General features: G+C 42.0%; 53 protein-coding genes and 2 rRNA genes (1 of these 55 running past the window's edge). 39 read left to right on the top strand and 16 right to left on the bottom strand.

Annotation, left to right across the window (positions count from 1 at the left end; translation table 11 throughout):
• The 6 genes from leuB to AC1DO4_RS24165 all read left to right on the top strand — a co-directional run.
• A protein-coding gene (gene leuB / locus AC1DO4_RS24190; RefSeq protein ID WP_477420130.1) for a 3-isopropylmalate dehydrogenase crosses the window boundary here: on the top strand, positions 1 to 501 show its end. Its footprint begins 570 nt before the window's first position; the window shows 501 of its 1,071 coding nt (coding positions 571-1,071); its start codon lies off the left edge, out of view; it ends in the stop codon at positions 499 to 501.
• 97 nt (positions 502 to 598) lie between these two features.
• Complete coding sequence (locus AC1DO4_RS24185) at positions 599 to 1,354, top strand: class I SAM-dependent methyltransferase (RefSeq protein WP_477420129.1); 756 nt, start codon at positions 599 to 601, stop codon at positions 1,352 to 1,354.
• A gap of 238 nt (positions 1,355 to 1,592) precedes the next feature.
• Positions 1,593 to 2,759, top strand: coding sequence for a 2-isopropylmalate synthase (locus tag AC1DO4_RS24180; protein ID WP_477420128.1), 1,167 nt, complete (start codon positions 1,593 to 1,595; stop codon positions 2,757 to 2,759).
• Positions 2,760 to 2,761: 2 nt separating this feature from the next.
• Positions 2,762 to 4,012 (top strand): threonine ammonia-lyase IlvA, encoded by a 1,251-nt coding sequence (gene ilvA / locus AC1DO4_RS24175; RefSeq protein ID WP_477402880.1) that lies wholly within the window; start codon positions 2,762 to 2,764, stop codon positions 4,010 to 4,012.
• A 906-nt stretch (positions 4,013 to 4,918) separates the two neighbouring features.
• Positions 4,919 to 6,262, top strand: a complete 1,344-nt coding sequence (locus tag AC1DO4_RS24170) for an AAA family ATPase (protein WP_477420127.1) — start codon at positions 4,919 to 4,921, stop codon at positions 6,260 to 6,262.
• A gap of 1 nt (position 6,263) precedes the next feature.
• Entirely contained in the window at positions 6,264 to 7,139 is an 876-nt protein-coding gene (locus AC1DO4_RS24165) for a DUF4435 domain-containing protein (RefSeq protein WP_477420126.1), read from the top strand.
• A 143-nt stretch (positions 7,140 to 7,282) separates the two neighbouring features.
• Here AC1DO4_RS24165 and AC1DO4_RS24160 read toward each other — a convergent pair whose 3' ends face one another.
• Positions 7,283 to 7,699, bottom strand: coding sequence for a hypothetical protein (locus tag AC1DO4_RS24160; protein ID WP_477420125.1), 417 nt, complete (start codon positions 7,697 to 7,699; stop codon positions 7,283 to 7,285).
• 114 nt (positions 7,700 to 7,813) lie between these two features.
• Here AC1DO4_RS24160 and AC1DO4_RS24155 point away from each other — a divergent pair, with 114 nt between their 5' ends.
• Positions 7,814 to 8,209 (top strand): hypothetical protein, encoded by a 396-nt coding sequence (locus tag AC1DO4_RS24155; RefSeq protein WP_477420124.1) that lies wholly within the window; start codon positions 7,814 to 7,816, stop codon positions 8,207 to 8,209.
• A gap of 1,173 nt (positions 8,210 to 9,382) precedes the next feature.
• Positions 9,383 to 10,048, top strand: a complete 666-nt coding sequence (locus AC1DO4_RS24150; RefSeq protein ID WP_477420123.1) for a DNA alkylation repair protein — start codon at positions 9,383 to 9,385, stop codon at positions 10,046 to 10,048.
• A 76-nt stretch (positions 10,049 to 10,124) separates the two neighbouring features.
• Here the strand turns inward: AC1DO4_RS24150 and AC1DO4_RS24145 are convergent, their stop codons facing one another.
• Positions 10,125 to 11,492 carry a choice-of-anchor Q domain-containing protein gene (locus tag AC1DO4_RS24145; protein WP_477420122.1) on the bottom strand — a complete coding sequence of 456 codons (1,368 nt, stop codon included), beginning with the start codon at positions 11,490 to 11,492 and terminating at the stop codon, positions 10,125 to 10,127.
• A 1,312-nt stretch (positions 11,493 to 12,804) separates the two neighbouring features.
• Here AC1DO4_RS24145 and hemC point away from each other — a divergent pair.
• The 8 genes from hemC (at position 12,805) to AC1DO4_RS24105 (ending at position 21,046) form a co-directional block, all read left to right on the top strand.
• Positions 12,805 to 14,379 carry a hydroxymethylbilane synthase gene (hemC, locus tag AC1DO4_RS24140; protein WP_477420121.1) on the top strand — a complete coding sequence of 525 codons (1,575 nt, stop codon included), beginning with the start codon at positions 12,805 to 12,807 and terminating at the stop codon, positions 14,377 to 14,379.
• 87 nt (positions 14,380 to 14,466) lie between these two features.
• On the top strand, positions 14,467 to 15,438 hold the full coding sequence (gene hemB, locus AC1DO4_RS24135) for a porphobilinogen synthase (protein WP_477420120.1): 972 nt from the start codon (positions 14,467 to 14,469) through the stop codon (positions 15,436 to 15,438).
• A gap of 79 nt (positions 15,439 to 15,517) precedes the next feature.
• Positions 15,518 to 16,888, top strand: a complete 1,371-nt coding sequence (hemL, locus tag AC1DO4_RS24130) for a glutamate-1-semialdehyde 2,1-aminomutase (RefSeq protein WP_477420119.1) — start codon at positions 15,518 to 15,520, stop codon at positions 16,886 to 16,888.
• A 100-nt stretch (positions 16,889 to 16,988) separates the two neighbouring features.
• Positions 16,989 to 17,861: a sensor histidine kinase gene (locus tag AC1DO4_RS24125; protein ID WP_477420118.1), complete on the top strand. Its 873-nt coding sequence runs from the start codon at positions 16,989 to 16,991 to the stop codon at positions 17,859 to 17,861.
• Between the two features lie 136 nt (positions 17,862 to 17,997).
• Positions 17,998 to 18,705: a response regulator transcription factor gene (locus AC1DO4_RS24120; RefSeq protein WP_477404942.1), complete on the top strand. Its 708-nt coding sequence runs from the start codon at positions 17,998 to 18,000 to the stop codon at positions 18,703 to 18,705.
• Positions 18,705 to 19,238, top strand: coding sequence for a hypothetical protein (locus AC1DO4_RS24115; RefSeq protein WP_477420117.1), 534 nt, complete (start codon positions 18,705 to 18,707; stop codon positions 19,236 to 19,238). Before AC1DO4_RS24120 ends, AC1DO4_RS24115 begins: the two co-directional genes overlap by 1 nt.
• 143 nt (positions 19,239 to 19,381) lie before the next feature.
• Positions 19,382 to 20,407, top strand: a complete 1,026-nt coding sequence (gene hemE, locus AC1DO4_RS24110) for a uroporphyrinogen decarboxylase (RefSeq protein WP_477420116.1) — start codon at positions 19,382 to 19,384, stop codon at positions 20,405 to 20,407.
• 105 nt (positions 20,408 to 20,512) lie between these two features.
• Positions 20,513 to 21,046, top strand: a complete 534-nt coding sequence (locus AC1DO4_RS24105) for a CopD family protein (RefSeq protein WP_477404936.1) — start codon at positions 20,513 to 20,515, stop codon at positions 21,044 to 21,046.
• A 1-nt stretch (position 21,047) separates the two neighbouring features.
• On the opposite strand, the gene vapC is transcribed toward AC1DO4_RS24105, so the two are convergent.
• Positions 21,048 to 21,461, bottom strand: a complete 414-nt coding sequence (vapC, locus tag AC1DO4_RS24100; protein ID WP_477420115.1) for a type II toxin-antitoxin system VapC family toxin — start codon at positions 21,459 to 21,461, stop codon at positions 21,048 to 21,050.
• On the bottom strand, positions 21,454 to 21,633 hold the full coding sequence (locus AC1DO4_RS24095; protein ID WP_477420114.1) for a type II toxin-antitoxin system VapB family antitoxin: 180 nt from the start codon (positions 21,631 to 21,633) through the stop codon (positions 21,454 to 21,456). The genes vapC and AC1DO4_RS24095 overlap by 8 nt, the downstream gene beginning before the upstream one ends.
• Before the next feature lie 164 nt (positions 21,634 to 21,797).
• Between AC1DO4_RS24095 and AC1DO4_RS24090 the strand changes: the two genes are divergently transcribed.
• The 4 genes from AC1DO4_RS24090 to AC1DO4_RS24075 all read left to right on the top strand — a co-directional run bounded on the left by AC1DO4_RS24090 (position 21,798) and on the right by AC1DO4_RS24075 (position 25,123).
• Positions 21,798 to 22,367: an RNA polymerase sigma factor gene (locus AC1DO4_RS24090; RefSeq protein WP_477420175.1), complete on the top strand. Its 570-nt coding sequence runs from the start codon at positions 21,798 to 21,800 to the stop codon at positions 22,365 to 22,367.
• A complete protein-coding gene (locus AC1DO4_RS24085) occupies positions 22,327 to 23,130 on the top strand; it encodes a hypothetical protein (RefSeq protein WP_477420113.1) in 804 nt (267 codons plus the stop codon). Before AC1DO4_RS24090 ends, AC1DO4_RS24085 begins: the two co-directional genes overlap by 41 nt.
• 29 nt (positions 23,131 to 23,159) lie before the next feature.
• Positions 23,160 to 23,987 (top strand): outer membrane beta-barrel protein, encoded by an 828-nt coding sequence (locus AC1DO4_RS24080; RefSeq protein WP_477420112.1) that lies wholly within the window; start codon positions 23,160 to 23,162, stop codon positions 23,985 to 23,987.
• Positions 23,988 to 24,124: 137 nt separating this feature from the next.
• Positions 24,125 to 25,123, top strand: coding sequence for an ABC transporter ATP-binding protein (locus tag AC1DO4_RS24075; protein WP_477420111.1), 999 nt, complete (start codon positions 24,125 to 24,127; stop codon positions 25,121 to 25,123).
• Positions 25,124 to 25,226: 103 nt separating this feature from the next.
• Here AC1DO4_RS24075 and hemA read toward each other — a convergent pair whose 3' ends face one another.
• A complete protein-coding gene (hemA, locus tag AC1DO4_RS24070; protein WP_477420110.1) occupies positions 25,227 to 26,453 on the bottom strand; it encodes a glutamyl-tRNA reductase in 1,227 nt (408 codons plus the stop codon).
• Between the two features lie 421 nt (positions 26,454 to 26,874).
• Here hemA and AC1DO4_RS24065 point away from each other — a divergent pair, with 421 nt between their 5' ends.
• From AC1DO4_RS24065 to AC1DO4_RS24040, 6 genes are all read left to right on the top strand, one after another.
• A complete protein-coding gene (locus AC1DO4_RS24065) occupies positions 26,875 to 28,401 on the top strand; it encodes a GNAT family N-acetyltransferase (protein ID WP_477420109.1) in 1,527 nt (508 codons plus the stop codon).
• 136 nt (positions 28,402 to 28,537) lie between these two features.
• Positions 28,538 to 29,494: a tRNA modification radical SAM protein MnmL/YtqA gene (gene mnmL, locus AC1DO4_RS24060; protein WP_477420108.1), complete on the top strand. Its 957-nt coding sequence runs from the start codon at positions 28,538 to 28,540 to the stop codon at positions 29,492 to 29,494.
• Positions 29,495 to 29,690: 196 nt separating this feature from the next.
• The gene (locus AC1DO4_RS24055) at positions 29,691 to 30,923 is read left to right on the top strand and encodes an acyltransferase family protein (protein ID WP_477420107.1); all 1,233 of its coding nucleotides are present in this window, start codon (positions 29,691 to 29,693) and stop codon (positions 30,921 to 30,923) included.
• A 9-nt stretch (positions 30,924 to 30,932) separates the two neighbouring features.
• Positions 30,933 to 32,267 carry an acetylxylan esterase gene (locus tag AC1DO4_RS24050; protein ID WP_477420106.1) on the top strand — a complete coding sequence of 445 codons (1,335 nt, stop codon included), beginning with the start codon at positions 30,933 to 30,935 and terminating at the stop codon, positions 32,265 to 32,267.
• A gap of 9 nt (positions 32,268 to 32,276) precedes the next feature.
• Positions 32,277 to 33,164, top strand: a complete 888-nt coding sequence (locus tag AC1DO4_RS24045; protein WP_477420105.1) for a hypothetical protein — start codon at positions 32,277 to 32,279, stop codon at positions 33,162 to 33,164.
• A gap of 123 nt (positions 33,165 to 33,287) precedes the next feature.
• Entirely contained in the window at positions 33,288 to 33,521 is a 234-nt protein-coding gene (locus AC1DO4_RS24040) for a hypothetical protein (RefSeq protein ID WP_477420104.1), read from the top strand.
• 273 nt (positions 33,522 to 33,794) lie between these two features.
• On the opposite strand, the gene AC1DO4_RS24035 is transcribed toward AC1DO4_RS24040, so the two are convergent.
• On the bottom strand, positions 33,795 to 35,531 hold the full coding sequence (locus AC1DO4_RS24035) for a thiamine pyrophosphate-dependent enzyme (protein WP_477420103.1): 1,737 nt from the start codon (positions 35,529 to 35,531) through the stop codon (positions 33,795 to 33,797).
• Between the two features lie 109 nt (positions 35,532 to 35,640).
• On the opposite strand from AC1DO4_RS24035, the gene AC1DO4_RS24030 reads away from it, so the two are divergent.
• Positions 35,641 to 35,958, top strand: coding sequence for a hypothetical protein (locus AC1DO4_RS24030; protein WP_477420102.1), 318 nt, complete (start codon positions 35,641 to 35,643; stop codon positions 35,956 to 35,958).
• A gap of 86 nt (positions 35,959 to 36,044) precedes the next feature.
• A complete protein-coding gene (locus AC1DO4_RS24025) occupies positions 36,045 to 36,440 on the top strand; it encodes an energy transducer TonB (protein WP_477420101.1) in 396 nt (131 codons plus the stop codon).
• Between the two features lie 390 nt (positions 36,441 to 36,830).
• Here AC1DO4_RS24025 and AC1DO4_RS24020 read toward each other — a convergent pair whose 3' ends face one another.
• Entirely contained in the window at positions 36,831 to 37,748 is a 918-nt protein-coding gene (locus AC1DO4_RS24020; RefSeq protein WP_477420100.1) for a helix-turn-helix domain-containing protein, read from the bottom strand.
• Positions 37,749 to 37,765: 17 nt separating this feature from the next.
• The gene (ispG, locus tag AC1DO4_RS24015; RefSeq protein ID WP_477420099.1) at positions 37,766 to 39,841 is read right to left on the bottom strand and encodes a (E)-4-hydroxy-3-methylbut-2-enyl-diphosphate synthase; all 2,076 of its coding nucleotides are present in this window, start codon (positions 39,839 to 39,841) and stop codon (positions 37,766 to 37,768) included.
• 136 nt (positions 39,842 to 39,977) lie between these two features.
• Here ispG and AC1DO4_RS24010 point away from each other — a divergent pair, with 136 nt between their 5' ends.
• Positions 39,978 to 40,193, top strand: a complete 216-nt coding sequence (locus AC1DO4_RS24010) for a hypothetical protein (protein WP_477405965.1) — start codon at positions 39,978 to 39,980, stop codon at positions 40,191 to 40,193.
• Positions 40,190 to 40,468 carry a type II toxin-antitoxin system RelE/ParE family toxin gene (locus AC1DO4_RS24005; RefSeq protein ID WP_477420098.1) on the top strand — a complete coding sequence of 93 codons (279 nt, stop codon included), beginning with the start codon at positions 40,190 to 40,192 and terminating at the stop codon, positions 40,466 to 40,468. Before AC1DO4_RS24010 ends, AC1DO4_RS24005 begins: the two co-directional genes overlap by 4 nt.
• Positions 40,469 to 40,572: 104 nt before the next feature.
• On the opposite strand, the gene AC1DO4_RS24000 is transcribed toward AC1DO4_RS24005, so the two are convergent.
• On the bottom strand, positions 40,573 to 41,184 hold the full coding sequence (locus AC1DO4_RS24000; protein WP_477420097.1) for an RDD family protein: 612 nt from the start codon (positions 41,182 to 41,184) through the stop codon (positions 40,573 to 40,575).
• Positions 41,185 to 41,304: 120 nt separating this feature from the next.
• The gene (locus tag AC1DO4_RS23995; protein WP_477420096.1) at positions 41,305 to 42,300 is read right to left on the bottom strand and encodes an MBL fold metallo-hydrolase; all 996 of its coding nucleotides are present in this window, start codon (positions 42,298 to 42,300) and stop codon (positions 41,305 to 41,307) included.
• 235 nt (positions 42,301 to 42,535) lie between these two features.
• Between AC1DO4_RS23995 and AC1DO4_RS23990 the strand changes: the two genes are divergently transcribed.
• The 4 genes from AC1DO4_RS23990 (at position 42,536) to AC1DO4_RS23975 (ending at position 45,087) form a co-directional block, all read left to right on the top strand.
• The gene (locus tag AC1DO4_RS23990; protein ID WP_477420095.1) at positions 42,536 to 43,105 is read left to right on the top strand and encodes a pentapeptide repeat-containing protein; all 570 of its coding nucleotides are present in this window, start codon (positions 42,536 to 42,538) and stop codon (positions 43,103 to 43,105) included.
• A 46-nt stretch (positions 43,106 to 43,151) separates the two neighbouring features.
• Positions 43,152 to 43,934, top strand: coding sequence for a M23 family metallopeptidase (locus AC1DO4_RS23985; RefSeq protein WP_477420094.1), 783 nt, complete (start codon positions 43,152 to 43,154; stop codon positions 43,932 to 43,934).
• Positions 43,931 to 44,692, top strand: a complete 762-nt coding sequence (locus AC1DO4_RS23980; protein ID WP_477420093.1) for a DUF4846 domain-containing protein — start codon at positions 43,931 to 43,933, stop codon at positions 44,690 to 44,692. Before AC1DO4_RS23985 ends, AC1DO4_RS23980 begins: the two co-directional genes overlap by 4 nt.
• Before the next feature lie 119 nt (positions 44,693 to 44,811).
• Entirely contained in the window at positions 44,812 to 45,087 is a 276-nt protein-coding gene (locus tag AC1DO4_RS23975; protein WP_477420092.1) for a hypothetical protein, read from the top strand.
• 129 nt (positions 45,088 to 45,216) lie between these two features.
• Here the strand turns inward: AC1DO4_RS23975 and AC1DO4_RS23970 are convergent, their stop codons facing one another.
• A complete protein-coding gene (locus AC1DO4_RS23970) occupies positions 45,217 to 46,236 on the bottom strand; it encodes an aldo/keto reductase (protein ID WP_477420091.1) in 1,020 nt (339 codons plus the stop codon).
• A gap of 187 nt (positions 46,237 to 46,423) precedes the next feature.
• Between AC1DO4_RS23970 and AC1DO4_RS23965 the strand changes: the two genes are divergently transcribed.
• Entirely contained in the window at positions 46,424 to 46,750 is a 327-nt protein-coding gene (locus AC1DO4_RS23965; RefSeq protein ID WP_477420090.1) for a hypothetical protein, read from the top strand.
• Positions 46,751 to 46,823: 73 nt separating this feature from the next.
• Here AC1DO4_RS23965 and AC1DO4_RS23960 read toward each other — a convergent pair whose 3' ends face one another.
• Together AC1DO4_RS23960 and AC1DO4_RS23955 are read right to left on the bottom strand one after the other, a co-directional pair.
• The gene (locus AC1DO4_RS23960) at positions 46,824 to 47,804 is read right to left on the bottom strand and encodes an acyl-ACP desaturase (RefSeq protein WP_477407660.1); all 981 of its coding nucleotides are present in this window, start codon (positions 47,802 to 47,804) and stop codon (positions 46,824 to 46,826) included.
• Between the two features lie 50 nt (positions 47,805 to 47,854).
• Positions 47,855 to 48,961 carry a glycoside hydrolase family 5 protein gene (locus AC1DO4_RS23955; protein WP_477420089.1) on the bottom strand — a complete coding sequence of 369 codons (1,107 nt, stop codon included), beginning with the start codon at positions 48,959 to 48,961 and terminating at the stop codon, positions 47,855 to 47,857.
• 93 nt (positions 48,962 to 49,054) lie between these two features.
• Between AC1DO4_RS23955 and AC1DO4_RS23950 the strand changes: the two genes are divergently transcribed.
• The 4 genes from AC1DO4_RS23950 (at position 49,055) to AC1DO4_RS23935 (ending at position 56,073) form a co-directional block, all read left to right on the top strand.
• Positions 49,055 to 50,401, top strand: a complete 1,347-nt coding sequence (locus AC1DO4_RS23950; protein ID WP_477420088.1) for a sensor histidine kinase — start codon at positions 49,055 to 49,057, stop codon at positions 50,399 to 50,401.
• A 14-nt stretch (positions 50,402 to 50,415) separates the two neighbouring features.
• Positions 50,416 to 52,497 carry a cellulose biosynthesis cyclic di-GMP-binding regulatory protein BcsB gene (locus AC1DO4_RS23945; protein ID WP_477420087.1) on the top strand — a complete coding sequence of 694 codons (2,082 nt, stop codon included), beginning with the start codon at positions 50,416 to 50,418 and terminating at the stop codon, positions 52,495 to 52,497.
• Between the two features lie 166 nt (positions 52,498 to 52,663).
• Positions 52,664 to 54,508 (top strand): glycosyltransferase, encoded by a 1,845-nt coding sequence (locus AC1DO4_RS23940; protein ID WP_477420086.1) that lies wholly within the window; start codon positions 52,664 to 52,666, stop codon positions 54,506 to 54,508.
• Complete coding sequence (locus tag AC1DO4_RS23935) at positions 54,505 to 56,073, top strand: hypothetical protein (RefSeq protein WP_477420085.1); 1,569 nt, start codon at positions 54,505 to 54,507, stop codon at positions 56,071 to 56,073. The genes AC1DO4_RS23940 and AC1DO4_RS23935 overlap by 4 nt, the downstream gene beginning before the upstream one ends.
• 172 nt (positions 56,074 to 56,245) lie before the next feature.
• Here AC1DO4_RS23935 and AC1DO4_RS23930 read toward each other — a convergent pair whose 3' ends face one another.
• The 3 genes from AC1DO4_RS23930 to AC1DO4_RS23920 all read right to left on the bottom strand — a co-directional run.
• A complete protein-coding gene (locus AC1DO4_RS23930) occupies positions 56,246 to 56,626 on the bottom strand; it encodes a nuclear transport factor 2 family protein (RefSeq protein WP_477420084.1) in 381 nt (126 codons plus the stop codon).
• Positions 56,627 to 57,083: 457 nt separating this feature from the next.
• A 5S ribosomal RNA gene (gene rrf, locus AC1DO4_RS23925) occupies positions 57,084 to 57,195 on the bottom strand.
• Between the two features lie 258 nt (positions 57,196 to 57,453).
• Positions 57,454 to 57,671: ribosomal RNA gene (locus tag AC1DO4_RS23920) — 23S ribosomal RNA — on the bottom strand; the annotation flags it as partial.

Genomic DNA, 57,671 nt, shown 5'->3' with positions numbered 1-57,671 from the left:
AACGTGTTAGAGGCATCACGCCTGTGGCGCGAGGTGGTGCAGGACATGGCCAAAAACTATCCCGAGGTGGAAACCGAGCACATGTTTATTGACAATGCCGCCATGCAACTGGTTAAAAACCCTAAAAAGTTTGATGTGGTATTAACCGCCAACCTTTTTGGTGATATTTTAACTGATGAAGCATCGCAGATTGCTGGGTCAATGGGCATGCTGGCATCGGCATCAATTGGCGATGGTACCGGCTTTTTTGAACCTATCCACGGCTCGGCACATGATATTGCGGGTATGGATAAGGCTAACCCACTGGCATCTATATTATCCGTAGCTTTGATGTTAGAAATTAGTTTCGGACTAAAAGACGAAGCAAAACTAATTACAACAGCTATTGATAAAACGCTGAAAGACGGTTACCGCACCGGCGATATCGCGGATGCAAATACCGATAAAAGCAAAATTTTAGGCACTAAGGCTATGGGGCAAAAGGTGCTGGAATATTTGTAGCCCCCCAGCCCCCTGAAGGGGGAGCAGGAAAGATTAACACGTCATCGATCCCAAGTCAAACCAATGACTAATGACTAATGACATAATGACTAATAAAATGAAGTGGAACGCTGATTTATACGACCAGAAACATTCCTTTGTATTTCAATACGGGGAGGATGTATTGGCTTTGCTGGATGTTAAACCCGGCGAGCATATTCTTGATATAGGTTGCGGCACGGGCCATTTAACCAAGCAGATACAGGATAAAGGCGCGATAGTAAAAGGCACCGATTCTTCGCCCGAAATGATAGCCCAGGCAAAAACTTTATTCCCCGGTGTTGATTTCGCGGTAGAAAATGCTGCCGATTTTTTTACCGAAGAAAAGTATGATGCCGTATTCAGCAACGCGGCCTTGCATTGGGTATTGGATGCCAACGGTGCTATCAAAAGTATTTATAATGCATTGAAACCCGGCGGCCGTTTTGTTGCCGAAATGGGCGGCAAAGGCAACGTTGCAAAATTATTGGAAGCCATCCGTTTAGTACTGCAAAACCATGGCTACTACCAAAAGGCCGATACCAAAGTATGGTTCTTCCCATCAACCGGCGAATACGCCAAAATGCTGGAAGAACATGGCTTCAGGGTAACATTTACAACCCATTATGACCGTAAAACCCCGCTTGAGGATGGCGACCAGGGCGTAGCCAAATGGGTAACCATGTTTGGCGCGCAATTTTTGGAAGGCATCCCCGAAGATGAGCAGGAACAAATATTAAAAGAAATAACCCGCAAACTAAAACCCTACTATAACGAAGGCGGCCAATGGTACGCCGATTATAAAAGGCTAAGGTTTGTGGCAATTAAAGAGTAGCTTCCTTTGGTATCAAGTAGCAAGTATCAAGTAGCAAGATTTTTTATCTCGCTGTTAACCGTCTTGATTCTCGATGCTAAAACTTAATATCAGGAAAGGTATTGTCAACGGCACTTTTTTAAAACGTTCTGATTGACGATATTTATAGTTTAATAATTAATAAGCGTAATTAGTTATCAGGTACCAGCAACAAATCTTGCTACTTGATACTAAATACTTGATACTAAAATAAAAAGATATGTTACATGATCCCAACCGCGTTTATGTTTTTGATACCACGCTTCGCGACGGCGAGCAGGTACCAGGCTGCCAGTTAACCACTCCCGAAAAGATTGAGATAGCTAAAGAACTGGAACTACTGGGCGTGGATATTATTGAAGCCGGTTTCCCGGTTTCAAGTCCGGGAGATTTTCAAAGCGTTGTCGAGATTTCCAAGGCTGTTAAAAACCCTACTGTTTGCGCCTTAACCCGCGCCAACAAAGGTGATATTGATGCTGCTGTCGAATCATTAAAATATGCCAGATATCCGCGTATCCATACAGGTATCGGCTCATCAGATATGCACATCAAACATAAATTCAACAGCACCCGCGAGGAGATCCTGGAGCGTGCCGTTGAAGCTGTAAAGTATGCCAAAAAATCTGTTGAAGATATTGAATTTTATGCCGAAGATGCCGGCCGTGCCGATGTGGTGTTTTTAGCGCAAATGGTTGAGGCCGTTATTGCCGCCGGAGCCACTGTGGTTAACATCCCCGATACCAACGGCTATTGCCTGCCAGATCAGTACGGCAGCAAAATCCGTTTCCTGAAAGAGAACGTTAAAAATATTGATAAAGCCATCATATCGGTACATTGCCATAACGATTTGGGCCTGGCAACCGCCAACTCCATAGCCGGCTTACAAAACGGCGCCCGCCAGATTGAAGGCACCATTAACGGCATTGGCGAACGTGCAGGCAATACCGCTATTGAAGAAGTAGTCATGATTTTGAAAGTACACCAGGTATTGGGCCTGCATACCCATATCGATGCTAAAAAATTCTTCGAGCTTAGCCATATGATCAGTACGCAAATGCGGATGCCGGTGCAGCCTAATAAAGCCATTGTGGGCCATAACGCGTTTGCACACAGCTCGGGCATCCACCAGGATGGTTTCCTGAAAATGCGCGAAAATTACGAGATCATTCGCCCTGAAGATGTAGGCTTTCCGAGCGCCACAATAGTGCTAACCGCGCGCAGCGGCAGGCATGCTCTGAAGTTCCATTTGGAACGCCTGGGTTTCACCTTAGATAAAGTAGAGCTGGCCCTGGTATACAGTAAATTTTTAACGCTTGCCGATGCCAAGCTTAATATAAACGATGAAGACCTGCATGGCTTAATGGCCCACAGGCTGGTAAAAAATTAATAATGGAAACCGAAACTAAAAACCTGCTCGATTTCGATTCGGCATACGAACGATTGAAAGGGGTTGTTAAACGCACACCACTGGAGTACAACGCCGGATTATCGGCAAAGTACGAGTGCCAAATATATTTAAAACGCGAGGACCTGCAAATTGTACGCTCGTACAAATTACGCGGCGCCTACAACATGATAAGTCAGCTAACCCAGGATCAGCTCGACCGCGGCGTAGTTTGCGCCAGCGCCGGTAACCACGCGCAAGGCGTGGCTTTTAGCTGCAGCCGCCTGGGTACCAAAGGCGTAATTTTTATGCCCGAAATTACCCCGAAGCAAAAGGTTACCCAAACAGAAATGCACGGCAAAGGCAATATCGAGATCATTTTAACCGGTGATACTTTTGATGATTGCCTGCGCGAGGCTTTGATATATACCGAAGCCCACCAGATGACCTTTATCCCTCCTTTTGATAATTACCGCATCATTGAAGGCCAGGGAACAGTGGGCGTTGAGATTTTACAGGACCTGCCCGATATCGAGGCCATCATTATGCCCATAGGCGGTGGCGGCCTGGCAGCCGGAACCGGCAGCTACCTTAAACAAAACGTACCCGGCATTCACCTTATTGGTGTTGAGCCCGAAGGCGCCCCATCCATGCTGCAGGCTTTGGAGCAGGGCGGTCCCGTTGCACTCAAAGAAATTAATCGTTTTGTAGATGGCGCGGCCGTAAAATGCGTAGGCAAGCTCACCTACAACCTGTGCCGCGAAGTGCTCGACGAAATGCTGCTGGTACCCGAAGGTAAAGTTTGCACCACCATACTAAAACTGTACAACGAAGACGCCATAGTAGTTGAACCCGCAGGCGCCCTATCCGTAGCGGTACTTGATGCCTGCAAGGATAAAATAAAAGGCAAAAAGGTAGTTTGCGTTATCAGCGGTGGCAACAATGATATTGCCCGCATGCAGGAGATCAAAGAAAAATCGCTGCTGTACGAAGGCTTGAAGCATTACTTCATCGTCCGCTTTCCGCAACGCCCGGGAGCGTTAAAGTTGTTTGTAAATAACGTGTTAGGTCCGCATGATGATATTACCCGTTTCGAGTTCATCAAAAAAACCGAAAAAGAAAACGGCCCCGCACTGGTAGGCATCGAGCTAAAATCAGCCAGCGACTACCCCGCCCTGCTCAACCGCATGGCAGCCCACCGCTTTGAAGTAATTGAGCTGAATAAGGATCAAACGTTGTTTGAGTATTTGGTGTAAGGGAAGGTGAAAGGCGAAAGGTGAAAGGTAAAAGGCAAAAGGTGAATGGCAAAAGCTGAAAGGTGAAAAGTAAAAAGGCCCGGTCATGCTGAGCCTGTCGAAGCACGCGGGCAAAGGCCTCTGCACCATGTATTACCGCCATCCTTCACCCTCCCGTCATTGCGAGAGGAACGAAGCAACCACCAACTTACAGAGCAACGCTACATATCACGGGACCATCTCTCTCACCGTCATTGCGAGGAACGAAGCAATCCCCGACTATGCTCCAGAGCACATCGGTTACCCCAAATAACAAAGCCTCCCGAAGCCAAAAACTCCGGGAGGCTTTTTGTTTACCGCAATCATCCTCCCCCCAAGTCATGCTGTCCGCTGGCCAGCGGATCAGCACCCCACAGGACAAGTCCCCAACATGCAAATCCTTTTGACTTTTGAATTTTTACTTTTGAATTTAAAAACTGCGGGCCGGGTTTTACGCTCATACTGCACAGGCCTTAACCACATTGGCCGGTATACGCTACACTCCCTAACGCCGGGATACAAAATTATTCATCGTTACTCACGGACTATGGTCACATGGTAGAGTTATTGTGAAGTCCGTTCGTAACCAAAGTCAATATAGATCGGACACTTGCAAATAGGCCAACAGTAAACAATTCTTCGGCGATATTTTCAATACATCCAGGTAGAAAATTTAAAAAAAATAATTAAAATATGTCTTGTCCGTCATTTGGGGGTAGCGGTATTTGTCGGATGAGGAGATTTAAATATAAATTATTATAGCTTTCAAGGAATATCAAAGGTTTGGTTGATATCTGTTATATATTAAAATATTATATTTATCAACAAAAATTAACAATCTATACGATGCAAGTTAAAAGACTTTCAGTGATTAAATTATACGGGTTTATGAACAAAACCATTGATTTTCATAGCCGTATTTCTATACTAGTGGGAATAAACGGATCAGGGAAAACTAGTGTGCTAAATTTATTAAATTGGCTGTTGACATTAAACTTAGATGAATTGTGCTTAATTGAATTTAAAAAAATATCGTTAAATTTCCTTTTTCAAGGAGAAGAATATGAATTTATTTGCAGGCAAGACGAACTAGAAATAGTTTTTGATTTAACTAATTTAAGCCAAGGGAAGGTTTTTCCTAAACTAAGCGCTAAATTCCGAACACATCCTAATAAATTAACAAAAAACAAACCACTAAGAGATTCAATTAAAGGCAGATACAAGCCGTTGAAACCAGAACCTCATGAACAAGAAACATGGGACTTTATAATAAATACTATACCGTCTCCTACTGTTATTGGATTAGATAGGAACCTTTACACTCAAGAAGGAAGCGAATATCGAGTACAAGAAGATTTTTTGACACCGGATAGAATTAGATTTACTGAAAGAAAGCTGGAAACTACCCCCATCGACAAAGTTAAAGCGGAGATTATAAAAAACTTCAACTTATACAGAAACAACGTTTTAGAGTTTTACTCTTCAATAAATAGAAAAATCATTTTAGCAGCATTCGATAATATAATAACTGACGACAATTTAAGTAAAATTTTAACGTCAAGCAGACCTACTATTGCTGAAATAGAAAAACTACAAGAACAGGTAAAAGAGTTTTTACGTGAAAATCAAATAATTATGAGTCGACGCGCTCATAAAAATGAAACGAGCGAAATAACTAAAGTCGAAGAATATTTTTCAAATTTGAAAAATATTCTTCGGACGACTACAAATAAATCGGAAGCGCTTGATTTACTTTATCTCATAAATATTACTCAATTTAAAAAGATAAATGATTTAGTCATAGAATTTAAAAAATATGAAGAGGTTTCAATTCGGTTGTATAAGCCTTTGGAAGAGTTTTTAGAAACGATAAATAAATTCCTTAAAGATTCTTCTAAAGAACTTTACATCAGTAAAAAAACAGCTCAAATTTTCTTTCATATTCTTGACCGTAAAGGCAATAAAATTGACAGCGACCGAGATATTGAAAATTTATCGTCTGGCGAAAAACAGATTTTAATTCTATTGACGTATATTAAATATAATTTAAACCTAAACCTATTTATAATTGATGAACCGGAATTATCACTGCATCCCAAATGGCAAGAAGAATTTCTTGGGGCTGTTGAAAAATTAATGCCCAAAGATGCCCAACTAATAATAGCTACACACTCACCGGAAATTGTTGGTGACAACGAAGAGTATTGCCAAGTTCTACTACCTTATAATTAATATGATTACCGAATCTAGCAGCATACCCAAGAGATCAAAAAAAGGCTTGTTGGGTCAGGAAATTTTATGGTCACAATTTAACGATATAAGTATCTTTATAGAAGATGACTATCAAGAAAACTTGTATTTTCAAATATTTAAAAAATTGTTCCCCAACATTTTAATTGGGAAAATCTTTCCGTTAGGAGGAAAAGATTTTGTTATAAAAAAAGCTGAAAAATCCCTTACGAATAACAAAAGAGTTTTTATTGTAGATAACGATTTTGATGAAATATTAAAAATAAAAACCTCGCTACCAAATTTATTCTATCTTGATAGATACAGTATCGAAAATTACATATTTGAATCAAATGCTATTTTTGAGATCATAAGAGAAGAAAATACAAAGATTAAATTAGCTGATATTAAAGTTAAATTTAATCTTTCTGATCTTTTAAATGATTTCTCATCAATATTATCTGAGTTAAGCGCTCATTTTTTTCTAATAAGAAAATTTAAATTAGGAATAAAATATCTAAATATAGACCCGGGTAGAGATTGTGATTTAAGGTCAATTCCCAAACAATTGAAAACTTCCAGTGTCCAAGCTTTTTTTCTTAGTGTAAAAGTTGCCTTAAAAGGAAAACATCCTAGGCTCAAATATCAAACACAATTGAACTTAGTAAAAAAACACTTTAAACCATCTAAAGTAATTAAAAATGTCCCCGGGAAATATTTGGCTAATTTGTTAAAGACCCTCCTTAAAAAATCATTTACATTTGTTCAATGTACATGTGATTCATTTATTTACAGATTGATGAAAAACTGTAATCTACTATCTTTAACATTTATAAAAGAAGCAATTAACTTATACACCACTACTTCCCTTGCAGTCTGAAATGTTCGCCGTTGTTGGAGTTGTTCTCCAACAACTTGCTTATCGGCAGCAAACTCGCTGAAACGTAAAGTAAAAAATAATTCTTTTTTAACAGTAATTGACCTGTTGGTAACAATACCAATTGATAGATTAATTGGCGATGGTTAAGTTATCGTAATTGCAAGCTTAAGTTTGTAAAACCATATCCCTACTACAATTACTAAACTGTAAGATGTAGCCCAGGCAATAGTTGACAGATAACCTGAAGGATCGTCGTGCCCGAATATTAGCGCGAAGGGTAATGCAGTGAGTACGGTACCAACTATGCTAAGCCATAACTTAGTCGCCATTATACTTAATTTCAACCTGCTGATACCATATGTAGTAAGCCAAAGGATAACGAAACTTGGTACTGAAAGTATTAAACCATAAGGCACCGAAAATGCAATAAAAGATAAGCTGCAGGAAAAATCGTCTGAACGCTTTGGCTCAAACAAAATATCCGATGCGCTGTACATTACCGGCCCTAAAACCACGCTGCTAATCCACACTTTAAGTGTATAAAATAAGGTTTCTTTCATTTTAATATTTAAAAACGTATATCCACTCTCCGAAGTCTCCCCGCTGTTCGAATATCCCCAACTTCCCGTTTTACGTCCATAATATAACTGTTATATTTGGTCAAACCTTATATCATGATTTTAAAGCTTGTATACATCCTGTTTTTTGCGGCCTCAAACTTTGTTATCTATGCCTTAATACATAAAAAGGGATTGATAAAACGCAATTTACTGATAACATCCATTGCTATATACACAATTGTTTTTGTGCTTCATGCTATACTGGGCAATAATGGCATTTTACTGCCCGCCCATAGCTTTTTTATATCAACATTTTTTTTGGCTACCCCGGTAATCGTATACCTATGGTTTAATTTTCTTGCTTTAAAAAGAATGAACCGTTTAAAGGAAAAAGGCGTAAATGAAAATTTTGTAAACACTGCCATAAAGGTATTTTCTGTTTTCTTTTTGAACGCGCCGTTCGTAATGGCTTTTGTAATGCAATGTGTAGCGGTATTGACTCTTAATTAAAGGTGTTCACAATACTTGCCGGTAATAACCCCATTCCTTTGCATAAAACGCCAAAAGGGTTTGCTTGTGCTCCCCAAGCTGCCAATGACGATTTTTACGAATACCGGGAGTGCAGTGCTTTTTTTGTGGTTATCCTGAGTGGTAAAATTTCGCGAAACTCTGAAGGGGGAATAACAAACCGGCGAAAGACTTACGAAGTTTTAAAAACTTCGTAAGTCTGGGATTCTACAACTTGTCATGGGTAAGCTCTCATGTTCCCTTCCCGTCGGCAGAGCAGCTTCGGACGAAAACGGCCAAAACGATGCGGGGCTGTGCGGCTGCAGGGCATAGGGAGTTTTTGCAGAAGTGGGCAAAGCGGGCGAGGGCAAAATAATCCCAGCCCAGGTTCTGGCCGGTTTGCGGGGTAACGGCCCGTGCGGCAAAGAAGCATTTCTGCCGACTTGATTTTTTTGGTCCTTTTTGTATCAAGACAAAAAGGACTAGGCCCTCCCGCGGCCATGAGCGGGCCGATGCTGTTATTACTACTAAATAAACTTGTAGAGCACAGTTCACCCATCACTCAAAAGCCTACACAAAAGACCTGCGCTAAAGAAAGGGAAATGTGCAGCGGCTTGTATGTTGTACAGGATCTCTCTTTCGCGCTTTCCCACATTCCCTCCCCTGCTCTATCGAGATGACAATTTGTAAAAAACAGAAATTTGGTAAACGAAGTGCTCTTGTTCCCTCCCCTGTAAGAACGAATCAATCCCAAACTACACAGATCTGACTTGCAAAGCCGCTCTGTAAATCGGGGATTATTAATGTTGTGTTTTTATTTTTATAGGTATTAATGAGCTCCCTGCGGTCGGTTATCTTCGTGCCTCGCAATGACGGTCTATTTATTAATTTGTCGTGGAGCACAGGTCACCCATCACTCAAAAGCCTACACACAAGACCTACGCTAAAAAAAGGGAAATGTGCAGCGACTTGTATGTTGTACAGGATCTCTCTTTCGCGCTTTCCCACATTCCCTCCCCTGCTCTATCGAGATGACAATTTGTAAAAAAATCACAAGTCATCCGCCCACACTCTATCGCTCTCAACGACATATTTTTGATTTCGAACTTTAGCTTTTTTCTCTCCAACAACCTATATTCGAATAATTAAAACCATGCTTAAATTACCAATAATACCATGACTGTAGCAGAGATCCTTACAAAATTGGAGGCACTTGGGAACGGGAAAATGCGTGCCCATAACACAAAATTCGGGGCGCACCAAAACCAGTTTGGCGTAATGATGGGCGACATCCGCGCCTTGGCTAAAAAGATAAAGCCCGATAATGAATTTGCTCAAGCCTTATGGGAAACCGGCAATATTGAGGCAAGGTTCCTGGCAACACTCATCATGGTTCCAAAGGCATTGTCCGCAGAAGAAATAAACAGCATGGTGCGATCCGAAACGTTTGCGCAGGTTATCGACTGGCTATATGCCCATGTGATAAAGGAATATCCCGATAAAGAACAATTACGCCAGCAATGGCTGGTTGCCGACCACCCCATGGCTGCCCGCGTAGGCTGGAGCCTTACCAGCCGTCGGGTGGCCAGGAACCCCGAAGGACTGGATATCCCCGGCATTCTCGACCGCATCGAGACCGAAATGCCTGTTGCCCCTCCCGAAGTGCAGTGGACCATGAACACCACACTGGCGCAAATTGGCATATACCACTCCGCTTACCGCCAACGTGCGCTGGATATAGGCGAACGATTGGGCATATATCGCAATTACCCCGTATCAAAAGGCTGTACCTCGCCCTTTGCCCCCATTTGGATCAACGCAATAGTGAAAAGGCAGGGCTAAGCTTAAGTAGTTTAAAGGGTAGCTTACCAACGATGATTCCAAATATTTAATAATTGATTTTACCGAATGGGATATATCAATACTCAGTGGCCCCAATGTCAAACGCTCCGGCATCGGGGCGTTGGGTGCCATAATAATCAAATCCTACGCCGTATGATAAAACGTTTGCCCCGGCATTGATAAGCGGTGAAGATGATTGTAAATGGAAATTATTTGCGTTATAATTTACAAATTTACATGCGCTTACAGCCTTGCCCACATAATTATTTGAAGCTGTAAGCATAACATTACTGCTTATTTTAATTATCGGCTGTACCGATGCCGATTGGATAAAAACATTATTAATAACGGTATTCATGGGGATAGTTTCGGAATTTAGTTTGATACCGCCTAAAACTGAAGCAATAATGGTATTATTGATAAACTGGAAATTAGGCCCCGGGGTATACCTTGAATCTGCAAAAACACCATAGCCTTTTGAGTTTATGATATAGTTGTTAAATACCTGGTTATCCCCAAGCCCCAGAACAATAATGCCATTGCCGGGAGCATCCTTAACCAGGTTGTTATAACATTTGCCCCCGGTACCTTCGCCTATTTGTATACCGTTATTTTGATAGGCCGAAAAAGGGCTTATTCCCGGCTTCCTGACCGTGTTATTATAAACTTCACATCCTAAAATGGCACTGCCAACCTGAATACCTTCGGCGCCCGTAGAGTCGGTAACGTTTTTGTATATTTTGACATTAACCATATCATTAGGCAAAACCTTACCGCAGGAAAGCGAAACGCCATCGGCATAAAACGAATTGCCTACATAAAGTCCTTCGCCGCCTGTTTTGTGAACATAGTTGTCGTGAATAATTATATTTTGCATCGTAAAGTGGCCGCGCCATGTTGCCGTATCACAAGATGGATCTGTTTTGGCCATAATACCTGCAAAGCCGCTATTACGGACTTCAACATTTGCTATTTCGAAATCTGAACTCAGATCGTCCATCGTTATACCGATGTTGCCGCCATTTACATCAAAGCCATATTCGGTATTCGGATCGCCATTTCCCAGCATCTTAAAATACCGGCAATTTTGTGTTTTAAACCCGTATGAAGCTGTAACAGATGTAGAAAAGGTTACTTTACCGCCCTTGTTAATAATAATAATGGGGGCAGCCGCAGTTCCTTTAAAGTTTTTAAGCAGCAAAGCGCCTCTTGTTCCGGCCGGGATGCACACGATAGAACCTGCAGGTAAATTAGTTCCGTCCACCATCCACTCAGAGGGCTGAACCGTATACGTGCAATCGGTGGTAGCCAAGGTCGAAAATTTGGCGTTTGTAACCGTGGGCGCGGTTAGCGGCCGGTCAATTTTATTTTTGGTACACATCGCTAACGATGATAAAACTAATACACCGGCGATGGTGCGCATCAGGTAACCTATATTTTCCATGTATAAATGTATTGGAGCATTAAATATGACAGGTTCAAAGAATCGCCACATACCAGGCTTTCCTGGCCTTCAAAAGAAAGCTGGTATACGTTGTTTTTTGGAATATAGTTACTGAGGGGCGGGAGGTCCCCAAAATCCGAAATCAAAAATCCCAATTCCGAAATGGCTTCAGGTTACCCATCGCTCAAAAGGTAATTGTCTGAACCGGAATTCACAGAATTAAAGAATTAACAGAATGCATAGCGAAACATCTTATAACCCTCCGCGGAGCTAAGCTTATTTTTAATGTTATGGCTACTACATAAATCGAGGATTAAATGACGTTTTAAAGGTTTGTCATCCTGAACGAAGTGAAGGATCTATTCGCAGACTGTACAGGGCGAAGAAGCATAGCGGAGAGTAGATCCTTCACTTCGTTCAGGATGACAAAAGGCTTTTTGCAAACACCTAATTTTAAAAACGTAAGTCGGGGATTCTACAAAGTTCTCTTGTTCCCTTCCCGTCGGCAGTGGAGCTTCGGGCGAAAGCGGGCAGAACGATGCGGGGCTGTGCGGCTGCAGGGCATAGGGAGTTTTTGCAGAAGTGGGCAAAGCGGGCGAGGGCAAAATAATCCCAGCCCAGGTTCTGCCAGGTTTGCAGGGCAAAGGCCTGTGCGGCAAAGAAGCATTTCTGCCGACAGCCGTTTGGTTACTTTGCGGCTTCAAAGTAACAGCCCTCCCGCGGCGATTGAGCGGGCCGATGCTGTTATTACTACTAAATAAACTTGCGGAGCATTCAAGATGCATAAACCTCGATATTTGTTGATATTACTTGATTTTTATCAATAGATGTTGGTAATATCCCGGCATTTAAGCATTAAAATAGCTGTTGCGATTTTAGGTAAAACGGCGGGCAGATTGGCTTTATTCAAAATCAAAAAACGTAACAAATTGATAATCAACACAAAACATGTTCCATGCATTGTTTGCAAAATCTGTAAATAACTGATAATCAACACCAAGATGTTCCACACCGTTCCATATGTTTCACCCGTTCCGTCGGAACACCCGCATTTTAATTCAACCCCTCTATTTTTGCTTCATTATTTGGCATTGGGTATTCAATGTTGAATAGGGCGGCCAACAGGCTAAAGATAATTCATACCTTTAGCCTTTAGCCTTTAGCCTTTAGCCTTTAGCCTTTAGCCTTTAGCCTTTAGCCCTAAACCCACACATAACCGTCATATTGTTGCAATTAGAAATAATTCGTGAAATTCATGTACCTTATCATCCTTATAAAAAATTAAATTTGCACCTGCAAAACAATCATTCTTTTGGACAGAAAACTGATAATAGGAACAAGGGGTAGCGATTTAGCGCTATGGCAGGCTAATTTTATTAAGGATAGCCTTGCTGCTTTAAACATAACTGCCACACTAAAGATCATTAAAACCCAGGGCGACCGCATACTCAACCTCAGCTTTGATAAGCTGGAAGGCAAGGGTTTTTTCACTAAAGAATTAGAAGAAGAATTATTGGCCGGCACTATCGATCTTGCGGTTCACTCGCATAAAGACCTGCCAACCGAAAACCCTCCGGGACTCATCATCGCAGCAGTTTCAGAACGGGAAGACCCCTCTGAACTGTTGCTGATATTGAAGGATTGTGTAGATGTGCACCAAAAGCTGTCGGTTAAATATGGCGCAACTGTGGGTACATCATCAAACAGGCGCAAGGCACAACTGCTGGCCTACCGTCCCGACCTGGAGATAGAAGACCTGCGCGGCAACGTGCCTACCCGGATAGGCAAGCTGCGTAACGAAAAATATGATGCCATTATGCTGGCCAAAGCCGGCGTTAGTCGTTTAGGTATTGATCTGAGCGAATTTCATGTGGAAGAACTTACCCCCGCCGAGCTGATCCCTGCACCTGCGCAGGGCGCTTTGGCTATCCAGATCCGCGAGTCAGACCAGGAACTTTTTGAAGCCCTGCAAGCCCTGCACCACCCCGATGTTGCCGAAGAACTGGCTGTTGAACGTACCGTACTTAAGTTATTTGGCGGTGGCTGCCACCTGCCCCTGGGCTGCTATTGCCACCGGGATGAAGGTATGTTCCAGGTGTTTACATCCAAAGCAAATGAGGGCGATGAGTTTCCCGACCGCCTGTTTGTAGAGGCCCCAACTACCGAAGGCCTTGCTCAAAAGATAGTTGCAAAATTTGCTAAAAACAGGAAATTCCCTTTGAAGGTTTTTATATCAAGGGAACTATCCGAACAGAGCTATTTCAAAAAATCGATGGAAAACCGGGGGATAAAGGTTGAGGCACGCTCGCTGATCCGTACCGTGCCGGTAATGACCAAACTCGATCCATACATATTAAAAAATATCGACTGGGTATTTTTCTCCAGTAAAAACGCGGTGGAGTACTTTTTCCAGTTAAAACCAACTTTCCCAAAAAAGGTGAAGTTTGGCGTTATGGGCAGCGGAAGCGAAGAGATGCTTCGCCGCAAAGGTTACTTTACCGATTATGTTGGCGAAGGTACAGATACAGCCGAGGTGGCCGAGGAGTTTGCCAAACTGGCCAACGGCACCATAGTATTGTTCCCCGGCGCCGAAAGTCCGATGAGGAGTATACAGCAAGGGTTATCTGCCGATACAAAAATTATTGATCTGCCGGTTTACGAAACCGTGCTTGAGGAAGATGTTGAAGCCAGCGGCGCTGATGTGTTGGTGTTTACCAGCCCATCAAATGTGGAAGCTTATTTTGCCGGTAACCTGCTCGATCCATACCAGAAAGTGGTGGCGATAGGTAAATCAACCGGCAAAAAATTTGATGAAATGGGTGTAAAATACACGCTGCCCTACTCGCCCGACGAAGTTGGCCTGGCAGAGGCAGTGTTTGGATTGTAAGCCCCCTAACCCCCTAAAGGGGGAACATTTAGTGGGTTAATAATATTATAAATTTAAAAACTCCCCCTTTAGGGGGCTGGGGGGCTTATGTTACAAAGACCACGTAGAAACCGGAAAAGTGAAGTGATACGCCAGATGGTGCAGGAAACGCATGTTAGCGCGGCTAACCTGATTTTCCCGCTGTTTATTGTTGATGGTACATTCCTGAAAACTGAAGTATCGTCGATGCCGGGAATTTACCGTTATTCTGTTGATAATTTGCTGCGCGAGATTGAGAGCTGCCTTAAATTAGGGTTAAACTCGTTTGATCTTTTCCCTAATATCGAAGAATCTTTAAAAGACCAGATGGCTACCGAAAGTCACCGTGAAGAAAGTTTATACCTGCGGGCTATCCGCGAGGTAAAGAAGAATTTTCCGGAAGCATGCATTATTACCGATGTGGCTATGGATCCATACAGCAGCGACGGCCATGATGGTATTGTAAAAAATGGCGAGATCCTGAATGACGAAACGCTGGAGGTGTTGGGTAAAATGGCACTTGCTCATGCCCAATGCGGGGCAGACATTATTGCCCCCTCGGATATGATGGACGGACGTGTAGGGTATATTCGCAACGTGCTGGACGAAAACGGCTTTACAAACGTTTCTATCATGTCATACTCGGCCAAGTATGCAAGCGCGTTTTATGGACCGTTCAGGGATGCCTTAAATTCGGCACCCAAATTTGGCGATAAAAAAACCTACCAGATGAATCCGGCCAACCAGCGCGAAGCATTGATAGAGGCCAACTTAGACGAACTGGAAGGAGCCGACTTTTTAATGGTAAAACCGGCGCTATCTTATTTAGACGTAATAAAACTGATAAAAGATAATACCGAACTCCCCGTAGCTGCCTATAATGTAAGCGGCGAATACGCCATGATAAAAGCCGCCGTACAACGCGGTTGGCTCAACGAGCAGCGTGCCATAACCGAAGTGCTTACCAGTATCCGCCGGGCTGGCGCAACAGCTATTTTGACGTATCATGCTAAAGAGGTGTTGGAGAATAAATGGATTTAAAAAGCTAAAAGCCGAAAGCTTTTGCTAAACGATTATAAACAAGCTTTAAGCCTTGTGCTTTTAGCTTTACGCTTAAAAAATGTTAGATTCAATAAAAAAGATGTTTTCGGGTGATACCAATGAGCCGGTAAACACTACGGGTAAGCCAGATATCAGCAGGGAAAAATCTGCCGAATTGTATGCAAAGGCTAAAACCTATTTCCCAGGTGGGGTTAACTCACCGGTAAGGGCGTTTAAATCGGTTTACGGTACACCTTTATTTATACAAAAGGGCGATGGCAGTCACATCTGGGATGCTGATGGTAATGAGTTTGTTGATTTTTGTTGCTCCTGGGGCCCGCTCATCCTTGGCCATAACAACGTCAAGGTACGGGAAAAGGTAATTGAAGTAATGCATCATGGCATGTCGTTCGGCGCACCAACGGCCCTTGAGAACGAACTGGCCGACCTGATCCTGAGAAACAATAAATTTATTGAAAAGATCCGTTTTGTAAGCTCCGGCACCGAAGCCGTTATGTCGGCCATCAGGTTGGCAAGGGGCTATACCGGGCGCGATAAGATCTTAAAGTTTGAAGGCTGTTACCACGGCCACGTTGATGCCTTACTGGTTAAAGCAGGTTCGGGCCTGGTAACCTTTGGCGAAACCTCATCCGCCGGCATTCCAAAAGCCTTTGCCGATGAAACCATCGTAGTATCACTGAATGATAAAGAAGCGCTTACAAAGGCTTTTGATGAGTTTAAAGACCAGATAGCAGCGGTAATCATCGAACCTGTACCTGCCAATAATGGCTTGCTGTTGCAGGAAAAAGAATACCTTCAGTTTTTACGCGAGATCTGTACCCAAAACGGCACCTTATTGATATTTGATGAAGTAATATCAGGGTTCCGTGTTGGTTTTGAAGGTGCGGCAGGATATTACCAAATCAAACCCGATATTATTACCTACGGCAAAATCATTGGCGGCGGTATGCCGGTTGGTGCTTATGGCTCATCGGCAGTAATCATGAGTAATATATCGCCCGAAGGTCCGGTTTACCAGGCGGGCACATTATCAGGCAACCCGGTGGCTATGGCCGCTGGTATTGCCCAGCTAAACGAATTGTTACGCATGGGTTTTTACCGCGACCTGAACAACAAAACGGAAGAATTTACCGAGGCCATACAGCGTTTTGCCACGGCCCGCAATTATAAATTCAAGGTGTTTGGCATCGGCTCAATATTCTGGTTTGCTTTTACAGATAAACAGTATATTCGTAAAGCCGAAGACATTGATGCTTCAAGTATGGAGAAGTTTAAAAAGTTTCATCGTGAATTGATTAACCGGGGCGTTTACCTCGGTCCATCGGGTTACGAGGTTGGCTTTATATCATCTGCACATACTAAAATTGATTTAGAAAAAGCTAAAAGGGCTATTTTTGATAGCCTTGATTTGGTGTTTAAGGGTAAGTAGACCCCACCCAAACCCTCCCCGGTAGGGAGGGCTTAAAAATGGGGATTATTAAATTAAAAAACAAAAAGTCTCCCCTACCGGGCGAGATTTAGAGGGGCTTATGAAGAGGACATTTGTAATTTTTTACGCACTTATCATATACGCCATTGCCGAGTTGATTTGGTGGGGTTATATGTTGGTTTCGTTGCAGCCAAAGCGCACCGGGATGATAGTGAGCGAGGGTTGCATGTTTATAACGGTATTTATAATTGGCGCTTATAACCTGCACAAATCTTTTAATCGCCAGCAAAAACTATCTGAGCAAAAAAAGAACTTTTTACTCTCGGTAACACATGAATTAAAATCGCCCCTGGCATCCATCAAAATATTGTTGCAAACCATCCAAAAGCGTAATCTTTCTAAAGATCAGATACTCGATTTTATTGATAAATCATTGAATGATGTTGAACGCCTGGATGACATGGTAGAGAACATGCTGCTGGCGTCAAAAATTGATAACCGTTCATATTCGTTCCCTAAAGCGAGTTTTAGCCTATCGGTTTTGGTAGATAGTATAGTTAACCGGCTACAGATAACCAAGTGCGATTGCAACCAGCAGATCATCGATGCCGAAATTGAACCTAAGATCGAGATCACCGGTGATAAGTTCGCACTTACATCGGTGGTAACAAACCTTATAGAAAACGCGGTAAAATATTCAAGCCCCTGCTCGGCAGTCGCGGTTAAACTCTTCAAAAAAGAAGAGAAAATTTACCTTGAAGTTGCCGATCACGGCATTGGGATAGCCGACCATGAAAAAACCCGTATTTTTGATAAATTTTACCGGGTGGGCAGCGAGGATACCCGTAATACCAAAGGCACCGGTTTGGGCCTTTATATAGTAAAAGAGGTGCTGGATAAGCACCATGCCAGCATAAGGGTGAAAGACAACCGCCCGGCAGGCAGTATTTTTGAAGTTGTTTTTGATGAATAACACGAATTTCACGAATGGAGCTAATTTTCACCAATCTGCTTCTATAATTTGCGAGAATAAGTGTTTTAGTTAATTAAAATTGCTTTGTGCAATCCGATATAATTCGTGAGAATTAGTGTATTTAAATTAAAGTCATATGCTTAACAAGAAGAGAATTTTATTAGCCGAAGACGAAGAACATTTGTTAGAAGCCATCAAACTTAACCTGGAGCTGGAAGGTTATAAAATTTCCACAGCTAAAAATGGTAAAAAAGCTTTGCAGCTATTTAAAGAAGAGCGTTTTAACCTGGTAATATTGGATGTAATGATGCCCGAGATTGACGGCTTTGTGGTTGCCGAAACCATCAGGCTGGAGAATACCGAAGTACCTATCATGTTTTTAACTGCTAAAAACACCAATGAGGACAAAATTGCCGGTCTTAAAAAAGGCGCCGACGATTATTTAACCAAGCCATTCAACCTTGAAGAATTGATTCTGAGGGTGAACAACCTGATAAAACGCAGTTTGAAAGGTGATGACCTTAAAGAATTTAACAGCTACAAGATAGGCGAAAAAACCATTCACTTTAACTCTTTTGAACTGGTTAATGAAGATGATTCCATCACTCCGCTTACAAAAAAGGAAACCATGCTGCTTAAGCTTTTAATTGAGCGCAGAAACGATGCAGTATCGCGCGAGCAGATCCTGGAAACTGTTTGGAATTATGATGTATACCCATCAACCCGTACCATTGATAACTTTATCCTAACCTTCCGTAAGTATTTTGAACCAGACCCTAAAAACCCGGTTTATTTTCATTCTATTCGTGGTGTAGGCTATAAATTTACCGATAATCAGCATTAATGTTCAGTAACAGGGTACGCATATTCATCGCATTTGTTTTCCTGTTATCACTGGGTTTGCTGCTGTACCTGCGTATTTATGAGTTGGCCACAGTAGCGGTATTGATGATCATTTTATTAATTTGGGATTATTTTAGGCAGGGTACCCTTGTTATTGCCGCCCGGTATTTTCACCATAAGAATTTTGATAAAGCCGAGGCATCGTTAAAAGAGATCAGTAATCCGCGATGGCTTAGTAAAAAACGCCGTGGTTATTACGAATATATTTACGGTGGCATCTGCATTCAAAAGCAGGATTTTGAAGCAGCCGAAAAGCATTATGAAATTGCTGCACAATATCCATTACAATCATTAAATGATCATGTGGCTACACTGGTTACCGTAGCCAACATCAGTATAAGGCTTGGCAATTATGAAAAAGCCAACGCTTACCTGGAGTTAGCCGAGCAGCATGCCGATAAAATTACCTCCAAAATGAAGGATGTTATTAACAAGCTTCACAAGGAATTAAAAAAACACTATAAAAAGAGTTAAGAATTAAGAGTAAATAATTAAGATAAAAACAGGGGTTTAATGATAAAATCGCCCATAGTATATATTAGTGGCCCTAAAGCCATCGATCCAATTACAAAAAATCTTAATTCCTCACTCTTAATTATTGATTCTCGTCCAAAGATATGAGAGATTCGTTATTAATAAAGGCAGCTTTTTCCGAAAAAACAGAACGGCCGCCGGTGTGGATGATGCGCCAGGCAGGTCGTTTCATGAAAGAATACTGGGACATTAAAAACAAGTATTCGTTTTTAGAAATGTGCAAAACACCAGAGCTTGCTGCTGATGTTACCATGTTGCCGGTTAATTTATTGGGTATTGATGCTGCCATCCTGTTCTCGGATATATTGGTTACGGGCGAGGCCATGGGCGGCGACTTAAGCTTTAACCAGGGAGTGGGCCCTAAGTTTGCTAACCCCGTACGTACACAAAAGGATATAGATAACCTGCAAACTGATGTGGGCGATAAGCTGCAATACGTAGCCGATGCCATTAAAGTAATTCAGCAACGTTTAAATGGCAGTATCCCGCTTATAGGTTTTGCCGGCGCGCCATTTACGGTAATGAGCTATTTGGTTGAGGGCGGATCATCAAAAGATTTCAAGCTTACCAAACTAATGCTGCACAATGAGCCGGAAATGGCTCATCAGCTGTTGTCAAAAATTGCTGTTGTTACGGCAAATTACCTTAACCTCCAAATTGAAGCCGGTGTAAATGCCATACAGATCTTCGATAGTTGGGCACAGGCTCTGGCCTGGGATGATTATAAAGAATTTAGCCATTACTACATCCAGGAGATCATCAGCAAACTAAACAGGAAAGATATCCCGGTGATATCGTTCTGTAAAGGCAGCTCGGTATTCGCGCCGCTAATGGCCGAAGCAAAACCGGATGTGATCTCGATAGATTGGAATGTTGACCTGTTGAATATTAAAAAGTGTTTACCTGAAGACATAGCTGTGCAGGGCAACCTTGATCCGCATATATTATATGCTGATAAAAAAGTAATTAAAGACCGCATACACCGCCTGTTCGACCGGATGAAGGACGAATCTGGCTTCATCTTCAACCTGGGTCATGGCATTATGCCCGATATTCCGTTTGATAATGTGAAGTATGCGGTAGATGTAATTAAAGAGTACAGGAACTAATAAAACCTTACATGTCATTTCGAGGAACGAAGCAATCGCGAATTTGCATATCAGATTTGCAGAGTCTGCGATTGCTTCGTTCCTCGAAATGACATACTTTGATATATGTACGAATACGTTCTTGCCATACATATCATTTTTGTAGTCTGCTGGATGGCCGGGCTGTTTTATATGGTACGCCTTTTTATTTACCATACCGAAGCACAAGACAAGCCCGAACCTGATCGTAGCATCCTATCTGCCCAGTTCGAGATCATGGAGAAGAAGCTGTTTAATATCATAACGGCTCCATCGATGCTGATAGTAATTGTTGCCGGGTGTACCATGGTTTACCTGCGTCAGGCATATCTGCATATGGCCTGGCTGCAGATCAAGTTACTATTTGTGTTAGGCCTGGTAGCTTATCACCACATCTGCGAGCACAAAATGAAGCAGATGCGTAAAGGTATTTTTAAATGGACATCAACCCAATTGCGCCTGTGGAATGAATTAGCTACAATCCTTTTGTTTGCTATCGTTTTCCTGGCCGTATTAAAAGATGGTTTCAGCTGGATATTTGGTGTGGTTGGAATAGTATCATTAGGCGTGATATTGATGATTGCGGTGAAAATTTATAAGCGGTTTAGGGAGAAAAAGTGATTTATCCATCAAAGCTCATTACCTTTAATGAAGAGTGTTGAGCTATAAATTGAAAATCTCTGTCATCATTCAATAAAGTAAGCTTATTGCTCATGGCGTAAACAGCAATTAAGCAATCATTTGGTTTACGAATCGTCACACCTTTTTTTCGAAGGTCTCTATACAAATTTGCGGCTTTAACAGCCATATCATAAGAATTTTCGTGGAGTTTAGTCAGGTTGTCAAAATGTGATTTTACTATGCGCTCACTAATGTCAGAGGTTATACCTTGCAATACTTCCTGAACTATAGTTGGGCAGGTGGCAATTACGATATTAGCCAAATTACTCCTTAGAAACTTGCTGGATTCCGTTTCAATACCTTTAAAAAAGTTGATCCATACCGATGTATCAACTAAAACAATCTCCCTATTCAAAAGCCTTGTCATCTATTTCAACCTTGCCCCACAAATCAGCAAGTTTCTGTTGATTTTCAAGAGTTACATAAAGTTTTAGTGCCTCTTCAATTATTGCCTTTTTAGTTTTTAAACTACTTAGCTTTTGCGCTTTTTGCATCAGTTCATCGTTTATATCGATATTAGTCCTCATACACACAAATTTTAATAAATATACACATTTTAATTTGAATACAAATGGTTACTTTGCTTATCTGTTTAAAATTGCTTTACATAACATCAGGTTCCAATAATTAAAAAAAATATTTCACACGCCATGCAACCATTTAACCTCCACTTTCATCTTACTATTAAATGATGTTTTTGGAACCTAAATATACTTTTGAACAATTAGTTGACCGCTGCAAAGCCGGCGAACGTAAAGCACAGGAATTGTTGTATAAACAATTGGCTGGCAAAATGCTGGCTGTGTGCATGCGCTACGCTACCGACAGAATGGAGGCCGAAGATATGTTGCAGAATGGGTTTATAAAGGTTTTTCAAAAAATGGTTGACTATAGAGGCGACGGCTCATTTGAAGGCTGGGTAAGGCGTATTATGGTACACAGCTCCATAGAATACTATCGCAAGCATCATAAAATGATGCAAATGATTGATATGGGGGATGCGGGTATCGAGCCTTCGGTTAACCCGATAGCAGCCGCAAACCTGGATGCCAGGGTACTGATGGGACTGATACAACAACTGGCACCGGGTTACCGCATCGTATTTAACCTGTACGCTTTGGAAGGCTATTCGCATAAAGAAATTGCCGATATAGTGGGCATTACCGAAGGGGCTTCAAAATCCCAGCTATCAAGGGCACGCACAATATTAAAAGAACAAATTGCAAAAATGGAGGGTAAAAGCTATGGATATGCAGGATAAGGATTTGGACAAATTATTTCAATCGGCTTTAAACGATTATGAGATAGAGCCGTCTGCAAAAGTGTGGGAAGGAATTACCGAAGAATTAACTGCCGGTAAACGTAAAAGGTTGCTGGCGCCTTTCTTAAGCATTGCTGCGGGCGTAATATTATTGGTAACCGCAGGTATCCTGTTTATTCCTAAGGAAGTGAAGGTAATAAAAACTAAAACTGATGGAGTCGTTGCGATTAAACAACCAGTAAAATCCACCCCGGTTGCAAAAACCGTCGCAGATGTGCAGTCAGTTAATCAAAGCAAAGCAGATGCAGTTATAGACCCGGTTAATAGTATGGCAGGCATAAAAATAAATAAAACACATAAAGCAATAATTGTTGAAAAAGCAACTATAAATCAGCCGGTAAAAGATATAGTACAGCCCGAAGATCAGTCTGCATTAGCCTCGGCCACACATAAGCAGGAGGTAATTAAACCGGTTGTGCCAGATACTGCTGTCCAAATAATGATAAAGCATATTGATGAGTCCCCTGTTTTTGCAAGTGCGCCGCAGGTTCAGCCCATACCAACGCAGATTGCCCCCGCTAACAACAAACAGGCACCAGCCAAAAAACATAAAATCCGCAGCCTGGGAGATGTATTCAATGTAATGATAGCTGCTGTTGATAAACGCAAAGACAAGATCATTGAATTTAGCAATACCGATGGGGATGATGCCACTATAACGGGCGTAAACCTGGGCATCATCAGAGTGAAAAAAGAAAAATAAAATCTAAAGGATATATATATACAAATAATATGAAACGCTTAATTTTCACAGCAATGCTATGCGTTGCCGCAAGCTACAGCTTTGCCCAAACCACCACAACCGACTCAACCAAAACTACCACAGATACTGTTGTCACCAAAAAAGGATTAAAAGTAAAATTTGGTGTTGGCCAGGATGTGCCTTACGTATCGGTAAATGATAATGATACCACTATCCGTTACCACTCAAAAGCACCGGGCTTTTCTTTCGGTATCACCTTTTCCAGGATCGACCTTGGTTTTGCTACCTTAATTGATAACGGCAGCTTTACATTATCTGATAAAAACAAGTTCCTGAGCTATCGCCAGGCGAAAACCGCAAACTTTGGGTTTGACGTTGTACAATTTGGGTATCGTTTTAACAGCGCTTTCAAGATCTATGTTTCGGGAGGGTTCGACTGGACCAACATCCGCCTGCGCCAGGATATCACTATACAACGCAATGCGCCGGTTTTAACCTACGTGCAGGATAGTATCCACTTTAGCAAAAACCGCTTTTCGTCAAGCTATCTGCGCATCCCGTTGTCATTTTACTATCGCAGTCATGAGGATAGCCGCGGTAACTACTTCCGCCTGGTTGCCGGGCCCGAAGTTGGCATCTTGCTCAACGGCCGTGTAAAACAGATAAGTGACGAGCGCGGCAAGCAAAAGTTTGATGATGATTACCATTTTGCCAAACTGCGCAAAGGGGTTTTCGTTCGCATGGGCTATGGCATCATGGGCATCTATGCCAAGTACTACTTTAACGATATGTTTGAGAACAGCCCTGAACAAGCGGGCTTAAAGAACTTCTCGTTTGGGTTGACGTTGGGATTCTAATAAACACAAATTTCCACAAATCCGCTTGTAGCTAAAATTTGTGAAATTCGTTTTGGCTCGTGAAATTCGTGTCAATCAAATTCGTGGGATTCGAAATAATTCGTGGCAATTAGTGTTTATGTTATCTTTGTAACACGATGTCAGAAACTCCTTTTTTGCAGGCTATTGCGGTAAGTAAAATATATCCCGGCAAGCAGATGGCCGGTGTTAAAACAACAGATATAGCTATTGAGCAAGGCAAAATAACGGCTATAATAGGCGAGAGCGGCAGCGGTAAAAGCACTTTACTACGTTTGCTTTATGGTTTGCTCTCTCCTGATGCAGGAGAAGTTCAATTTAAAGGCGAACGCATCTGGGGGCCCGAAGAAAAGCTGATCCCTGGCCATGACGCCATGAAAATGGTTACCCAGAATACCGATGACCTCAACCTGTTTGCCAAGGTTTGGGATAACGTGGCGGCTATGCTGCCCGCAACCGATTTGAAGGCCAAACAACAAAAAACAGAGCTGGTACTGCAGCAGCTTAATATGGCCCACATGGCCGATAAGCGCGTAGCCGACCTAAGTGGTGGCGAGAAGCAAAGAGTAGCCATTGCAAGAGCAATAATAACCCGTCCGCAGGTATTATTGCTGGATGAGCCTTTTAACCAGGTTGATACATCATTCCGGGAAGGCTTACAGCACGATATCAGGGAGATAGTAAAGGAAATTGGCCTTACGGTGATCATGGTCTCGCACGACCCTGCCGAAGTACTATCTATGGCTGATAAACTGGTGGTGATCAAAAATGGACAAATTGTAGAGCAGGGTCCTCCTAAAACACTCTACCAGCACCCAAAAAATCTGTATACTGCGCAACTATTAAGTAATTGCAGTGTATTTACCGCCCAGGAAGCCAAAAGCTGTGGTATTAAAGCCATTAAAGATCATGTGGTTATATACCCGGAATGGATCAAAATAAAACTCATTACCAAAACAAAAAAATGGACTGTTAAACAGGTACTTTTTAAAGGTTCTTATGAGGATCTGATCCTCCAAAACGGAAGTATCCTATTACGCGTAGCCAATGAAGAACCAGGCAGTTATGTTGAGGGAGATATGGTATCGGTACGGGCCGGGAAGTGGCTGGAGTATTAACACATAAAAGTCACCTGTGAATACTTCATTTTACACGTTACTGCTACCTTGAGTTTAACGAAGCTGCAACTTGTAGCAGCTATATTAATTGAAGTTATAAGTATTAATTTTCATTGATCAATATATCCTTAGCCATTATCATGGGCACACTGATATATTTTTTCTCCATATAATTCATCACCTTTTCCAGGATCTCGCGCGATTGTTGATCCATTCCTTGTACCTCATCGGCGAACACAGAATTGATGGCGGTATTACGAATCTCTTTGATCTTTTCGGGCACCTGGCGCATGGCTACTTCAATACGGCGTTGTTTTAACTGAGTTAAAAACTCGGCAATGTTTTGTTCAATAATACCCTCGGCATGTACCAGCTCATGATAACGTTCCTGCAGGTTATGTTTGGCAACCTCGTTTAATGAATGCACCTCGATAAAGTTAACCGGGAATTGCTCCAGCACTTCCGGAGCGGTATCATTGGGAATAGCAAGGTCGACTATAGTTTTCCTACCGGCTTCACCATTTAACAGTGATTTGTATATTTCGGTAGTAATGATAGGCTCAACCGCTGATGTGCAGGTTATAATGGCATCAAAACCTTTATTATATGTTTTAAGCGCTTCGAGGTCATAAGCTTCACCATTCAAATCATCAGCCAGTTGCTGAGCCTTTGAAACTGTGCGGTTAAAAACTGCAAAGTTGCTAAACTTATGCTTTTGCAGGTATTTGGAAATATTACGGTTGGTTTCGCCGGCACCAATGATGAGTACCCGGGCGTTTGAGCAAAGGTTAAGATCTTTAAGCTTGCGGTAAGCCAACGATACCACCGAAATTGGATTTTTTGAAATATTGGTATGTGTATAAACCTCTTTGGCTGTTTTTACCACGCAGTTCATGATCATACGCATAGCATCACCCGTAAGACCAGCCGCTTTGCAATGCTCATAAGCTTTACGCAACTGTGCCAGTATTTCCTTTTCGCCAACTATCAAACTCTCCAATGAACAGGAAGTACGCAGCAGGTGAACCATAGCTTCCTGATCTTCATAAATAGAAGCGCCGTCAATGAAAGTACTTAGCGAATGTTCACACAACTCGGTATTAAAAGCTTCAATGAAACGTTTGGCAAAATCCTTATCAACCACCTGCGGGGTAGTCATAACAAATTCCACACGGTTACATGTAGCCAGGTAAAAGATCTCTGGTATCCCAAATTGAGTTTTAACCTGTTGAAGTTTTTCTGTCAGATTTTCCTGGCATACCACCAATCTACCTATTTCCTTCAGTTCAATCTGTTTGTGTGTAAAAGCAATAACCTTTAAATACTTCAAAGCAGTTTTAAATTTGACCGAACAAAAATATCACTATAAAAGCGCAGCAATGTCAACACTTTGTCAAACAGGAGTATTTAGAATTGTTATAAATTAGGAGAAATGACCTGAAAACAACATTTAAACTGCTTAAAACAATATTTAGCAAAATATTGTATATTGACAAAATACCGGGCGACTTATGGTATCATACGTTTTTTAAATTAGGTAACATAGCCGTAACACCAATTATTACCTGGCACAATTAGCTTTACAGCCGGTATTGATGTTTTGGGCTGGAACAGAAAAGCATAGTCCAGACAAATAATAAAATATGATCTTATAAAGACTCCGGCATGTTATTTAAATCAACTTTATTTATTCTTTGCGATTTCGGGTCTTTGCGGGGAAAATAAAAAACGACAAAACACAAAAACACAATATGGATCTGCAAAGTGTTGAAATGCGAAACCTGGAGGTACAGGATTACCAGGAATTAAAAAAATCGATGAAATCGGCCTATATGGATATGGATGAGGATTACTGGGATGCCAATTCTATTAAAAGGCTCATCCGGATATTCCCCGAGGGGCAAATTTGTGTAACCGTTAATGAGGTGGTGGTAGGCTGTGCCCTTGCTATTATGGTTGATTACCAAAAGTTTGGCGATAACCACACCTACAAACAGATCACCGGCGACAGTACATTTAAAACCCATACCGATAAGGGCGATGTACTATATGGTATTGATATATTTATCCACCCTAAATATCGCGGTTTGCGTTTAGCACGACGCCTTTACGACGCCCGCAAAGCGCTGTGCGAAAAGCTGAATTTAAAAAGCATCATAGCCGGGGGCCGCATTCCCAATTACCAGAAATACCAAAACGATCTTACCCCCCGCCAGTATATTGATAAGGTAAAGTATAAAGAGATCTATGATCCCACCCTATCCTTCCAGTTGGCTAATGATTTCCACGTACGTAAGGTGCTAAAGAATTATTTGCCCGAGGACAGTCGCTCAAAAGGCTTTGCTACGCTGATAGAATGGAATAATGTGTATTACGAGGAAGTAAGCACCGCCATTAACCAAAAAACCGTTGTACGTATTGGCCTGGTTCAATGGCAAATGCGCCCCTACAACAACATTAGCGAATTGCTGAAGCATGCCGAATATTTTGTTGACGCGGTGAGCGATTACCAAGCGGATTTTATTTTATTCCCCGAATTGTTTGGTACGCCACTAATGGCCGATTACAACCACATGGATTCGGCAAAGGCTATGCGCGAGCTGGCTAAATACACACAACCCATCATCGAGGAGTTTTCTAAACTTGCGGTATCGTACAATGTGAACATCGTAGCGGGCAGCATGCCTACCATCTTCGAGGAATCGCTGTATAATGTATCCTACCTTTTCAGGCGCAACGGCAGTATGGAAGAGGTTTACAAAATCCACCCTACCCCATCCGAAATCAGCTCATGGGGCATCCGTGGCGGCGATGAGGTAAAGGTATTTGAAACCGATGCCGGTAAAATAGGCATCTTGATCTGTTATGATGTGGAGTTCCCCGAGCTATCGCGCATCCTGGCCAGCCAGGATATGCAGATCCTCTTCGTTCCGTTTTTAACGGATACGCAGAACGGATATAACCGGGTTAAATTTTGTTCACAGGCCCGTGCGGTTGAAAATGAATGCTATGTGGCCATAGCCGGCTGCGTAGGTAACCTGCCCAATGTTAATAATATGGGTATTAGCTACGCTCAATCGGCAGTATTTACACCGTCTGACTTTGGGTTCCCTACGAACGGCATCCAATCAGAGGCTACTCCCAACAGCGAAATGATCGTAATTGCCGATGTGGACCTTTCATTATTAGATGAATTGCACGAATATGGCAGCGTACAAAATTTAAAAGACAGGCGCACCGATTTGTACAATATTACTTTTAACGGAAAAAAAGTGTAATATAATTTCATTGAAATTACTACGGTTGAAGCAAGAGTTTTAATCTTCCCTGGCTCCTTTCCCTTGCACTTATTGCAAACGGGCCCAGGTTACATATTCGCTTATCTGTAAATCAATTCACTATCTTTGCGGCACAATGCAATTAACAGGAGAAACAACACAGGTGTGGGAGAAGGGCTACAACAATTACGGCCCGTGGCTTAAAGAAAAATATAAGGGCCATCGTGTATTTAAAGTGATTGTTGATGGCGGCTTTACCTGCCCCAACCGTGATGGCTCAAAAGGCTATGGCGGTTGTACCTATTGCAATGTAGATTCCTTTACCCCATCGGTTAGCCGTAACGCGCCAACTGTACGCGAGCAGGTGATACAGGGTATGGAGCGTGCCCGTAGCGGCAATAAGGCTGATAAGTTTATCATATACTTTCAGCCCAATACCAATACCTACGCACCGGCGCATTATTTAAAAATGATGTACGACGAAGCGTTGAGCTATGGCACCGAAGATATTGTTGGTCTGAGCATTGGCACACGCCCGGATTGTATCGACGCCGAAAAGATAGCCTTGCTGGAAAGTTATACCGACAGATTTGACGTTGACCTGGAAATGGGGATGGAATCTATTTATGACGAAACTCTCGCCCAGATAAACCGCGGATGTAACCACGAGGAATTAGTAAAAGCCCTTAAATTGGTTGAAAATAGCAAATTGGATGTTTGTGTGCACACCATTTTTGGTTTTCCCTGGGAAACACATGAAATGATGCTGAAATATGCCGATGAGATCAACCGTTTTCCACAGATAAAATTTGTGAAATTTCACCACCTGCATATTGTAGAAGGCTCTGTAATGGGTGTTAAATACAAGCGCGAACCTTTCAAAGTGTTCAGCATTGATGAATATGCCGACTTTTTGTGCGAATTGCTGCCGCGCGTTCGCCCGGATATCGTGATCCAGCGCCTGTTTGGACTTAGCGACCGCGAACTGCTAATAGCCCCAAATTGGGGGCTAAAAAAATCGGAGATCCAATACTATATCGACCAAAGGATATTGAGCAGAGGTGTGGTGCAGGGGAGTGCTCTTTCTGTCTGAAACCGGGATTAAACGAATTAAAGAATTTTTAGAACCAATTGATATGATTTTGAGTATAACTGATATACAGGCAAATTCTGTTAATTTCATTAATTCTGTAAATTCCGGTTACAGAAAATGATTGAGACATCTTTGGCCTCAATTTTGTAAACCGATAGTCGAAAAACTTGACTGGAATCTTTAACTTACATCCATTTTGTCACAAAGAGCGCAACAAAACTACATTCCCGCATTAACTGGTGTACGCGCAATGGCGGCTTACCTGGTATTCATATCGCATTTCGCGTATATTTTTGATGAAAAATTTCCTCACTCTGTGCAACGTTTTTTCAATGAATTCCATATAGGGGTTACTATTTTCTTTGTGCTTTCGGGCTTTTTAATTGCTTTCCGCTATTTTGATAGTTTTAAACTTACTAAAGATTGGTTTAAACAATACTTAAAAAACAGGGTAGCCCGTATTTACCCTATGTATGCTATTTTAACCATCGGAGCTTTCATCTCATTTTATTTTACCAATAACCAAACCGTTACCGCCGGTCATAACCCCATTGTGATGTTTTTCATGAATATCGTTTTTCTGCGGGGGTTTTTTGATCAGCTTAAATTTACAGGAATAGCACAGGGGTGGTCGCTTACGGTTGAGGAATGTTTTTACTTTTCGGCACCATTCATCTTTCTTATAGCTACCAGGTACAAGAGGTTTTATATCCAACCTATCGCTATTACCGCCCTGGGCGCTGTGCTGGTATTAGTATTCAGTCATGTAAACTGGTACGGCTTTTTCGGCAATTTTACGTTTATGATGCTGTACACCTTTTTGGGCAGGTGCTTTGAATTTTTTGCAGGCATCCAATTGGCACTCATTGTACGCAAACAAAAACTGGACGGAAGCAGCAATAAAAAGCTCACATACTTAGGCTTTTTCCTGATCTTCTTCTGCGTTTGGATCATGTCTGTTCTGCCCATACCGGCCGGACAAGAAGCCGGTTTACATAACCCTTTGGGCATCATTACCAATAATTACCTATTGGCTTTATCAATAGCGCTGTTCTTTTACGGTATACTTACCGAAACTACCATACTTAAAAAAATACTGGCCAACCCGTTTGTTGAACTGCTTGGCAAAAGCTCTTATATATTTTACCTGGTACACCTGGGCTATATGTATACCTTTTTGCACCATAGCTTTAACTGGCTTAATGATTACACATTTGAACTTTATGACAAGTGGGGGGTCGACTGGCATTCGCCCTTTGAATACGATAGTTTAAACCTTCTGTATGCTTTTATCGTTTTAAATGTAATTTCAATCACTTTGTTTAAGCTTATCGAGGAACCGCTTAACCATTATATCCGCAGATCAAATTTCCTGATCAGGAATAAACGGTTTAATCCCGAAAATGAGTCGGCAAAGATCATTGCATAATAATTATTTATGACTACCTACTTCAAAAAATATTTACTCGTAGCGTTTACAATAATCTCTTTTCAGTTTGCCTTGGGGCAGCATGTTTCTCCGCATGCTAAAGGCGATACCTCCCCTAAAGAAGATGAAGAAACTGTATCAACTGTATTAAACATCAACAATAAAGAAGGTATTTTTAGCTCAACTGCCTCATTCTCCTTTGACGTAAAAAACAGTTACGATACCGAACAGGCCGGCACTATATCATATGCAATTACCAATGAAAAAGGAGTAAAGGTTAAAACCCTCATTAAGCCTGTAAAGATTGGCAGGAAAAGCGAGGAACATTACAACTTTGAGATACCATCATTAAAAACCGGGTTTTATAAACTGAATATGATGATCAACGTATCTGATTATGACGATACTACCCGCCGTGCTTTTGGTATCAGGGCCGATGATATTAAGTCCGCCTATCCAAAACCTGCAGATTTTGATAGTTTTTGGAAAACGGCCAAAGCCGAGCTGGCAAAGGTAAAACCCCAGTTTAAAGTAACCGAACAACCATCGCAAAATACTGATAACCGCAGGGTTTTTCTTATCGAGATGAAATCTTTGGATAACCTTACCATCCGTGGATGGATGACCCTACCCAAAAACAGTAACAAAAGCAAAAAATTCTCGGTATTGCTGGGTTTACCGGGCTACCAGGTGGTGCTTAAGCCAATTGTAGGTAAAGATGACGACCTGGCTATTATCACTCTTAATACCCGCGGACAAGGCAACAGCCGCGATGTGATCCATACCGAGCGCGATGCATTTATCTCCTATAATATTGAGGATAAAAATAAATATGTGATGCGTGGTGTAATTATGGATTGCGTGCGTGCTGTGGATTTCATTTACTCGCGCCCGGAGCTACGGCACAACCAGATTATAGCTACCGGTGGTAGTATGGGTGGATATTTGGCCATAGCGCTTGCAGGTTTAGATAGCAGGATTACCATTTGCTCGGCGCAAAACCCCATTTTAAGTGATGTACACAACCTTGTTGGCACGGCTGACTGGCCTATTAATGATATCAAAAAATATGTTGCGGGTAAACCAGATGTAACTTTCGACCAGGTTTTACGCAATATGGAGTATTACGATACCAAAAACTTTGCTACCGATGTTAAATGCCCCACGCTGCTGGGTTTAGGTTTGCTTGACCCGTATGTACCGCCCGGCAATGGTTATGCAGTTTATAACTCTTTAAATACCGATAAAAAAGTAATGGTTTATAAAGACCTTGGCCACGAGGTAAGCCAGAAATATAAAGATTATGAGGGCAGCTGGATGCGCGATACCTTTGGCCTATTTTAACCTATACCTATGAATAAAACTATGACCCTCAATAATAACGCATTAAAATACCTTTTTACCACTGTTATGTTGCTAACATTAGCGCGCAGCAACAGCTTTGCCGATGGCTTCCCGGTAAGGCCGGGCAGGTTTGTGTTATCGCCATCGGTAAGTTACTTTTTTGCCAATAAGCAATTTGATTCCACCAGTCATAGAACAGCTTTTAAAGATAACGGACGATTCCATTCTATAAGCTATGCATTATATGCTGAATACGGGATAAGCAGGAAATTTACAATATCGGCCCTGGTGCCTTACTCCATAAATTACTTTAAAACCAATAGTATACCTAATGCTATTACTACCTCGGGCCTGCAGGATATTGAAATAGGTATTAAATATTACCTGGCTAACATTAATTACAAATACTATTTTAGTATAAAAGCTACAGGCATTATACCTACGTACAAAAACAATCCGGGTTTGGGTTATAGTCAATACGGATCGGAGCTTAAACTTGCCTTTGCCGGTAGTGGTCACCTGTTTGGCAGGCAAAGTTATTTTGTTGCAGAGAATGCTGTACGCGAGTATTTTGGAGGCGAATCTATTTTCCAGGATAGGTATAACCTTACCTATGGTTTAACGCTGGATAAAAACTTTCACGAGCAGGTATCGGTAAGTGTTGGCGGTTTTTATGCAACCAGCGGTAATTCATTTATTAACCCAAATCCCATTATATCGGCCAACCCCAGCACCGGTAAAAACTTTGCTTTTAACCAGGTATCGGTAAGTTACGGGCATGCGTTCGCCAAAAATCTGTCGTTATCTTTAACAGGCGGAACTTTCATTACCGGGCGTAATACAGCTGCGGGTACCAGTCTTTCAGCATCATTAAATTACCGAATCGATACCAGGTAATATTGATTTCATATCAGCTTTTATATAAAAGCTAAAAGGAGATGCCCGAATCGAAAAGATAATACCCCGACTATCAATTACATTCATTATGTGAATTATTTAATAGCCTAAATATAAATAATCATGACCAGCCTAAAACCTTATATCACTATAAAAACTTATATCGCTATACTTGGCATAATCTGCCTTTTAGCTATAAATGGCGTTAGCGCGAAGTTTCCTGTTCATAAAGATGATGGGGAGGTGTCAACCATGCTTACAGCAGGCAGTAAAGATGCCATTTTTAGCAGCCGTGCCGGCTATACCTTCAATGTTAAAAATGCCACCGAAGCCCCCCAAACGGGTACGGTATCTTAATATTGCAATAACCCCTGCTTGATCATCTTGCACCACCCAATAACGAGTACGCGTTTTACAACCTCATCCCCCGGAAATACCGCGACATTATGGTTTTTAAAGACCTTGGCCACGAAGTACCCATGGTTTATGTATTGGAAGATGGACACAGGGTGAGGGATAAGTTTGGGTTGTTTTAGAAATACGGGAGAAATAATTAAAAAAACTGTCATTGTATTTTCTTCGCTATTCTGGAATCTTTTGCTCTCACCCTTGACCTTTCATCTGCTCCTCCTACAACAAATCCTTCAGGTGCTTGTAATTAGCTTTAACAGTATCCAGCACCTCATCCATTTGACCGTTGAGCATCAGCTTGGTCATGGATACGGCCATACCTGCCACTTGTTTTAATTCTATTTTGGGTGGCATGGCCAGGGCGTTAGGATCGGTGAAAATATTTAGCAATGCCGGGCCGTTAAAGGCTAACGCTTCACTGATAGCTTGCCTTACCTGGCCGGGTTCCGTAACATTGACGCCGTTGATACCCATGGCCTGGGCAACCAGCGCAAAGTCGGGGTTGTACATATCGGTTTGCCAATCGGGCAGGCCGGCTACTTCCATTTCCAGCTTTACCATACCCAGGGAACGGTTGTTGAAAACGATGATCTTGACAGGTAATTTATATTGAACAATAGTTGCCAGATCGCCTAATAACATAGACAAACCACCATCGCCACAAAGGGCAATAACCTGCTGACCGGGACGCGCCAAAGCCGCGCCGATAGCCTGCGGCATAGCATTGGCCATAGAACCATGATTAAAAGAGCCTATCATTTTGCGCTTGCCGGTTGCGTTAATATAACGCGATCCCCACACGCATGACATGCCTGTATCTACCGTAAATATCGCATCATCGGCAGCAATTTTATCCAATATGCTGGCCACGTACTCCGGATGGATCTTGTCAGTTTCGCCACTGTCGTCAACATAGGTTTTCATTTTATCTTTTACGTCGGCGTAAAGTTTTAACTGCGCTTTAAGAAAACTATCATCTTCTTTTTGGCTTACCAATGGCAGCAGCGCGGTTAAGGTATCCCTGATGGTGCCGCATAATCCTACATCAACCTTAGCCCTGCGACCAATGCGCTCGGGTCTGGTATCAACCTGCACAATTTTACAATCGGCAGGCATAAATGGTGTATATGGAAAATCGGTACCCAAAAGAACCAGCAGGTCCGACTCATGCATACTATGATAGGCCGATGGCAGGCCTAACAGCCCGGTCATGCCAACTTCGTTAGGATTGTTATACTGGATATCCATTTTGGCCCGGAACGAGTAAGCAACCGTTGCATGCAGCTTTTGTGACAGTGCAACCACCTCGTCGTGCGCATCGGCAGCGCCAATACCGCAAAATATAGTGATCTTATCAAACTGGTTAAACATGGCGGCCAGCTGTTGCAACTCCGCGTCACCTGGGCGGATAACCGGGATAGGATTAAAATTTTGAATGGCAGAATCTATTTCTACAGCCTCCATACTCGTTACATCGCCAGGCAGGCCAATTACTGCAACGCCCTTTTGGTGCAGCGCGCTTTGTATCCCGGCTTGCAGCATGCGCGGCAGTTGCTTTGGCGTTGTGGCAACCTGGTTATAATAACTGCAATCTTCAAATAACTTAATGGTATTGGTTTCCTGGAAATAACCAGTGCCAAACTCAAAACTGGCAATGGTTGATGCTATGGCAATAACCGGTGCGCCGGATCGGTGTGCATCATATAAACCATTTATAAGGTGTACATGGCCCGGTCCGCTGCTGCCTGCACAACAGGCAAATCCGTTTAGCTGCGCCTCTGCGCCCGCGGCATAGGCCCCGGCTTCCTCGTGTCTTACGTGTATCCATTGAATACTCCCTTCGCGCCTTACCGCGTCATTTACCTCATTCAGGCTGTCGCCCGTCACCGAGTATATTCTTTTTATACCTGCGTTTACCAGCATCTCTACCAGTTGGTCTGCAACTTTTTTTGTCATATTGTTCTGTTATTGTTACCATACAGTCATCATATGTTATAAACCAAACCCGGTATTGTTATAAGAGTTTTTAAAATTGTAAAATTGCCTCAAAAAACCGTCATCAATTATGGGACGCATAGTAATAGTAGCCTACAAACCCAAGCCCGGCAAAGCCGAAGCATTAAAGGGACTGACCAAAACCCACGTACCGCGCCTTAAAGCAGAAGGGCTGGTAACCGACAGGGAAGCCATAATTATGGAAGCTGCTGATGGCACGATTGTAGAAGTTTTTGAATGGTTGTCTGCCGAAGCTATTCAGCAGGCCCACCAAAATAAAGTGGTGCACCAGCTATGGGCAGAGTATGCCGAAGTGTGCGATTATGTGAACTTAAGCAGCCTTGCCGAAGCCGGGAATATGTTTGCAGAGTTTAACGCGGTGTATTAACAAATCTATCAAAACGCATCAGGTTGTGTTGTTGGGTTTCTGTATTCACAAATAACACGAATATTAACAAATAAATATTACATACAATGAAATTTAAACTTGTATTAATTTGGGGAATTTTTACCCTTTGCGGCTCAGAACAGCGGGCACTTGCCCAACGCCCAAAAAAAACTGCTGATACAGTAGTCTCCGCAACGCCCAAAGAAGTATTGCCGGAGTTTCCGGGAGGGCAGGCAAAACTGGATGAGTTTATCAAATCAAAATTGCACCCGGTAAAAGGGTTATCCGGAAAAAAGGTAATTGTTTACTTTGTGGTAGAAAAGAATGGGCAGTTAAACCACGTTAAAGTTATAAAAGGACTTACTGTAGAGGCGAATAAAGAAGCGGTGCGGGTTATTAAGCTTTTGCCAAAGTGGAAGCCTGGTTCGTTAAATGGTGTTATCCGGAGAGTTTCTGACAGTGCATCGGTTGTTTTAATTTAGCGAAGGTTTTTAAGCTAAAAAGGCAAACTCGATAAAAGTCTGCCTTTTTTTAATATGTGTTAAGTATATGGTGAAGCCTGCAACGGCTGGTTGTTTTTGTAGTGTTTGTTACCTATATGGTTGGGCTTGCATTCTCCCTAAATCATTACCTGTAAATGATGGTCAAAATCTGGAAAGTTCCAAAGTAAAGTTGAAGTAACCTGCCTTTTATTGATTCTATGTTTTGCTTTTTCATGACCTTTGTTATTGATTGACAAGTCAAAGGTACTGCCGATATCGTGGCTCATCAATCTCAATAAATCGGTTTTAACAACCAATTTTTCCGATTGATGATTATTACCGTCAGGCAACAGTCATAACGGGGGCATGGAAAGATAAATGGAGATTTTTTTATTGGAGTTGCTTAAACTCCGAAGGATTGCTGCCGGCAAAGCGCTTAAAAAAACGACTGAAATGCGAGCTGTTATCAAAGTTAAGTCGTTCGGCAATTTCCTTAATGCTGAGACCGGATGAAGATAACAGGTATTGCGCTTCAAGGTAAAGGCGGTTATGGATAACATGCAAGGCGTTTTGCCCGGTTTCGCTTTTTACAATTTCGGTTAAATATTTACTGGAGATGAATAGGGCATCGGCATATTCCTGCACCGTTTTTAGGGTTAAAAACTGATCTTCAACCAATTTTTTAAACTTGTATACCAATTGATACTGTTTACTTAGGTGACGCGTGGAGTGCAGCAAACAGTTTTCACAGGCCCGGTTCATTTCGTACAGCAGATCTGTTAACAACAGGCGAAGGATCTGCAAATGGAAAGCGCCTTGCTCCTGGCTCTCGTCACTTATTTTTTCGTAAAGCGATTTTAAGGATGCGCAACTTTTTTGCGACAGGCCATAAATTGGCGGATAATCCGGATTTACCTCCAAAAGATTATCCAGGATGTTTTCTTTAAGAAAATTATTGATCAAAAACTCTTTTTTAAACAGTACCTGGTACAAAAGCAGGTCGGGAGAAGCATCCTCAAAAGAGGTAATAAACTGGGGCGATACCAAATGAACAGAGTTGGTGTAAACTTCAAATACAAAATGCCCGATTGTTTTTTTACAGCTGCCCCTAAGGCATAAAATAACCGAGTAATAATCGGTTTTAATTGGTAAGCCATGGTTTACACCTGGCTCGTTGGTTAATACAGCAAAATCATCCTGGTTCCAGCCGTCATTAATTATTCCAAAATCAGCGTTGATATTGCCGGCCAGTTCCAGGTGCCGCTTAAGGGTTAAAGGGATAGTTGAAACGGTGATCTTGTCGCTCATAAATATGGCTTGCCGGGCTATTCCTGCTCTATCCAGTTACCATCTTCCTTAATAATCCCAATCAGTTCATCAAGGGCGTTTGCGGCGCTAATGTTTTTCTTTACAGCTTCTTTACCGCGGTAAAGGGTGATCTTATCAGTACCCGAGCCTACATAACCATAATCGGCATCAGCCATTTCGCCCGGACCATTTACAATACAACCCATAATACCAATTTTTAACCCTTTGAGGTGACTTGTACGACTGCGGATCATCTGCGTAGTGATCATCAGATCGAACAAAGTACGTCCGCAGCTTGGGCAGCTGATATATTCGGTTTTGGAGATGCGTGAACGGGTGGCCTGCAAAATGCCAAAAGCAGTGGATGTGATCACATTGGAAGGAAGTTGGGGCGCATCAATCCAGATCCCATCGCCAAAACCATCAACCAGCAGAGCGCCTAAATCGGTAGCAGCGTAGAGTTGTAGGGTAGTAGTAGCCCCCTCTAAATCTCCCCCGGTTGGGGAGACTTCAGATCTTAAGGCCCTCCCTTCCGGGGAGGGTTGGGTGGGGCTGTAGCCTCTTTTCACAATCACCGGAACATCTAATCCCAACTCTTCCAATTTGAAAAAGAAACCACGCTGATCGGCCATGCCATGAAGTTGGTTTGTTTCCAATACAAATACCAGGGAGTTATCAAAAGGCAATGAGCCAAATTCTTCCGAGTCAATATCCGCAGGCAATATTTTTACCAGGTTTAATGCCGATGTACGATCTGTTGCCCCGATGTATTCCTTTAGGGTGAATAACGGATGGCAATTGGTTTTATCGGCAAGCTTTTGCCAGGTATTGTAGTTATATAGCTGTTTTAAATTAGCCGGAAAAGTAAACGAGGGTAATTCATCTGCCAGGTAAACAAAATCAACCGATTGCTCGGCCATATTGTATTTATCCAATAGCGGAACGTACAGATACCCGGCATCTGCCAAAATAGACGGATCCTTCAGATTTTTTGCAGATAGATCGATCACTACCCTCGGCACCATATGCCCGCCGATGAAGGCATTGGCCTCATAGGTATGGCGTTTTTTATATTCGTAAGGACTATAAGAAGGTGAAAGGTGAAAGGTGAAGGGTGAAAGGTTTTCCTTATCTTCTACTTCACTGCCTTTCACCTTTTGCCTTTCGCCTTTAACCTCTTCCGCTCTCAAAGAATAGCGTTTCACCAGTTCAATAGCTACCGGTGCTTCGGCTTCGGGTTCCTCGGTTAGGGAAACGCGGACAGTATCGCCCAGGCCATCTTCTAATAAAGTGCCTATACCAACAGCAGATTTTATACGACCATCCTCGCCGTCGCCGGCTTCGGTTACGCCAAGATGCAGCGGGTAGTTCATGCCTTCGGCAACCATGGTTTCTACCAGTAAGCGGTAGGCCTGCACCATTACCTGCGGATTGCTGGATTTCATGCTGATCACCAGGTTATAGTAATTCAGCGCCTCGCACATCCGCATAAACTCCATGGCCGATTCAACCATACCCTGCGGGGTATCACCGTAACGGCTCATGATCCTGTCGCTCAGCGAGCCGTGGTTGGTACCAATGCGCATGGCAGTACCATATTCTTTACAGATATTAACCAACGGCGCAAATTTCTGGTAAATGCGGTCGAGCTCGCCCTGGTATTCCAGGTCGGTATAATCTATCTGGTCGAACTTCTTTTTATCGGCATAGTTACCGGGATTTACACGCACCTTTTCAACAATACGGGCGGCTACCTCGGCAGCGTTAGGCGTAAAATGAATATCAGCAACCAGGGGTACATTATACCCGCGGGCGCGAAGCTGCTTTTTAATTTCGGCCAGGTTTTTTGCTTCTTTGATGCTGGGCGCGGTGATGCGTACATATTCGCAACCGGCATCCACCATCCGGATAGACTGCTCCACGGTACCAATGGTATCCATGGTATCGGTAGTGGTCATGCTTTGAATGCGGATAGGGTTATTACCGCCCATAGGCACATCACCAATGTTTATCTCGCGGGTAACAAAACGCGAATATTCGGTTAGCGAATTACAATAACGGCCTTGCAGCAATTTAACGGCATCAGTATTCATGCAGCGGATAATTAATAAGATGCAAATTTAACGATTATGTTGAGGAATAAGTTGTTTGGATGTAAATGATAAATTAATGGATGGTCTTATCATTAACATAATTGTAATGATTAACAAAATTTGTTAAATTTGATTAATGACAACTCAATTCATTACTAACGATAAAGGCGAGAAAACCGCTGTCATTATTCCAATAAGCGAATATGAGGATTTGTTGCATCAACATCATTTGAACCTGGAATTAACTGATGAATATAAAGCAATGATTGACGGAATGCTTGATGAGGAAGAAAGCGGAAAAGTTGAATATGTTTCGTTTCAAAATATTAAAAAACGGTTTCTCCCCAAATGATCTACGAGATTATTTTCAGACTTAATGCAGAAAAAGATTTAGAAGATATTCAGGATTATTACAACAAAATATTACCGGCTATTACAGATAATTTCTTTAAGGAGTTTTTTGCAACTATAAAGTTCATAGAGAGCAGCCCCCAATTATTTCAAGTAAGATACAGAGAAATAAGAATAGCTCCTTTATATCGGTTCCCATATGGAATTCATTATAAAGAAATTGGAAACAAGATTGTTGTATATAGGGTTCTTCACACAAAAAGGTATTTTAAATAAGATCTGATTAAAATAACCTGGGAATTAGTAGGCCATTTTTAAGAATTTATATAGATGCTATTGCCTTTTATGTCATAAATTTCAAATTTAAGCATCAACCGCAATCAAAACAACCTCTCCTTAATCACCACTGTGCCGGCCATCATATCATGCAGGCACTGCTGCTGCTTGTTAAAAAACGCGAACAGGTAACCGATAAAAAATGTCAATACCGAAAATATTTTACACAGGTTGCGGGCTATAGCTTTGCCTACGCTAATGCGATCGCCGTGCATATCCACTACTTTTATTTTGAGCATTTGCTTGCCAAATGTGGCCTGGCTTGCAGAGCTTTCCATCACAATATGGTAAATGATCTTGGCAAAGGGCACACATGCCAATAAGCTAAAACTCACTATCATGCGGCTCTCTTTATCCTGCATAAATATAATTACTACCACAAAAATGACGAGCACAAATACGCCAAAAACAATAAACCAATCTAAAAACGAGGCTAACAGCCGCTGGTCAAAACTACCGAAGTATTGCATCAGCAAAGCTGGTTTGGCAAAGCCCAAAAGCTCCCTTAATTCGGCAATTTCCTGCGCTTCCTTGTAATCGTCCATTTCCGGAGTTTTCACAAAATCGCCCGGCTTTATTTTTTTAGCCTTTAGCTCATCCATGCTGAAAGGGCCTTCGGGTTTGCCGTTAATAACTAAAATATAGGATTGGGACATGTTACAGGGCTTTTTTATTGGAATAAGGAAAAGGGGAAATGTTACAAATCCCTTCTAAATCTCCCCCGCCGGTTGGCGTGGAGACTTTTTTAGCCCTTCCTTCCGGGCAGGATTGGGGGCTTACATAAACCTCTTCCACCACTCCGAATTATATGCTCCCTTAACCTCGGTTGGTTTGCCTGGCTCGGGTACAAAAAGGCTTATTTTTTTGTCTTTTGCCATTTTTTCCAATCGTTCAACCGGCTCGTACCAGGCATGGGGAGCCAGGTTGAAGGTGCCGTAATGTATCGGCATCATCAGGTTGCCTTTAAGGGCGATGTGGGCGTTCGAAGCATGATCGGGCCCCATATGAATATCAGGCCAGAACCTGCCATAGGCTCCAACTTCCAGCATCGTTAAATCAAAAGGGCCAAATGCCTCACCAATCTCCGCAAAACTTGGCGACCAACCCGAATCGGCCCCGAAGTAGATATTATGTTTTGGTCCTTTTATTACAAAGCTTGCCCACAAGGTTTCGTTACGGTTAACTATCCCCCTGCCCGAAAAATGCCTTGCGGGGGCCGAAGTTACCACTACATCATTGCCTATCATTACGCTATCGCCCCAATCCATTTCGGTAATAAAGTTTTTCAATATTCCCCATTGCACAAGGTATGGCCCCACACCTGTGGAACAATAGAACGGTATAGACTTACCTGCAAAAAATTCAATAGTTTCCTTATCCAGGTGATCATAATGATCATGCGATACGATCACAGCATCAAGCGGCGGCAGATCATTTAAAGCGATGGCGGGCTTAAAAAAACGTTTAGGTCCGAAGAACCTGGAAAAAGAAGCCCGCTCGCCCCAAACAGGGTCGGTAAGTATGCGTTTGCCATCAATCTCTATCAGTATACTGGAGTGGCCCACCCATGAAATACGCAGGCCGCTTGCCGGCGGAGTATTATAAACAGCAATATCGGTTTTAAAAGGCCCTATTTGTTTTTTTGGCGAGTTTTCGGCTTTGTTGTTCATGTACTCCCTCATAATAGGGATCAGTTTGTCAAAGCCGGCTTCGTCGGTAGGTATAACATTGATGTACTTTTTCTCTTTTTTGCGGGATCCTGCTAAACTCATAGAACAATTATAGTGCTTATCTTTATTACGATATAATTAACGCAATAAAGTTACGTTTGATTGGCCTGCTGTGACTTTTATTACGCGGGAATGATATTAGTATCAAGTCGTGAGTATCAGGTATCAAGAACTTTTATACTTTGTTTAGCAGGAATGTTCTGTTTGTGCCGCAGGGCAAATCTTAATAAAACAAAATATTAATACCTGATATTAAAAAATACCTGATACTTGCAAAATGCAACATATCGAGGACGAAACCTTCACCAAAACCCCGGCTGCGCAGCTTACCGGCCGTAACCGCACTTATGAAAACTGCAAATTCATCTCCTGCGATCTTTCACATGCCAACTTCAACGGTGTAATTTTTATTGATTGTGTGTTTGATGGCTGTAACCTGGCCCTTGCCGACGCAGCCGATACAGGTTTCCAGAACATCCTGTTTAAACACTGCAAACTCAGTGGACTAAACTTTGGCAAAGCCCGCGATTTTTTGTTCGAGGTGCATTTTGAAAGTTGTATACTTGATAATGCGATCTTTTACAAAAAGAAGAACAAAAAAGCCCGCTTCGCAGATTGCGCTATGACCGAGACCGACCTTACCGAAGCCGACCTTACCGAGGCTAAATTCATCAACTGCAACCTTAACCGCGCGTTCTTTAGCCGCACGATATTGAAAGGCGCCGATTTGCGCAGCTCTTATAATTACACTATCGATCCGGACGATAACGTGATTAAAAAAGCCATGTTCTCTATTCATGGCTTGCCCGGCCTGCTGGCCAAATACGATATTAAAATTGAAGGATAATATTCTGATGAATATTTAGTTATATTAATTCTTCAGGATAAACCTTATGCGCAAAACTGTACTGCTTGCTGGATTGCTAATCATCATGACACTTAGGGTAGCTGCTCAACGTGACTATTTATTTCACCAGGATAAGGATTTTTACTTCAAACGCTTTAATGCACTTAACTCAGCGGTTTTAAAAGGAGGAATAAAAAAAGAGATGTTTGTTAAACGGTTTGATACTCTTTTTTATGCCATGTATACTTTCGAAGCCATGAAAAACAGGATAACGATTCCAAAGGGCCCCATCCGGTGGATTTTTCCATTAAGAGGTTATAATATTAGCGCTATTGGCGGAAACGGAGATGGTTACTCGGATAAAGGCTATCATTACCTTGATGGCAATAAACATACCGCTCATCCTGCACATGACATTTTTATTATTGATAAAAACCAGGATTGCATTGATGATCACACTAAAAAACCGACAGATGTACTGGCTATTAAAGAAGGCTGGGTAGTCGCTTGTTCGGATAGTTGGAATGTTAATAGCAACCTCCGCGGAGGCAAATTTATTTGGATTTATCATCCCAGAGATGGAGCAAGCAGTGCCGAAGGCCTTAAGAATGGTTTCTTTACTTATTACGCTCACAACAACAACATTTTTGTAAAGCCCGGCGACGAAGTTAAACCCGGCCAAAAAATTGCCGAAGTCGGCCGTACCGGCTATAACGCCTATAAAAAACGATCTCCTACGCATCTGCATTTTTCGGCCTTTAAGCTGGTGGATGGTTTACCTGTACCTTTCAATCCCTATCGGCAACTAAAACAAGCCAAAACCTTATGAAAGTTTTCTTAATGCTAATAGCCTCAATGCTGAGGGCCGGTCCGGTAAAAACGGATAACGTGGTAACCCGTTTTAAAATACCCGCAGGTTACAGGCAAAGCCCTGTAATTCCCGGTAGTTTTGGGGCATGGTTGCAGGCATTACCACTTAAACCTTATGGTTCGCAATGTTTAACCTACCAGGGTAAGTTAGCCCGTACCGAACCCTATACCGCCGGGATACTGGATATAAGCGTTGGCAAAACCGACCTGCAGCAATGTGCCGATGCTGTAATGCGCCTGCGGGGCGAATACCTGTACAGCCAAAAGAAATATCAGGATATAGCGTTCAACTTTACCAGCGGCTTCCGTTGCGATTTTGTGCATTATGCCGATGGCTATCGTTACAATAATGACCGCTGGGTACTGAAAGCAAAAAGAGATTACGGTTATGATAACTTTCTCCGGTATATGACCCTGGTGTTCAGTTATGCCGGTACACTATCACTGCAGAAGGAACTTAAAACTGTTCAAAACCCTAACAGCCTAAAAACAGGCGATGTATTTATCAAAGGCGGATCGCCGGGGCATTGTTTTATTGTAATGAATGTGGTGGAGAATTCCGGTCACCATAAAAAGTTCCTGTTAGCGCAAAGCTATATGCCCGCCCAAAGCATCCAGTTGCTTCAATACCAGCAAGATCCCTGGTTTAGCATTGATGAGCCTGCCAATATCCTGTATGGCGAATTGGTTAGCTCTGTTTATTTAAAACAGTTTTAGCAACTCGACCCGCCAGGATTAAAGCGCCAGATCCAATTATTTGTAGCGGCCTGCCAGTATATTATCATTCAAAAAAAGCCCCTTAACTATTTGGCATAGCGATTGCCTTGTTTGATACCATGATAGAATTCCTAACAACCGGACTGCACATATTTGTTATTGTAATGATAGGAGGCTTTATCATATTCGGCACCATGGCATTAACCGGAAAATTTGACCATTGGGATTCCCGTTTTATTCAAAAAAGCCAACATATTTTTCGCCGGGTAAGGCGGTATTTTAGCCGTAACCGTAAAAGGGAAAAGCTTCACCAAAAGGATAATTATGAAGGCAGCCGCCATGAACACCATGTGCGGCATGAAACAAAGACAACTAACTCCGAAGGCATCCGGTAAGTTGTGTGAAGCTACTACTGTCGTGTCAGCCTTAAATTGGCTTTAGCCTTTAGCCGAAAGTATTAAGTTCGAAGTCAAAAAAGGATAGGTTCAGCTTATAACTTACGACTTAGTACTGCTGACTTAACACTACCTCTTCTCCACCCTATCATAAAATCCACCGAAGCTATTATTCTTAACAGCTTCCTCGTTAAAAAAGTCGCCGGGAAAACCTAATTCAATAGCGCTGGCATCGCTCAGGCGTTTCATCTGATCGGCGCTTAAAGTAACATCAACGGTTTTTAAATTATCCAGCAACTGATCTACTTTGGTAGCGCCCACAATCGGGATACAGGAAAAATATTGCTGGCGGGTCCAGTTCAGCGCCACGTGGCTTTCGGATACACCAAGTTCGGCGGCTACTTCCATTACTACTTTTGTAATCTTTTCCGCACGGGCATTCAGTCGGTTGCTTTCGGGTTTTATACGTCCTTTATCACCTTTTAAATATTTACCGGTAAGCGCGCCACCTGCAAGCGGAGCCCATGGCGTAACCGTCATCCCAAAATGTTTGGCCATTGGTATCAGCTCACGCTCGGCGGTACGGGCCAGCAGGCTGTACTCTACCTGTAAGGCAATAAACTGGCTCCAGCCCATCAGCTCGGCAATGGTGTTCCCTTTGGCTACCACCCAGGCGGGTGTATCGCTTATGGCAGCATAAGTTATTTTGCCTTGCTTAATCAGGTCGTCCATTGCGCGCAATACTTCATCAATCGGGGTAATATTATCCCAGATATGCAGGTACAAAACATCAATAAAATCGGTTTTCAAGCGCTTCAGACTTTCCTCCACACTACGCATCATGTTTTTACGGTTATTGCCCGATGCATTAGGGTTGGTTATGTTATCCTTTAGGGTGTATTTGGTAGCCAGCACAAAATAATCACGGTCATGGTTACCAATATAATCGCCAATGATCTTTTCGCTGGTGCCCAGTTTGTAAATATTGGCGGTATCCAGGAAGTTGCCGCCGGCATTGGCGTAGGCGTCCATAATAGCAAAACTGGTTGCCGCATCGGCACCCCAGCCTCCTTCGGTACCAAAACCCATGGTACCCAGGCATAGTTCAGAAACTTTAAGGCCCGAGCGGCCAAGTAATTTGTAGTTCATATAAGCCCCCTCTAAATCTCCCCCTGAAGGGGCGACTTGTTGTTTTTTTAGATTGATATTTATTAACAATTGCCCCATATATACCTTCATAATGGCATTTCAAAGCCCTCTCCTCTGGGGAGGGTTGGGTGGGGCTCAAACAATAACAAATTTGCTTTGTAATATTAAACAATGCAAATGTATTATCATGAAAATTATAACACTCCACTCGCCCATTCATATTCATGAGTTATTTAATATCCTGCAATACAAGCTAAACCCGCTTTTCCATGAGTGCAGGCATAGTGATATTAACTTTACCATAAGCGGGAAGGATGATGTTCTTGAAATAAGTCAGCCGGATTTGTATGAAGGTGTTTTGTTCAGCCTGCACATCAATGGCAACGAACTTTGGATAACCCGAAATGAGCATTATGTAGATGATGTAAACTCGCTGACAATTGAATCAATCCTGAACAGATTGTTTGCCGATGTTGCCGGCAGCCGGGGTACCGACCTGGTGCGGGAAGGCTAATGTAAACCCAAAGTACGCTAAACAAAAAAGACGCATTTTCATGCGTCTCTCCTTAAATATCTTTTAATGAGCCTTACCCGTTTATCCAGCTAAATTTATATTCAAGCATCGGGTTTTTCATACGGTCGGCTACACGTATCAGGCGGCCGGGCAGGTTCATGATATAATCACGGGCCTTTTCGCCGCTTTCGTTAAGGTCGGTAACACTTTCAATATGCCAGTCTTCTATCAGTTCTTTCAGTATATCCACATAGTCGATAGCCGTGTAGATACCCAAACGCTGGGCAGCATCGGTAAAGTGGCCAAAGGTTTGGCCAATTTTTAAACCAACTTCGCGCAGGAAATGGGCCGGCATTACAATTTTTTTACGCATCATATCCTCAAAGGCTATCATAGCCTCGTTAGGATCAACTTCAAATATCTTTTCAATAAAGTATTTGTACGCTTTAGCATGGCGGGCCTCATCACCGGCAATTACACCACACATTTTTGATAGCAGGGTATCACCATCTTTTTTAGCCTGTGATGCTACGCGCCTGTGCGATACGTTTGTTGCCAGTTCCTGGAAAGAGGTATATATAAAGTTGCGGTAGGGGTCGGTTCCGGTACCAATATCAAAGCCATCGGCAATTAAATACTGGGTTGATACCTCCATCATACGCATATTAACACGACCCGAAAGATAAAGGTATTTGTTTAGCAGATCGCCGTGGCGGTTCTCTTCGGCGGTCCAGTGGCGGGTCCATTTCATCCAGCCACCAGCTTCATCTTTTGATACCCCATCAACCATGGTAAGCCATGATTCATAGGTTGGCAGGGCTTCTTCGGTAATTGTATCACCAACTAAAACCGCTATCAAATCATAGCTAAGTCCCTGGGCGCTTTCCTGTAACTCTTTAATCTCGTTAAAAAAAGTATCTCTTGAAGAATCAGGCAAAAAATCTGATGGCTGCCATATCGTGTCAACAGGTTTTAAAAAATCATACATCTTTTCGAGCATGAATTTTTCTATGTGGCTCATTACTTCCCTGCGCTTTTCTACAAAAAATTCCATAACAAATTATTAATCTTCAAAGGTAACATTTAAAGCACAATAATGTTACATCATTTTAAGGCTTTATAACCTATTGCGTCTTTCATACAGGCCGGTAAACTATCCATTGATGGCTTGCCTGTAAATATAGAAAACGTGTCGTTATAATCCCAAAACATACCCGGTATATGAAGTTTTTTTAACGCTGTTCTTACAGCCTTAATATACCTGCAGCGGCTATCAATATCAGCATATTTATTATAGGCGCCATACTCGCCGCAAATAACCGGCACATCATACTTAACAGCCCAGGTCTTTACTATCTGCAGTTTATCGTTTACCGACTGTTCGTTGCCATCGCGCTTATACAATTCATAGTTAATTTCGCCGCTCGTGCCCTTAGCCTTCGGGTTAAGCACTGGAAAATTTTCCGCACTATAAGGAAATGATACCCCGGTTGTTGCAACCTGGTTGCCTACCCAGGCTGCACCCTGGTGGGTAAAAAAGAAAGGTTCATAAAAGTGAAATGTGTAAATAATGTTCTCATCGGCAAGTCTTACAAACCGGCTCAGCTCATATATGCTGTTATAGTTTGAAGCACCAATAATAAACGTGCGTGTTTTATCAACTTTGCGTACGGCAGTTACTATATTATATATTGCGTCTTTCCACACATTGGGGTTCATATGGGGCGGCTCGTTATACAACTCAAAGAAAACATCGTCGGCACTTGCATATTTATACCTTTTAGCCAATTTTTGCCATAAACTGATGATTTTAGGGGTTTCGGTACTGTAATTGGTATCTGTTAATTTCCCGTAATGGTAATCCAATACCAATTTAAATCCGTATCTATGACATTGCTTAATTACTTTATCAATGTATCCCTGTATTTGCTCAGACGATACGCGTTCTGATTCGAAGAATGTAAATGCTACAGGTAACCTTATGCTCCTGAAACCAAGCTTTTTTAACAGCAAAAAATCGGCATCTTTGATTGCCCCCTGCCCGGGTATGTTTTTATTCCAGGTTTGCTCCAGCCATGAAAAACTGATACCATTATTTAGGGCATATGCTCGTTTAAAGGCCAACGCACGCAAGCTGCCGTTTTTTGGACTGCTTTTTGTAACTGGGCAACCTGTTGCAATAAATAATAATATTAACAAAAGCCTTAACATGTTCGTAAAACATATTGTTTTGTTCCTCCACCTATTTTGTTTAAAACAGTCAACCAGCATAGGCCTTAATTTATAATTTCAAGATAACGAATAATGTTTGTTCAAATTACAAAAGAAGAATTAATAAAAGAGACCTCAAAAAAAGCCTGGTATCAAACCAATAATATTGTTTGGACTATTATATTTCTTTACCCTCTTTTTAGCATAGTTGATTTTATATATGCCGAGGATATTTGGCTCCAGTTTTTTATTGTGCGTATAATTATATGCTTAATAATTTATGCTTTGCATAGCTTTATTCAATATAAAAAGTATAATTATCGCATATTACTTCATATTACAATGTTGTTGTTATCTGTAACATCGGCATTCCTTTGTAACATAGTAAATGTTCAAAATCTAAATATATATTATTCACTTTTTGCCACACTAATATTATTTTTTAACCTGCAGGTGTTTTGGGAGCCTGTTAACTCCATCATCCAGCTTTTATTAGCAATATTATTGCTTGCCATATTTTTTAATATGCAGCATGAATATAATCTTGATATCGCCATCAGCAATGGGGGGCAATTGTTTTTTATTATTGCTGTAATATCATGCCTTATTCCTAATACCCGTTACAAGGTAATGCAGCGCGATGTTAAATCACAGCTAATGATTGAAAAATCAAATGACCAACTAAAACAGCAAAACACCTCTATCAACGAGAAAAACAACCTTATTGATATGCAATATGAGCAATTACGTAAGCTGGACGGGCAAAAGAACAGCTTTATTAATATTGCGGGGCATGATCTTAAAAACCTCATCGGCTCGATAGTGATGAGTAATAACATGATAAAAGATGAAGATTACCGGCTAAGTAATGATCAAAAAGAATATGTGGGTTATATAACCGAGTCGACCGAGAAGATGCAGTACATGCTTAATAAGCTGATGGATGTTAAAGAGATCGAATCGCCGGAAATGAAATTTAACCTGGAAATATTTGATATAAATATTGAGGTTATGCAAGTTTTTAAAGGCTTGTTTGAAACCGCCCAAATGAAAAACATCCACCTTATTGATAATATTTTAAAGCTGCCGCTTAATGTAAGGCTCGATAAGGTATTTGCAGGGCAGGTATTTCAAAATCTGTTATCAAATGCCATAAAATTTTCGCAAACCAATAATACTATAAAAGTTGTAACCAGCCTTCAGCGCCAACGTTTTGTATTTGAATTAATTGACGAAGGTATTGCTATTGGACAGGATGAATTGGATATGATGTTCAATAAATTAAAAACACTTAATGATACATCGGGCGTTACCGAAAGCCGCCTGGGGCTTGGCCTTTCAATAGCCAAACTCATGACCCAGGAAATGGGCGGCGAACTATCATACCGCAGTGACGAGAATGGTAATTATTTCAGAGTAGAATTTTACGTTATAAATTAATTATTTACAACCAGATGAATAAACTTTTATCCCTCTTAGCCTTTTTATTTCTCTTCAGCACGGCATCAAGAGCACAAAACATGGTAACCTTTAAATCGTTGGGCCATGATGACGACGTAATATATGGCATGAGCGGCGCCAATTCATTTTATTTTAAGATCACGCCGCTTACCGAGATGAATGGCAGCAAAGTGGTTTTATTTTTTGAACCATCACAAGCTTTGTTAAAAGAACGCTCGTTCATCAACGTTATTATTAATAATAAGCCGGCATATAGCGGCAGAATGACCAAAGATTCTATCCAAAAAATAGCCCTTAACTTAACCAGGGCCGATCTGTCGAACGATAAATTCCTAAAAGTACAGATAAAAACCCTCCTCACTATAACAGATGATGAGTGCCGCGACCTGGATAACCCCGCCATGTGGGTAAAGGTTAAAAATTATTCATACCTGTCGCTGGTGCGCAGCAATAAAAGCTTTTTTAGTAACGTAAACATCAGCAATTGCTTCGATTCAAAAAAAGCGATCGTTTACCCCGCCAATCCTTCACTGCACGACCTTAAAGCCGTAGCATGGGCTTATTCAAGACTGAAAAAGACCCAAACAAGAGACATCATGGTGTATGACGAATCTCATGTTCCGGATAGTGTACGAAACTACATCAGGGTTGGCAATATATCATCACTGCCGGCAGCAGCGCGCGATCTTATTAAAATATCGCCGCAAAGCGATCAGGGTTTATTTTACCTGCACAAATCAATTACCCTGGTTACCGATACCAATACCCGGATGGTTGAATCCAGGGGCGTACTTGTACCTGTTAAAGTAGCATCACAGGAAAATGTTATTAAAGAAATTTTATTTGTAACCGGCGGCGACGATAAAGGGTACGAAAAAGCCATCACCGCTTTAGGTAACATGAATGTTTTAAATTCAACTTATGGCGATTACCTGTTGATTGAAAAAGCGCAAAACACCTTCTCGAAAACAATTGATGAAAACCGTTCAAAGCTTTCATTAAAACAAATTGGCGGTGTTGGCGACTTCCTATCGGGCATAGGTTCATTAAAAAGCGCTTATACCTTTAAAAACAGCGACTTTAGCTTTACGCCAAAAGAAGTTGAGATAAGGTTTATAGCCAATTACAGCGCTTTAAGCCCGGGCGACCGCGGTTTCTTCAACATCTATTTAAATGGCTTGCTCATCAGCAGCGAAAAGCTGGATGCAACCGGCAAATTAAATACAGCCATAACCATTAACCGTTACCAGCACCATAAATACAACACCCTTGAGGCCGAGTTTAGGTTTTACCCAACAAGCGGGCATTGCAAGGATAGTTTTACCAACTTTTTTGCCGAGGTTGACGTAGATAAATCATACCTGGAATCAAAAAACCCTTTTGTAACCAGCGACCTGAGCTTTTACCAGTATCCGGAGGCATTTAATACCGGTACTACCCGCATAATTGTTACCAAGGACTATGCAAAATATGCCGCCGGCGCAATGGGCGAGATCATTTATGAACTAAACAATAACATTAACGCCAACAATTTCCCTGAGTTTGTTTACTCGAGCGATATTCCATCAGCCGATCTTAAAAAATATAACATTATCGCCCTGTTATCAAAAGATGACCAGCTATTAAAAGAGTTCGCTGATGCGCCAATTCAGTTCGAAAGAGACTTTAGGCTATACAATACCGATACCAATACCCCGGTATATTCATTATCAGATACGGTATCAAACGGCCTGGCCCAGATATTTTACGGGCGCAGCAATAACGCCACGCTGGTTATTACGGCAACCGGAAAACACATTTCCGAAGCGTTCCTGGCTGCTTCAAAATCAATTACCGAGCAACTTTCAACACTATCAAGTAACGTATGTATATCTGATGTTAACTCAAACAAATACTTGTTTAACATCAATAAATCAAGCGAAAACCTGGAGTATATTGATACCAAAAGCGACCTTACCCGTTTCTGGGACACCTATAATCTTTACATTCTGTTAGGCATATTGATATTGATATTATTATCGTTCCTGTACGTGCGGTCAAAAGTTCAAAAATCACAGGATCTGTTTAACGATTAACCTTTTAAAGTATCAAGTAGTTAGTATCAAGTATCAAGATTTTTACACCTGTACTTGATACTTGATACTTGATACTTGATACTTGATACTTGATACTTGATACTTGATACTTGATACCCGATACTAACTACTTAATACTAACCAAACGTAACTTACATTATAAATAATGAGTATTTCAATTCCTGAACTTTTGGTTAACGACAGGTTTATATCACCAGGCGATCAGGAAAAGATCAAAAAATTTTCGGATAGATCGGGGATGTCATACGTTAAAATCGCCCTTAACTTTGGTTACATCTCCCGCAAAAACTACGACCGCTCATTAAGTAACGCCGGTTATCAATTTGCACAAATAAGGGATGAGGCTTTTGACCCCGAAGTGCTTAAAAAGGTAGAACTGAAATTCGCCAATGACCATCTTGCCCTGCCGCTGCGGATACAGAACAACCGGGTGGTAACCCTCATGGCAGATCCAACCAACCAGTTATTTTTGGATTTTATAAGGTTCAACTATGATATGGAACCCGAAATTATTGTAGCCTATGACCTTGACATCACCTGGTTAAGCCATAAGCTGCTCGGAGAAAAATATGTTAAAGCATCGGTATACGAACTTTTAAGGCGCGACCCAAAAAGTTCGGCATCCATCACCTTTACAACCCCGCAACTGGTTTTCATTTTTAGCCTGCTGGCCTTCATTGCTATAGGGATGGTATTAAACTTTAAAAATACATCCATCGCTATAAACGTGGCTATCAGCATGTTTTTCCTGGTGGCTATTATATTTAAGCTATTCCTGGCATTGGTGGGTTCGCGGTTCGAGCTGCACCAGGCGGTTTCCAAAGAAGAGGTACGCAATGTTGTTAATGATGATTTGCCGCCCTACACCATACTTTTACCGGTTTACAAAGAGGATAAGCTGATCAAAAAACTCATCTGGAACCTGCAAAGTTTAGATTACCCGCGCGATCAGCTTGATATTAAACTACTGATTGAAGAGGATGATGATAAAACACTAAAAGCTGTTCAGAACCTTGATTTCCCGGGCGTTTTTGAAGTGATTGTTGTGCCTTTTCACATGCCAAAAACCAAACCGAAGGCTTGTAACTACGGTCTGCATTTTTCAAGGGGAACGTTTTTAACCATTTATGATGCCGAAGACATTCCCGATACAGATCAGCTAAAAAAGGTGGTAGCCCTGTTTACCAAATTGCCTGAGCATTACATCTGCATCCAAAGTGCGCTCAACTACTTTAACCGTAACGAGAACTTTCTTACCCGCATGTTTACCCTTGAGTATTCCTATTGGTTTGATTACATGCTGCCCGGACTGGATACCCTTGATATCCCCATCCCCCTGGGTGGCACCAGTAACCACTTTAAAATGGACGCGCTGATTGAGCTTGGCGCCTGGGACCCGTTTAATGTAACCGAAGATGCCGACCTGGGCGTACGTGCATATGCCAAAGGATATAAAGTAGCCATCATCAACTCTACTACTTACGAGGAAGCCAACAACGAACCCTTTAACTGGATCCGCCAGCGGTCCCGGTGGATAAAGGGATATATGCAAACCTACCTGGTCCACATGCGCAACCCGGCTGCCCTTGTAAGAAAAATTGGCTGGAAAGGTTTCCTGGGCTTTAATTTTTTTATTGGCGCCACATCGGCCACATTTTTGGTTTATCCCCTGTTACTGTCTATTTTTATTTGTTATCTGGTATTTGATTTTTCAACCATCCGCAGCCTGTTTCCGGATTGGGTTTTGTTTATGGCCATATTTAACCTGATGGTGGGCAACATCCTGATGATATACGTAAACATGATGGCCGTATTTAAACGCAGGTATTTTGAACTGATATTGTTTGCCATTGCAAATCCTATTTACTGGTTAATGCATTCGGCGGCGGCATATATGGGTTTATATCAGTTAATAACCAATCCGTTTTATTGGGAAAAAACAAACCATGGTTTAAGTAAAGTTAATAACCCCACAAACGTTGTTAAATGATCATATCAAAAAACCAATTTGTGTTTATAGTAACTGTAATGCTTGCCGCTTATTATATGGTGGTGGGTGTTTATATGAACCATTGGGGCTACTATAACCAGGAAAGCATTTTTTACATCGAAAAAACCAAAATCATTTTTGATGGCCTTGGCAACCGCATAAAAATAATGGGCCTTACAGCACCGCTTTTACCTTTTTATGGCGCCATCATTTTTAGCTCCATCAATACTTTCCTGGCGCCGGTAATAGCATCGGCAATAGGCACGGCGGCTCTGTTTTACATTATTGCATCGGCAATGAACTCCCGTATAAAAGACGACGACTTTTACCTGTGCATGGTTGCGTTATTGTTCTTTTTTCATCCGGGGATGCTCTATGTAGCTACATCGGGTAAGGCAATTTACCTGGTGCTTATCTTTTTTTTCCTGTTCTTTTATAACCTGTTGAAGTTTTACCGGTCAAACACTACGTTTCACGTTTCGCTGGCCAGTATCTCGCTGGTTACATTAATTTTTTGCGATTATAAGTTTATATGGATCTGCCTGTTTTTTATCCCGCTGGTATTGGCCATTACCCTGCAAAGCTTAAACCTTGGCGAAAAGGAGTCCATCTTCAGGTTGTTTTTGAGTTTCAACAATCCATCGCTGCGCCGTAAGCTTGTGGGTAAAACGGCCGCTATTTACATCATCCTGTTTATACTGCCAATAGCATCGGTTATATGTTATAAGCTGCTCAATTTAACCCATGCCAGCGATCTCAACTACTTTATTGAAAGTCCATACGCCACCTGGAATGTACTGGTAGATAAGCTTAATTACGATATGACCACCGCGGCCGTCAACTACCGGCTGCCCGATGTTTCCATATTGGTTTCGGCAAGGGTTATTTATTTTTGCCCGCTTATTTTGGTGGGTATTTACCTTTTCAGAGAAAGCACCTACCAGGCGCTAACCATTTTAACGCCATTTGCATTTGTGGAGTTTTTGCACATGAAGTACGATAAGCTGTTTATTACTTATGAGTACTACCTCATCTTTCTTATTCTTGCCATATTATGCCTCGTGTTTAAAGCCAAAACCGTCCGTAATCAAAAACTGTTTAAGCTTATCATCGTATTTGTAGTTTTGCTGCAATTATATACCGGGTACATTTTTCTGTCCAGATCATTTATACATGATGAGAAGAGTTTCATCACAACCCTTATAAACCGAGGCTCTAATACCGATCAGGCCGAAACGATAGAAATGGCTACATACATTAACAGCCTGCCACAAAATACACATATACTGATGGATGATGCGGTATCGTACCCTGTTGCAGCATTTACTACTGATATTAAAAGGTTAACACTGCCCTACCAGAACATTTTTTTAAGCGCCATAGAAACCCCATACCATTACGCCGACTACATACTTATTGCCACGCCTAAAAATCCATTCACAGGCTATACACAGCTCAACGATAAATATATTCCCCTCATCAGGAAAGTTAACAGCGGTATCAACTACAAACGTGCTTACGAAACCGATAACTGGATCCTGTACAAGATCATCTCTATAAATTAACTTTTAACTGTCCTATAACTGAAGCAAAAACCTGCCCGCAACGGCAGGTTTTTTTGATTTGAATTAAAGCCACCACCAATCCGTCAATTGCGGGTGGCAAAATCCCGAGACCCTGAAGGAGGGAATATCAATTCGACGAAAGACTAAGTTTAACCGGGTAATATTATTTTGGCTACCCTTCCCCATCCAAAACCGGCGAACCCATAATAAACCAGGCTTTCGCGATTTTATCATTTGCCACTTCATAAATACAAAGCGCATCAATATGCCCAGGTCCATCCGCAAAAGTGCGCGAAACAACCTCAAAGTCCACAACCTTATTGTTGAGCACTGTACGGCTAATCAGTTTGCCAAATAAATTGGGTTCTTTAAACCGGGTAATATGCCGTTCGCGGATGGCTGCCGCCCCGCTGGCTAACAAGGTATCCGGAAATTCATAATACAAAGCATCATCGGCCCAGTAAGTCATAAACAAATCAATATCACGGGCATTGTAAGCATCCAATTGTTTTTTCACTATTTCTTCCATAGTGCTTAGGGCGGTATTTTCCATTGGGGGTTATTTAGAGGGACTAATATAGGGGATTGGATGATATTCTGCTTTGTGTGGCTGCATGATTATGGAGTGTTAAGGGTGCAAGGAACCCTACAAATATACCACCCGCCATTCCACAAAGTGGTGACACTACTTTGTCAGTACCTGGAAGGTGTTCCAAAGGGTAGCCAGCGGAGCATTTCAGGGTCCCGGCAGGTAGCCGGGATGGTGGATTAAGGGATCAAAAAGGGATGCTTAATAATCCTCACACAAACCTTGATATTTCTGCACTTTTCTGCACTTTTTCTATCCAAAATAACCCTAAAAGTCCCCCTTTTCTGGTCATTTATAGCATAAAAGTAAAGGCACTAAGCTAATCGCCCCCTTTTTTGAATTTTGACTTTTAACTTTACCCGAAAAAACAAAGGTGCACAAAAAAGCCCTTGACCGTTTCCGGACAAGGGCTTGATTTAAGATTGGGCACCGACCTACTCTCCCACGTTTTACCGCAGTACCATCGGCTCTGGCGGGCTTGACTTCTCTGTTCGGAATGGGAAGAGGTAGACACCGCCGATATAGGCACCTGAATTTCTTTTGAGCGGAAAGCTCAAGGCTCAAAGCATAAAGCTTCTTTGCCAATTCATTAGTTTGTTTGCTGCTTCGCTTTTGGCTTTACGCCTTTAGCTTTCAGCTAAACAATGACATATTATTGAAAGAAGTTCTTGATTAAAGAAAACAACAGTATTAGTTTTTCTCGGTTCATTAGTTCACTTGTTCATTCGTTTATTAGTATTGCTACCAATGAACTACTGAACCAGTCAACCAATGAACCATTCATTACCTGCTATGAGAAAGCTTCGGGCAATTAGTATCACTCGGCTATGATGTCACCACCTTTATACCTATGACCTATCAACGTAGTAGTCTCCTACGACCCTCAATGGAAGTCTCATCTTGTGGCTAGTTTCGCACTTAGATGCTTTCAGCGCTTATCTATTCCCAACGTAGCTACTCTGCAATACAGCTGGCGCCATAACAGATTCACCAGAGGTTAGTCCAACCC

Source organism: Mucilaginibacter sp. P5_A6 (genome assembly GCF_056400585.1).
Note: the sequence above shows the minus strand (reverse complement) of the source record. Positions and strands in the feature narration are given on the sequence as shown.

Excerpts from the sequence above, each read along its gene's own strand:
- AC1DO4_RS24185 (WP_477420129.1), top strand. The coding sequence starts at position 599 with ATGAAGTGGAACGCTGATTTATACGACCAGAAACATTCCTTTGTATTT.
- AC1DO4_RS24180 (WP_477420128.1), top strand. The coding sequence starts at position 1,593 with ATGTTACATGATCCCAACCGCGTTTATGTTTTTGATACCACGCTTCGC.
- ilvA (WP_477402880.1), top strand. The coding sequence starts at position 2,762 with ATGGAAACCGAAACTAAAAACCTGCTCGATTTCGATTCGGCATACGAA.
- AC1DO4_RS24170 (WP_477420127.1), top strand. The coding sequence starts at position 4,919 with ATGAACAAAACCATTGATTTTCATAGCCGTATTTCTATACTAGTGGGA.
- AC1DO4_RS24165 (WP_477420126.1), top strand. The coding sequence starts at position 6,264 with ATGATTACCGAATCTAGCAGCATACCCAAGAGATCAAAAAAAGGCTTG.
- AC1DO4_RS24160 (WP_477420125.1), bottom strand. The coding sequence starts at position 7,699 with ATGAAAGAAACCTTATTTTATACACTTAAAGTGTGGATTAGCAGCGTG.
- AC1DO4_RS24155 (WP_477420124.1), top strand. The coding sequence starts at position 7,814 with ATGATTTTAAAGCTTGTATACATCCTGTTTTTTGCGGCCTCAAACTTT.
- AC1DO4_RS24150 (WP_477420123.1), top strand. The coding sequence starts at position 9,383 with ATGACTGTAGCAGAGATCCTTACAAAATTGGAGGCACTTGGGAACGGG.
- AC1DO4_RS24145 (WP_477420122.1), bottom strand. The coding sequence starts at position 11,492 with ATGGAAAATATAGGTTACCTGATGCGCACCATCGCCGGTGTATTAGTT.
- hemB (WP_477420120.1), top strand. The coding sequence starts at position 14,467 with ATGTTACAAAGACCACGTAGAAACCGGAAAAGTGAAGTGATACGCCAG.
- hemL (WP_477420119.1), top strand. The coding sequence starts at position 15,518 with ATGTTAGATTCAATAAAAAAGATGTTTTCGGGTGATACCAATGAGCCG.
- AC1DO4_RS24125 (WP_477420118.1), top strand. The coding sequence starts at position 16,989 with ATGAAGAGGACATTTGTAATTTTTTACGCACTTATCATATACGCCATT.
- AC1DO4_RS24120 (WP_477404942.1), top strand. The coding sequence starts at position 17,998 with ATGCTTAACAAGAAGAGAATTTTATTAGCCGAAGACGAAGAACATTTG.
- AC1DO4_RS24115 (WP_477420117.1), top strand. The coding sequence starts at position 18,705 with ATGTTCAGTAACAGGGTACGCATATTCATCGCATTTGTTTTCCTGTTA.
- hemE (WP_477420116.1), top strand. The coding sequence starts at position 19,382 with ATGAGAGATTCGTTATTAATAAAGGCAGCTTTTTCCGAAAAAACAGAA.
- AC1DO4_RS24105 (WP_477404936.1), top strand. The coding sequence starts at position 20,513 with ATGTACGAATACGTTCTTGCCATACATATCATTTTTGTAGTCTGCTGG.
- AC1DO4_RS24095 (WP_477420114.1), bottom strand. The coding sequence starts at position 21,633 with ATGAGGACTAATATCGATATAAACGATGAACTGATGCAAAAAGCGCAA.
- AC1DO4_RS24090 (WP_477420175.1), top strand. The coding sequence starts at position 21,798 with ATGTTTTTGGAACCTAAATATACTTTTGAACAATTAGTTGACCGCTGC.
- AC1DO4_RS24080 (WP_477420112.1), top strand. The coding sequence starts at position 23,160 with ATGAAACGCTTAATTTTCACAGCAATGCTATGCGTTGCCGCAAGCTAC.
- AC1DO4_RS24075 (WP_477420111.1), top strand. The coding sequence starts at position 24,125 with ATGTCAGAAACTCCTTTTTTGCAGGCTATTGCGGTAAGTAAAATATAT.
- AC1DO4_RS24065 (WP_477420109.1), top strand. The coding sequence starts at position 26,875 with ATGGATCTGCAAAGTGTTGAAATGCGAAACCTGGAGGTACAGGATTAC.
- mnmL (WP_477420108.1), top strand. The coding sequence starts at position 28,538 with ATGCAATTAACAGGAGAAACAACACAGGTGTGGGAGAAGGGCTACAAC.
- AC1DO4_RS24050 (WP_477420106.1), top strand. The coding sequence starts at position 30,933 with ATGACTACCTACTTCAAAAAATATTTACTCGTAGCGTTTACAATAATC.
- AC1DO4_RS24045 (WP_477420105.1), top strand. The coding sequence starts at position 32,277 with ATGAATAAAACTATGACCCTCAATAATAACGCATTAAAATACCTTTTT.
- AC1DO4_RS24040 (WP_477420104.1), top strand. The coding sequence starts at position 33,288 with ATGACCAGCCTAAAACCTTATATCACTATAAAAACTTATATCGCTATA.
- AC1DO4_RS24035 (WP_477420103.1), bottom strand. The coding sequence starts at position 35,531 with ATGACAAAAAAAGTTGCAGACCAACTGGTAGAGATGCTGGTAAACGCA.
- AC1DO4_RS24030 (WP_477420102.1), top strand. The coding sequence starts at position 35,641 with ATGGGACGCATAGTAATAGTAGCCTACAAACCCAAGCCCGGCAAAGCC.
- AC1DO4_RS24025 (WP_477420101.1), top strand. The coding sequence starts at position 36,045 with ATGAAATTTAAACTTGTATTAATTTGGGGAATTTTTACCCTTTGCGGC.
- AC1DO4_RS24020 (WP_477420100.1), bottom strand. The coding sequence starts at position 37,748 with ATGAGCGACAAGATCACCGTTTCAACTATCCCTTTAACCCTTAAGCGG.
- ispG (WP_477420099.1), bottom strand. The coding sequence starts at position 39,841 with ATGAATACTGATGCCGTTAAATTGCTGCAAGGCCGTTATTGTAATTCG.
- AC1DO4_RS24010 (WP_477405965.1), top strand. The coding sequence starts at position 39,978 with ATGACAACTCAATTCATTACTAACGATAAAGGCGAGAAAACCGCTGTC.
- AC1DO4_RS24005 (WP_477420098.1), top strand. The coding sequence starts at position 40,190 with ATGATCTACGAGATTATTTTCAGACTTAATGCAGAAAAAGATTTAGAA.
- AC1DO4_RS24000 (WP_477420097.1), bottom strand. The coding sequence starts at position 41,184 with ATGTCCCAATCCTATATTTTAGTTATTAACGGCAAACCCGAAGGCCCT.
- AC1DO4_RS23995 (WP_477420096.1), bottom strand. The coding sequence starts at position 42,300 with ATGAGTTTAGCAGGATCCCGCAAAAAAGAGAAAAAGTACATCAATGTT.
- AC1DO4_RS23990 (WP_477420095.1), top strand. The coding sequence starts at position 42,536 with ATGCAACATATCGAGGACGAAACCTTCACCAAAACCCCGGCTGCGCAG.
- AC1DO4_RS23985 (WP_477420094.1), top strand. The coding sequence starts at position 43,152 with ATGCGCAAAACTGTACTGCTTGCTGGATTGCTAATCATCATGACACTT.
- AC1DO4_RS23980 (WP_477420093.1), top strand. The coding sequence starts at position 43,931 with ATGAAAGTTTTCTTAATGCTAATAGCCTCAATGCTGAGGGCCGGTCCG.
- AC1DO4_RS23975 (WP_477420092.1), top strand. The coding sequence starts at position 44,812 with ATGATAGAATTCCTAACAACCGGACTGCACATATTTGTTATTGTAATG.
- AC1DO4_RS23970 (WP_477420091.1), bottom strand. The coding sequence starts at position 46,236 with ATGAACTACAAATTACTTGGCCGCTCGGGCCTTAAAGTTTCTGAACTA.
- AC1DO4_RS23965 (WP_477420090.1), top strand. The coding sequence starts at position 46,424 with ATGAAAATTATAACACTCCACTCGCCCATTCATATTCATGAGTTATTT.
- AC1DO4_RS23960 (WP_477407660.1), bottom strand. The coding sequence starts at position 47,804 with ATGGAATTTTTTGTAGAAAAGCGCAGGGAAGTAATGAGCCACATAGAA.
- AC1DO4_RS23955 (WP_477420089.1), bottom strand. The coding sequence starts at position 48,961 with ATGTTAAGGCTTTTGTTAATATTATTATTTATTGCAACAGGTTGCCCA.
- AC1DO4_RS23950 (WP_477420088.1), top strand. The coding sequence starts at position 49,055 with ATGTTTGTTCAAATTACAAAAGAAGAATTAATAAAAGAGACCTCAAAA.
- AC1DO4_RS23945 (WP_477420087.1), top strand. The coding sequence starts at position 50,416 with ATGAATAAACTTTTATCCCTCTTAGCCTTTTTATTTCTCTTCAGCACG.
- AC1DO4_RS23940 (WP_477420086.1), top strand. The coding sequence starts at position 52,664 with ATGAGTATTTCAATTCCTGAACTTTTGGTTAACGACAGGTTTATATCA.
- AC1DO4_RS23935 (WP_477420085.1), top strand. The coding sequence starts at position 54,505 with ATGATCATATCAAAAAACCAATTTGTGTTTATAGTAACTGTAATGCTT.
- AC1DO4_RS23930 (WP_477420084.1), bottom strand. The coding sequence starts at position 56,626 with ATGGAAAATACCGCCCTAAGCACTATGGAAGAAATAGTGAAAAAACAA.